This window comes from Burkholderia latens (assembly GCF_902499045.1).
In the GTDB taxonomy this organism is placed as follows: Bacteria; Pseudomonadota; Gammaproteobacteria; order Burkholderiales; family Burkholderiaceae; genus Burkholderia; species Burkholderia latens.
In genome coordinates this window covers 1-56,211 of the sequence record NZ_CABVPL010000015.1, presented here as the reverse complement: position 1 = coordinate 56,211, position 56,211 = coordinate 1, and the positions used below count along the sequence as shown (strand labels likewise).

54 protein-coding genes, 1 tRNA gene and 2 pseudogenes (1 of these 57 only partly in view) are annotated in these 56,211 nt (G+C 67.4%); 28 read left to right on the top strand and 29 right to left on the bottom strand.

The annotated features are described in order from the left end of the window. Both BSE24067_RS13255 and BSE24067_RS13250 read right to left on the bottom strand, forming a co-directional pair. Nucleotides 1-421, bottom strand: partial view of a 2-dehydropantoate 2-reductase gene (locus tag BSE24067_RS13255; protein WP_151064386.1) — the beginning only. 578 nt of this gene lie to the left of the window's left edge; the window shows 421 of its 999 coding nt (coding positions 1-421); it begins with the start codon at nucleotides 419-421; its stop codon lies off the left edge, out of view. Between the two features lie 133 nt (nucleotides 422-554). Then, nucleotides 555-1,688 (bottom strand): helix-turn-helix transcriptional regulator, encoded by a 1,134-nt coding sequence (locus BSE24067_RS13250; RefSeq protein WP_151064385.1) that lies wholly within the window; start codon nucleotides 1,686-1,688, stop codon nucleotides 555-557. Nucleotides 1,689-1,990: 302 nt separating this feature from the next. Between BSE24067_RS13250 and BSE24067_RS13245 the strand changes: the two genes are divergently transcribed. From BSE24067_RS13245 to BSE24067_RS13225, 5 genes are all read left to right on the top strand, one after another. Next, nucleotides 1,991-3,037, top strand: coding sequence for a porin (locus BSE24067_RS13245; RefSeq protein WP_151064384.1), 1,047 nt, complete (start codon nucleotides 1,991-1,993; stop codon nucleotides 3,035-3,037). Nucleotides 3,038-3,059: 22 nt separating this feature from the next. Continuing rightward, on the top strand, nucleotides 3,060-4,277 hold the full coding sequence (locus tag BSE24067_RS13240) for an MFS transporter (protein ID WP_151064383.1): 1,218 nt from the start codon (nucleotides 3,060-3,062) through the stop codon (nucleotides 4,275-4,277). A 15-nt stretch (nucleotides 4,278-4,292) separates the two neighbouring features. Further along, complete coding sequence (locus BSE24067_RS13235) at nucleotides 4,293-5,402, top strand: class II histone deacetylase (protein WP_151064382.1); 1,110 nt, start codon at nucleotides 4,293-4,295, stop codon at nucleotides 5,400-5,402. 127 nt (nucleotides 5,403-5,529) lie between these two features. Then, nucleotides 5,530-5,760, top strand: coding sequence for a hypothetical protein (locus BSE24067_RS13230; RefSeq protein ID WP_151064381.1), 231 nt, complete (start codon nucleotides 5,530-5,532; stop codon nucleotides 5,758-5,760). A gap of 87 nt (nucleotides 5,761-5,847) precedes the next feature. Continuing rightward, nucleotides 5,848-6,570, top strand: coding sequence for an immunity 52 family protein (locus tag BSE24067_RS13225; protein WP_151064380.1), 723 nt, complete (start codon nucleotides 5,848-5,850; stop codon nucleotides 6,568-6,570). Nucleotides 6,571-6,606: 36 nt separating this feature from the next. On the opposite strand, the pseudogene BSE24067_RS32505 reads toward BSE24067_RS13225, so the two are convergent. Beyond that, nucleotides 6,607-6,911 (bottom strand): annotated as a pseudogene (locus BSE24067_RS32505) (DNA adenine methylase); the annotation flags it as partial. Nucleotides 6,912-7,235: 324 nt separating this feature from the next. After that, a tRNA-Leu gene (locus BSE24067_RS13215) sits at nucleotides 7,236-7,322 on the bottom strand. A gap of 235 nt (nucleotides 7,323-7,557) precedes the next feature. Here BSE24067_RS13215 and hpnD point away from each other — a divergent pair. Further along, nucleotides 7,558-8,391, top strand: coding sequence for a presqualene diphosphate synthase HpnD (hpnD, locus tag BSE24067_RS13210; protein WP_151064379.1), 834 nt, complete (start codon nucleotides 7,558-7,560; stop codon nucleotides 8,389-8,391). A gap of 30 nt (nucleotides 8,392-8,421) precedes the next feature. Here hpnD and BSE24067_RS13205 read toward each other — a convergent pair whose 3' ends face one another. The 3 genes from BSE24067_RS13205 to BSE24067_RS13195 form a co-directional block, all read right to left on the bottom strand. Beyond that, the gene (locus BSE24067_RS13205) at nucleotides 8,422-9,630 is read right to left on the bottom strand and encodes a DUF1501 domain-containing protein (protein WP_151064378.1); all 1,209 of its coding nucleotides are present in this window, start codon (nucleotides 9,628-9,630) and stop codon (nucleotides 8,422-8,424) included. 71 nt (nucleotides 9,631-9,701) lie between these two features. Then, on the bottom strand, nucleotides 9,702-11,213 hold the full coding sequence (locus BSE24067_RS13200; RefSeq protein WP_151064377.1) for a DUF1800 domain-containing protein: 1,512 nt from the start codon (nucleotides 11,211-11,213) through the stop codon (nucleotides 9,702-9,704). A 120-nt stretch (nucleotides 11,214-11,333) separates the two neighbouring features. Next, the gene (locus BSE24067_RS13195) at nucleotides 11,334-11,612 is read right to left on the bottom strand and encodes a hypothetical protein (RefSeq protein ID WP_151064376.1); all 279 of its coding nucleotides are present in this window, start codon (nucleotides 11,610-11,612) and stop codon (nucleotides 11,334-11,336) included. A gap of 258 nt (nucleotides 11,613-11,870) precedes the next feature. Here BSE24067_RS13195 and ompR point away from each other — a divergent pair, with 258 nt between their 5' ends. The 4 genes from ompR to BSE24067_RS13175 all read left to right on the top strand — a co-directional run bounded on the left by ompR (nucleotide 11,871) and on the right by BSE24067_RS13175 (nucleotide 15,348). Next, nucleotides 11,871-12,605, top strand: a complete 735-nt coding sequence (gene ompR / locus BSE24067_RS13190) for an osmolarity response regulator transcription factor OmpR (protein ID WP_004192636.1) — start codon at nucleotides 11,871-11,873, stop codon at nucleotides 12,603-12,605. 40 nt (nucleotides 12,606-12,645) lie between these two features. Then, nucleotides 12,646-14,007: an ATP-binding protein gene (locus BSE24067_RS13185; protein WP_151064374.1), complete on the top strand. Its 1,362-nt coding sequence runs from the start codon at nucleotides 12,646-12,648 to the stop codon at nucleotides 14,005-14,007. Between the two features lie 188 nt (nucleotides 14,008-14,195). Beyond that, on the top strand, nucleotides 14,196-14,744 hold the full coding sequence (locus BSE24067_RS13180) for a peroxiredoxin (RefSeq protein WP_151064373.1): 549 nt from the start codon (nucleotides 14,196-14,198) through the stop codon (nucleotides 14,742-14,744). Between the two features lie 76 nt (nucleotides 14,745-14,820). Continuing rightward, nucleotides 14,821-15,348, top strand: coding sequence for a carboxymuconolactone decarboxylase family protein (locus BSE24067_RS13175; protein WP_151064372.1), 528 nt, complete (start codon nucleotides 14,821-14,823; stop codon nucleotides 15,346-15,348). Nucleotides 15,349-15,482: 134 nt separating this feature from the next. Here BSE24067_RS13175 and ispF read toward each other — a convergent pair whose 3' ends face one another. Then, nucleotides 15,483-15,968 carry a 2-C-methyl-D-erythritol 2,4-cyclodiphosphate synthase gene (ispF, locus tag BSE24067_RS13170; RefSeq protein ID WP_151064371.1) on the bottom strand — a complete coding sequence of 162 codons (486 nt, stop codon included), beginning with the start codon at nucleotides 15,966-15,968 and terminating at the stop codon, nucleotides 15,483-15,485. Nucleotides 15,969-15,996: 28 nt separating this feature from the next. Then, a complete protein-coding gene (ispD, locus tag BSE24067_RS13165; protein WP_151064370.1) occupies nucleotides 15,997-16,707 on the bottom strand; it encodes a 2-C-methyl-D-erythritol 4-phosphate cytidylyltransferase in 711 nt (236 codons plus the stop codon). A gap of 19 nt (nucleotides 16,708-16,726) precedes the next feature. On the opposite strand from ispD, the gene mfd reads away from it, so the two are divergent. The 4 genes from mfd (at nucleotide 16,727) to BSE24067_RS13145 (ending at nucleotide 23,287) form a co-directional block, all read left to right on the top strand. Continuing rightward, nucleotides 16,727-20,284: a transcription-repair coupling factor gene (gene mfd / locus BSE24067_RS13160; protein WP_151064369.1), complete on the top strand. Its 3,558-nt coding sequence runs from the start codon at nucleotides 16,727-16,729 to the stop codon at nucleotides 20,282-20,284. 96 nt (nucleotides 20,285-20,380) lie between these two features. Then, the gene (gene argE, locus BSE24067_RS13155) at nucleotides 20,381-21,601 is read left to right on the top strand and encodes an acetylornithine deacetylase (RefSeq protein ID WP_151064368.1); all 1,221 of its coding nucleotides are present in this window, start codon (nucleotides 20,381-20,383) and stop codon (nucleotides 21,599-21,601) included. 60 nt (nucleotides 21,602-21,661) lie between these two features. Then, nucleotides 21,662-22,681, top strand: a complete 1,020-nt coding sequence (locus tag BSE24067_RS13150) for a pyridoxal-phosphate dependent enzyme (protein ID WP_151064367.1) — start codon at nucleotides 21,662-21,664, stop codon at nucleotides 22,679-22,681. A 177-nt stretch (nucleotides 22,682-22,858) separates the two neighbouring features. Next, nucleotides 22,859-23,287, top strand: coding sequence for a DUF3574 domain-containing protein (locus BSE24067_RS13145; protein ID WP_244130518.1), 429 nt, complete (start codon nucleotides 22,859-22,861; stop codon nucleotides 23,285-23,287). A gap of 105 nt (nucleotides 23,288-23,392) precedes the next feature. Here the strand turns inward: BSE24067_RS13145 and BSE24067_RS13140 are convergent, their stop codons facing one another. After that, a complete protein-coding gene (locus BSE24067_RS13140; protein ID WP_151064365.1) occupies nucleotides 23,393-25,912 on the bottom strand; it encodes a penicillin-binding protein 1A in 2,520 nt (839 codons plus the stop codon). Between the two features lie 437 nt (nucleotides 25,913-26,349). Here BSE24067_RS13140 and BSE24067_RS13135 point away from each other — a divergent pair, with 437 nt between their 5' ends. The 4 genes from BSE24067_RS13135 (at nucleotide 26,350) to BSE24067_RS13120 (ending at nucleotide 29,770) form a co-directional block, all read left to right on the top strand. After that, entirely contained in the window at nucleotides 26,350-27,030 is a 681-nt protein-coding gene (locus BSE24067_RS13135; protein ID WP_151064364.1) for a PspA/IM30 family protein, read from the top strand. 78 nt (nucleotides 27,031-27,108) lie between these two features. Further along, a complete protein-coding gene (locus tag BSE24067_RS13130; protein WP_151064363.1) occupies nucleotides 27,109-28,293 on the top strand; it encodes a tetratricopeptide repeat protein in 1,185 nt (394 codons plus the stop codon). A 249-nt stretch (nucleotides 28,294-28,542) separates the two neighbouring features. Beyond that, entirely contained in the window at nucleotides 28,543-28,974 is a 432-nt protein-coding gene (gene mscL / locus BSE24067_RS13125) for a large conductance mechanosensitive channel protein MscL (RefSeq protein WP_151064362.1), read from the top strand. 349 nt (nucleotides 28,975-29,323) lie between these two features. Then, nucleotides 29,324-29,770, top strand: coding sequence for a hypothetical protein (locus BSE24067_RS13120; RefSeq protein ID WP_027784713.1), 447 nt, complete (start codon nucleotides 29,324-29,326; stop codon nucleotides 29,768-29,770). Between the two features lie 43 nt (nucleotides 29,771-29,813). Here BSE24067_RS13120 and BSE24067_RS13115 read toward each other — a convergent pair whose 3' ends face one another. Beyond that, entirely contained in the window at nucleotides 29,814-30,731 is a 918-nt protein-coding gene (locus tag BSE24067_RS13115; protein WP_151064361.1) for an NAD(P)-dependent oxidoreductase, read from the bottom strand. 145 nt (nucleotides 30,732-30,876) lie between these two features. On the opposite strand from BSE24067_RS13115, the gene BSE24067_RS13110 reads away from it, so the two are divergent. Further along, nucleotides 30,877-31,086, top strand: a complete 210-nt coding sequence (locus BSE24067_RS13110) for a dodecin (RefSeq protein ID WP_151064360.1) — start codon at nucleotides 30,877-30,879, stop codon at nucleotides 31,084-31,086. Between the two features lie 223 nt (nucleotides 31,087-31,309). Further along, nucleotides 31,310-32,239: a LysR substrate-binding domain-containing protein gene (locus BSE24067_RS13105; RefSeq protein ID WP_040144447.1), complete on the top strand. Its 930-nt coding sequence runs from the start codon at nucleotides 31,310-31,312 to the stop codon at nucleotides 32,237-32,239. A gap of 161 nt (nucleotides 32,240-32,400) precedes the next feature. Here the strand turns inward: BSE24067_RS13105 and BSE24067_RS13100 are convergent, their stop codons facing one another. Beyond that, complete coding sequence (locus tag BSE24067_RS13100; protein WP_151064359.1) at nucleotides 32,401-33,813, bottom strand: 8-oxoguanine deaminase; 1,413 nt, start codon at nucleotides 33,811-33,813, stop codon at nucleotides 32,401-32,403. Between the two features lie 520 nt (nucleotides 33,814-34,333). Between BSE24067_RS13100 and uraH the strand changes: the two genes are divergently transcribed. Then, nucleotides 34,334-34,687 carry a hydroxyisourate hydrolase gene (gene uraH / locus BSE24067_RS13095; protein WP_151064358.1) on the top strand — a complete coding sequence of 118 codons (354 nt, stop codon included), beginning with the start codon at nucleotides 34,334-34,336 and terminating at the stop codon, nucleotides 34,685-34,687. A 53-nt stretch (nucleotides 34,688-34,740) separates the two neighbouring features. Further along, nucleotides 34,741-35,934: a urate hydroxylase PuuD gene (locus tag BSE24067_RS13090; RefSeq protein WP_151064357.1), complete on the top strand. Its 1,194-nt coding sequence runs from the start codon at nucleotides 34,741-34,743 to the stop codon at nucleotides 35,932-35,934. 151 nt (nucleotides 35,935-36,085) lie between these two features. Here BSE24067_RS13090 and BSE24067_RS13085 read toward each other — a convergent pair. The 12 genes and pseudogenes from BSE24067_RS13085 to BSE24067_RS13030 all read right to left on the bottom strand — a co-directional run. Beyond that, nucleotides 36,086-36,244 (bottom strand): annotated as a pseudogene (locus tag BSE24067_RS13085) (ACT domain-containing protein); the annotation flags it as partial. A gap of 345 nt (nucleotides 36,245-36,589) precedes the next feature. Further along, the gene (locus tag BSE24067_RS13080; RefSeq protein WP_151064355.1) at nucleotides 36,590-37,102 is read right to left on the bottom strand and encodes an ureidoglycolate lyase; all 513 of its coding nucleotides are present in this window, start codon (nucleotides 37,100-37,102) and stop codon (nucleotides 36,590-36,592) included. After that, nucleotides 37,099-38,112: an allantoicase gene (gene alc / locus BSE24067_RS13075; RefSeq protein WP_151064354.1), complete on the bottom strand. Its 1,014-nt coding sequence runs from the start codon at nucleotides 38,110-38,112 to the stop codon at nucleotides 37,099-37,101. The genes BSE24067_RS13080 and alc overlap by 4 nt, the downstream gene beginning before the upstream one ends. Before the next feature lie 61 nt (nucleotides 38,113-38,173). Further along, nucleotides 38,174-38,695, bottom strand: coding sequence for a 2-oxo-4-hydroxy-4-carboxy-5-ureidoimidazoline decarboxylase (uraD, locus tag BSE24067_RS13070; RefSeq protein ID WP_151064353.1), 522 nt, complete (start codon nucleotides 38,693-38,695; stop codon nucleotides 38,174-38,176). Beyond that, nucleotides 38,692-39,645: an allantoinase PuuE gene (puuE, locus tag BSE24067_RS13065; protein ID WP_151064352.1), complete on the bottom strand. Its 954-nt coding sequence runs from the start codon at nucleotides 39,643-39,645 to the stop codon at nucleotides 38,692-38,694. Before puuE ends, uraD begins: the two co-directional genes overlap by 4 nt. A gap of 149 nt (nucleotides 39,646-39,794) precedes the next feature. Beyond that, on the bottom strand, nucleotides 39,795-40,631 hold the full coding sequence (locus tag BSE24067_RS13060) for an aspartate/glutamate racemase family protein (RefSeq protein WP_151064351.1): 837 nt from the start codon (nucleotides 40,629-40,631) through the stop codon (nucleotides 39,795-39,797). Between the two features lie 10 nt (nucleotides 40,632-40,641). Further along, nucleotides 40,642-42,126 carry an NCS1 family nucleobase:cation symporter-1 gene (locus tag BSE24067_RS13055; protein ID WP_151064350.1) on the bottom strand — a complete coding sequence of 495 codons (1,485 nt, stop codon included), beginning with the start codon at nucleotides 42,124-42,126 and terminating at the stop codon, nucleotides 40,642-40,644. 149 nt (nucleotides 42,127-42,275) lie between these two features. Continuing rightward, nucleotides 42,276-42,980 carry a GntR family transcriptional regulator gene (locus BSE24067_RS13050; protein WP_151064349.1) on the bottom strand — a complete coding sequence of 235 codons (705 nt, stop codon included), beginning with the start codon at nucleotides 42,978-42,980 and terminating at the stop codon, nucleotides 42,276-42,278. Nucleotides 42,981-43,293: 313 nt separating this feature from the next. Continuing rightward, entirely contained in the window at nucleotides 43,294-44,232 is a 939-nt protein-coding gene (ldcA, locus tag BSE24067_RS13045; RefSeq protein ID WP_151064348.1) for a muramoyltetrapeptide carboxypeptidase, read from the bottom strand. A gap of 109 nt (nucleotides 44,233-44,341) precedes the next feature. Beyond that, entirely contained in the window at nucleotides 44,342-44,929 is a 588-nt protein-coding gene (gene tadA / locus BSE24067_RS13040; RefSeq protein ID WP_151064347.1) for a tRNA adenosine(34) deaminase TadA, read from the bottom strand. Continuing rightward, nucleotides 44,926-45,327: a DnaJ family domain-containing protein gene (locus tag BSE24067_RS13035; protein WP_044843744.1), complete on the bottom strand. Its 402-nt coding sequence runs from the start codon at nucleotides 45,325-45,327 to the stop codon at nucleotides 44,926-44,928. The genes tadA and BSE24067_RS13035 overlap by 4 nt, the downstream gene beginning before the upstream one ends. Nucleotides 45,328-45,599: 272 nt before the next feature. Then, complete coding sequence (locus tag BSE24067_RS13030) at nucleotides 45,600-46,817, bottom strand: MFS transporter (protein ID WP_151064346.1); 1,218 nt, start codon at nucleotides 46,815-46,817, stop codon at nucleotides 45,600-45,602. Nucleotides 46,818-47,111: 294 nt separating this feature from the next. Here BSE24067_RS13030 and BSE24067_RS13025 point away from each other — a divergent pair, with 294 nt between their 5' ends. The 5 genes from BSE24067_RS13025 to BSE24067_RS13005 are packed head-to-tail and all read left to right on the top strand — an operon-like array spanning nucleotide 47,112 to nucleotide 51,252. Next, nucleotides 47,112-47,882, top strand: a complete 771-nt coding sequence (locus tag BSE24067_RS13025) for a GntR family transcriptional regulator (RefSeq protein ID WP_151064345.1) — start codon at nucleotides 47,112-47,114, stop codon at nucleotides 47,880-47,882. After that, nucleotides 47,879-49,618, top strand: a complete 1,740-nt coding sequence (locus BSE24067_RS13020; RefSeq protein WP_151064344.1) for a fumarate reductase/succinate dehydrogenase flavoprotein subunit — start codon at nucleotides 47,879-47,881, stop codon at nucleotides 49,616-49,618. Before BSE24067_RS13025 ends, BSE24067_RS13020 begins: the two co-directional genes overlap by 4 nt. 17 nt (nucleotides 49,619-49,635) lie before the next feature. Continuing rightward, complete coding sequence (locus BSE24067_RS13015; RefSeq protein ID WP_151064343.1) at nucleotides 49,636-49,881, top strand: 4Fe-4S dicluster domain-containing protein; 246 nt, start codon at nucleotides 49,636-49,638, stop codon at nucleotides 49,879-49,881. A 37-nt stretch (nucleotides 49,882-49,918) separates the two neighbouring features. Further along, the gene (locus tag BSE24067_RS13010; protein WP_151064342.1) at nucleotides 49,919-50,914 is read left to right on the top strand and encodes a HEAT repeat domain-containing protein; all 996 of its coding nucleotides are present in this window, start codon (nucleotides 49,919-49,921) and stop codon (nucleotides 50,912-50,914) included. After that, a complete protein-coding gene (locus tag BSE24067_RS13005) occupies nucleotides 50,911-51,252 on the top strand; it encodes a gamma-butyrobetaine hydroxylase-like domain-containing protein (RefSeq protein ID WP_151064341.1) in 342 nt (113 codons plus the stop codon). Before BSE24067_RS13010 ends, BSE24067_RS13005 begins: the two co-directional genes overlap by 4 nt. 120 nt (nucleotides 51,253-51,372) lie before the next feature. On the opposite strand, the gene BSE24067_RS13000 is transcribed toward BSE24067_RS13005, so the two are convergent. Beyond that, entirely contained in the window at nucleotides 51,373-51,909 is a 537-nt protein-coding gene (locus BSE24067_RS13000) for a 2'-5' RNA ligase family protein (RefSeq protein ID WP_151064395.1), read from the bottom strand. Here BSE24067_RS13000 and BSE24067_RS12995 point away from each other — a divergent pair. Then, on the top strand, nucleotides 51,856-52,023 hold the full coding sequence (locus BSE24067_RS12995; protein ID WP_170297452.1) for a hypothetical protein: 168 nt from the start codon (nucleotides 51,856-51,858) through the stop codon (nucleotides 52,021-52,023). The genes BSE24067_RS13000 and BSE24067_RS12995 overlap by 54 nt on opposite strands. A 111-nt stretch (nucleotides 52,024-52,134) precedes the next feature. Here the strand turns inward: BSE24067_RS12995 and guaA are convergent, their stop codons facing one another. The 4 genes from guaA to BSE24067_RS12975 form a co-directional block, all read right to left on the bottom strand. Beyond that, complete coding sequence (guaA, locus tag BSE24067_RS12990) at nucleotides 52,135-53,754, bottom strand: glutamine-hydrolyzing GMP synthase (protein ID WP_151064340.1); 1,620 nt, start codon at nucleotides 53,752-53,754, stop codon at nucleotides 52,135-52,137. A 106-nt stretch (nucleotides 53,755-53,860) separates the two neighbouring features. Then, nucleotides 53,861-54,466, bottom strand: a complete 606-nt coding sequence (locus tag BSE24067_RS12985) for a hypothetical protein (protein WP_174904776.1) — start codon at nucleotides 54,464-54,466, stop codon at nucleotides 53,861-53,863. A 6-nt stretch (nucleotides 54,467-54,472) separates the two neighbouring features. After that, nucleotides 54,473-55,933: an IMP dehydrogenase gene (guaB, locus tag BSE24067_RS12980; protein ID WP_034207642.1), complete on the bottom strand. Its 1,461-nt coding sequence runs from the start codon at nucleotides 55,931-55,933 to the stop codon at nucleotides 54,473-54,475. Nucleotides 55,934-55,984: 51 nt separating this feature from the next. Then, nucleotides 55,985-56,211: hypothetical protein (locus tag BSE24067_RS12975; protein WP_217460367.1), on the bottom strand; the 227-nt coding region annotated here is incomplete at its 5' end.

Here is a 56,211-nt window from a genome sequence, read left to right as displayed (position 1 = left end):
CCGACACCGCGCCGCCCGGGTCGACCGCATCCAGCGGCAGGCCGTCGACCGGGCCCGCAAGCCCGTGCGTGAACCACCACGGCAGCCCGTTCATCGCGGCGACGATCACCGTATCGGGGCCGACCAGCGGCGCGATGCGTGCGGCCAGCGCCGGCAGCGCCTGCGCTTTCAGCGCGATCACCACGTAGTCCTGCACGCCGAGCGTGGCCGCGTCATCGCTCGCGCGCACCGCAACCGACGACACCGTGCCCGCCTCGTCGATCACACGCACGCCGTGCGCGCTCAGCGCATCGAGCGTCGCGCCGCGCGCGTACGCGCTCACGGTCATGCCCGCCCGCGACAGCGCGGCCGCGAGCAATCCGCCGATCGCGCCGACACCGACCACCGCCGCACGCACCGACCCTGAATTCGTGTCGTTCATGATGGAAATCCGTCTATCGGGAGCCGACGAGCATAACGCTCAATGGTTGCGGATACAACTATTTTGCCAGGTGCGGACAGTGTATCTCCGACGTGCAATTGCCGCATATCCGTCGCGTGTCCCCACGAGCGATTCAGCGCGCCGCGCCGCCGGCCTCCGCCGGCTCGTCGCCCGTCGCGCTCAGCACGCCGGCAATCTGGCTCTTGTCGTGCATGCCGAGCTTGCGATACGCGCACCGCAGATAGTGACGCACGGTCGTCGGCGAGATCGCCATTTGCTGCGCGACCTCCTTGTGCGAACGCCCGGCGCCGTAATGGCGGATCGCCGCGAGTTCGCGCGGGCTCAGCCGGTCGAGCAGCGAGCGCGGTCGCGCCTCCAGTTGGAACAACCCGGCAACGGGCACGCACTGGATGCGCAACGCATCGCCGACGAACGGCTGCCCCGACTGGCGGCGCACGTGCGCGACCAGCGGCTCCGGAACGCGTGGGCCCGTCCATGCGGGCCATTCGGTGCGCAGCACGTCGTCGAAGCCATGATCGGCGTGATGCAGCACGCCGAAGTTGTCGCAGAGCGCGCGCGCCGCCGGCGCCACCGCGTCGCCGCGCTCGCGCGTGAGCTGGGCCGCGCGATTGATCGTCAGCGCGGCCGCCAGATGCGGAATCACTTCTTCGAATAGGCTCGCGTCGCCGTCGCTGAATGGGCGATTCAGGCCCTGACGGTAGATCGACATGAACGTCGTCAGCCCGAAGCGGCGATCGAGCGTACACACGCACATCAGCTGCGCGAGCCCGTATTTCACGCACCAGTCGCGAAACCGCGCGTCGACGCCCGGCTCGACGACCGACAACCGCACCGCGCGCCCCTGTGCGCCGAGCAGCGTGCGATGCGCGAGCGGATCGCAGTCGCGCACGCGCTTCCAGTCGCTGAAGAACGCATGCGGCAGGCGGTACAGGAAACTGTTGTGCATTACCGGGCCGGTCGGCACGTGCGTCGCGACGCCGGTCCATGCGGCGTCGAACGGGATCAGCGCTTGCAGCAGCGCGAAAAAGCGGCATTCGAATTCGCCGATGCCCGACTGCGCGGCGACCGCATACAGATCGAGCAGCATCAGGCCGAGTTCGCGCCGCGTTGCGTCACCGCGCGTCACACCGTCGAAATCGGCGCGGCGCGGCGGCAGCGGCGGCCACGCGGATTCGTCGAGCACGATCGCGGCAGGCACGTCGCGCAGCGCGTCGAGATCCTGCCCGATATCCGTCGTGATCCTCACCTTCCGCTCCCCTGGCCGAACGGGCCGCCGATGCGCGCAACGCAGACCGGCCGATTATAGCGACCGGCATTTTTGGCGGGCGCCGCCGCCGGAACCCGTTGCAGCCCCATCCATTTGTACGGTGCGCGGCACGTTGCTGCCGCGCAGCAACCCGCACGGCGGCCCGACGGCGCGCCCGCGCGGTGCTCCGCGGGTTTTCCATACCGTTCATCTGCACGACTGTTCGCCGGTTTTCCCGCTGCGGACACTGCGTCGCGACGACACACGACACAAACGATGCAGCCCGGCATGGAGAACCTCACGTGACGACACCCCGCTTCATCCGCACAGCGAGCGCCGCCGTGGCGCTCGCCGCGTGCAGCGGCGCCGCCCCCGCGCAGTCGGCGCTCACGCTGTACGGCGCGCTCGACGCCGGCGTGCAATACCTGACGCATGCCGACGGACGGCACGCGGCCGTGCAATTGCAGAACTACGGCATCCTGCCGTCGCAGATCGGGCTGAAAGGCCGCGAGGATCTCGGCGGCGGCTGGCGCGCGCTGTTCAAGCTCGAACAGGGGCTCAACGTGAACGACGGCACCGCGACCGCGCCCGGCTATGCGTTCTTTCGCGGCGCGTACGTGGGTATCGCCGGCCCGGCCGGCACCGTCACGCTCGGCCGGCAGTTCAGCGTGCTGTTCGACAAGACGTTGTTCTACGACCCGTTGTGGTACGCGTCGTACAGCGGCCAGGGTGTGATCGTGCCGATGACCGCGAATTTCATCGACCACTCGATCAAGTACCAGTCGCCGACGTTCGCCGGTTTCGACGTCGAAGCGCTCGCGGCCAGCGCCGGCATCGCGGGCAATTCGCGCGCCGGGCGCGTGCTCGAACTCGGCGGCCAGTACACGAGCAACGGCTTGTCGGTCAGCGCGGTGCTGCATCAGGCGCACGGCGACGCGTCGGCCGACGTCGACGCGTCCGCGCGCCGCCGCGAACTCGGCACGCTCGCCGCGCGCTATGCGTTCGCGGTGCTGCCGCTCACCGTCTACGCCGGCGTCGAACGCGTGAGCGGCGACCTCGACGCGGCGCGCACGATCGTCTGGGGCGGCGCGCGTTATCTGACGCCGGGCGGCATCGGGTTGAACGCGGGCGTCTACCACACCGAATCGCATACGCCGGCGATCGGCCACCCGACGCTGTTCGTCGCAAGCACCACCTTCGCGCTGTCGAAACGCACCGTCGCGTACGTGAACCTCGGTTATGCGCGCAACAGCGGCCAGAGCTCGCAGACCGTCTACGAATACGACCCGACACCGCTCGCCGGCGCATCGCAGTTCGGCGCGATGGTCGGCATGTATCACCTGTTCTGATTCCGTCCAGCGAGATCCCGCCATGAAAACCGCTTGCTCCGATACCGCGCTGCCGGCCGACGGCCCCGCGCCGACTTTCGCGCGCTCGACGCTCGTCGCGCTCGTCGTGTTCGCGGCCATCGCGCCGCTGCTGCTGCTCGTCGCGCCAGCCGTCGCCGGTCAGCTTGCCGCGCAGATGGGACTGTCCGCGTCGCAGATCGGCACGTATTTCTTCGTCGAACTCGGCGCGTTCAGCCTCGCGACCGTGCCGTCGTACCTGTGGCTCGGCCGCATCGACGCACGCCGCGTCGCCGCCTGCGCGATTGCGCTGTTCGGCGCCGGCAATCTGTTGACCGCGTTATGGATGCCCGGCTTCATCGCGCTGCTCGCGCTGCGTGCCGTCACCGCGCTCGGCGGCGGCTCGCTGATGGTGCTGTGCATGACGAGCGCCGCCACCAGCGAGAACAGCGACCGCGTGTACGGGCTGTGGGTCGTCGGCCAGCTGATCGCCGGTGCGATCGGCCTGTTCGTGCTGCCGCACGTGTTCGCCGCGTTCGGTCTACGGGCGCTGTACGTCGCGCTGGCCGTGCTCGCGCTGCTCGCGGCGCCGCTGTCACGCGGCTTTCCGGCCACGCTCGGGCGGCGCAGCGCATCGGCAAGGAGCGTGCGTGACGCCGCGACGGAGACGTCGCGGCCGTTCGTCGCGCTGGCGATCGGCGCGGTGCTGACGTTCTATCTCGCGATCGGCAGCGTGTGGACGTTCGCGAGCCGCGCGGCCGCGGAGGCCGGACTCGGACCGCAGTCGACCGGCAACGTGCTCGCGATCGCGAGCGTGATCGGAATAGCCGGCGCGGCGCTCGCGTCGTGCGCGGGCGGCCGCGTCGCGCGGCGCACGATGCTCGCCGCCGGTTACGCACTGCTCGCGGCATCGCTCGTCGCGCTCGCCGCGCAGCCGCGTGCGAGCGGCTACGGCGCCGCGATCTTCGCGTTCAAGTTCGCGTGGACGTTCGTGTTGCCGTTCATTCTCGCGACCGTCGCGCAGATCGATGCGTCCGGGCGCCTCGTCGCGACGCTGAACTTCGTGATCGGCGCCGCTCTCGCGGCCGGCCCGCTGCTCGCCGGGCTGCTGCTCGATGCCGGCGGCACGATGCACGCGCTGTTCGTAGCGGCAACCGCGGTGGCGCTCGCGTCGTACGCGGCGCTGCGCGCGATCGATCGCCGCGCACGCGCTTCGCTGCACGCCATTTCTTCCCAACCGTGACAGGCCGACCTATCCATGAATCGCACTGCCTTCTTCACCGACGAACGCACCTTCTGGCACACCGGCGGCACGCATGCGCTGTTCTTCCCGGTCGGCGGCTGGGTCCAGCCGCCATCGAGCGCCGGCTACGCGGAGTCGCCCGACTCGAAGCGCCGCTTCCTGTCGCTCGTGCAGGCGTCGGGCCTTGCCGCGCAGCTCGACATGCGCGGCGCCGAGCCGGCCGCGACCGCCGATTTGCTGCGCATTCATCCTGCCAGCTATCTCGACGCGTTCCGCGCGCTCAGCGACGCGCATGGCGGCGACCTCGGCGATCTCGCGCCGTTCGGCAAGGGCAGTTACGAGATCGCGGCGCTGTCCGCGGGCCTCGCGCTCGCGGCGATCGACACGGTCGTCGCCGAGCAGGCGACCAACGCGTTCTCGCTGTCGCGCCCGCCCGGCCATCACTGCCTGCGCGACCGGCCGATGGGCTTCTGCCTGCTCGCGAACATCCCGATCGCGATCGAGGCCGCGCGCGCGAAGCACGGCATCGGCCGCGTCGCGGTGATCGACTGGGACGTGCATCACGGCAACGGCACGCAGTCGATCTATTACGACGACCCGGACACGCTGACGATCTCGCTGCATCAGGATCGCTGCTTTCCGCCCAGCTACAGCGGCGGCGGCGATCGCGGCGAAGGCGCGGGGCTCGGCGCAAACCTGAACGTGCCGTTGCTCGCCGGCAGCGGCGACGACGCGTATCGCTACGCGTTCGAGCGGATCGTGCTGCCGGCGCTGGAACGGTTCCGGCCGGAGCTGATCGTCGTCGCGAGCGGGCTCGATGCGAGCGCCGTCGATCCGCTCGCGCGCATGCTGCTGCACACCGACAGCTACCGATTCATGACGCGCGCAGTGAAGGAAGCGGCGCAGCGCCATTGCGGCGGGCGGCTCGTGATCGTGCATGAAGGCGGCTATTCGGAGGCGTACGTGCCGTTCTGCGGGCTCGCGATCGTCGAGGAACTGGCCGGCCTGCGCACCGAGGTCGCCGATCCGATGCTCGACCTGGCGATCGCGCAGCAGCCGGGCGCGCGATTCGTCGCGTTCCAGCGAGAACTGCTCGACGAACTGGCCGCGTCGTTCGGGTTGTAACGGGGTAACGGGGTAACGGGCGGGAACGGACGTGACGGGGCCGGCCCGCGCGGGCCCTTGCGCGATCCGCGCGGATGGGGTTTCCTGTGCCTTTACCCCTGTTCCGGCACGAGGCCGCACTCTTCCGATGAAATCGTCCCCGCGCGACCACGACGACAACACCAAAACGCGCCGCCAGCCGTCGAAGCTGGCGCTGAACATCGCCGCCGTGACGGTCGGGCTCATCACGTTCGCGATCGGTGCGGCGTGGGTGATCTATAGCTGGATCGTCGATCGCGAAGCGCAGTATTTCGCGATTCCGCTCGTGTTCTCGGTGCCGGTGATCGTGGCCGTCGCGATCCGCAGCTTCTGGGAATAGACGCACCGGGCACAACGAAGCGCCGCAAAAATGGCCCCGCTACTCGCTCGCGTAGGCGCTTTGTCTGTCTACCAGCCCTGATCGATTATGGAAATCAACGCAATGTTTCGCGACGCTTCGATGGCGTCCAACGACTACTCCGAAATGCTTTCCCGACAGTCGCAACTCGTCACAGCACTGGCTGCAAAAGACGATGTAATGGCGCATGTCAATTGGCGCCTGACGGGCGACTCTCTCGAGGAAGCGACCCTATACCCTGCGTTTGATGAAGCTGGCGGACCGTCTACTCCAGCGCTCGCCGTTCTTAACGAGCGCAGCGGCCAGAAGAAGCGCAAGGTCTCTCACGCCGCGATATGGAACGCCGAGGCTGGCGCGGATGACGGAGCAGCCATTTCCTGTTTCGTCTCGGATGCGAAGATACTCCCCGATCGCGTCTCCCTCGATATCGACTCGCCGCACTGCTGCGCTTCTTTCAACGACATGGCCGACATCGTCCGTGCCGTTGTCGACGCATTTCACCCGCTTGTCGTTGAAGTTTCGCCCAAAGGCTACTTTGAGAAACAGGTCTTCGAGGACAAGCCCGGCGTCGGTTGGATGGTGTATCTGCCCCGCGCGATCTCTCAACAGGAAGTGCCCGAAGCTCGCGCGCTCATCCCGGTGTCCGCTGATGGAAAGCAAACCGGCACGATCATCGTCAGTATTACGGACGCACCGTTCTCGCTCGACAATCGCGAGCACGTCGAAGCAGCGAATAGAATCGAGATCCGTCTCGTGGATCAAGACCTGCTGCCGCAATACGCGGATATCTGACCAAGCTGGCGCGGTCCACCGCGCCAGCGAGAACCGCTAGAACAGCCCAACCGGCTGCGCTGCGTCGTCCCAGGTATAGATGATCAATTCGTTGCGTTGGACGCCGCGACGCCGCCAACCGTGTACTGAATTGGCACGGTCTCGATATGGAATCCATCGAACACTCGCCGGATGTCGGGATGATCGTTCAGGCTTACGATCGCTCGCCCCTTCAGTGTTCGCAGACGCTGTGCCATCTTCTCGTACTCACCGAACGGGAATGCCACGCCGTACCCCTCGGTCTCATAGTACGGAGGATCGAGGTAGAAGAGCGTATGCGGTCGATCGTATCGATCGATACATGTATGGGTCTTACCGCCCTGCCCGGTCGCGATCGACCGCAATTCCGTTTCGCGCTTGAGCGCCCATGCCTGCGCTTCGGCCTTCGTGTCTCAAACCGCCGAATCGCGCACGCCCTTAACGTAGACTTCGGCTCGCCCACCGCCACTGGCCATCTTTCGGAAGGATGCCATGCGTAACCCCTTGCGTAATTTCTGCGTAGTGGGGCGTAGTTTAGCGTGTTTCCGTGTGGTATTTCACCGGGGATGGGCCGCACCCAAAGTCCACGTAAGTCATTGAAAACACGTAACTTGGGCGGCGGTTTGGCGTCGTGCGCAGATGCTCGATGGTGCGTGAGGCCGGACTCGAACCGGCACACCCTTGCGGGCGTCAGGACCTAAACCTGGTGCGTCTACCAATTTCGCCACTCACGCGCATTTCCGTCACCTGACCGCGCGGCACGCAACATGCGTTCTCCGCGCTCCCGCGGCGCCATGCCGATACGAAAACCGGCACGCCGGATCAGGCGAGCGCGAGATTCTACCCGATCTCCGCCGCATTGTCTCGCCCCGCCGGCACGCGCGAAAGCGCGGTGCTAGAATGCCGCGCTCGACATGCCGGCCATGCGCCGGCGCGCGTTCCCCGAACCCCACCGCGACGACCTCACCCGTGAACTTCGACGACTACTGCCAGCAAAAGGCCGCTCCCGCAGGCTCCAGCGTCTACTACGCGCTGCGTCAGGCGCCGCTTGCCGCCGAGCCGCGCCTGACGGCGCTGTTCGCGCTGCGCCGCGAACTCGAGGAAACCGTCAAGGAAACCAGCGATCCGACGGTCGGACACACGAAGCTCGCGTGGTGGCACAAGGAACTCGCGGCGCTTGCCGCCGGCGAACCGTCGCACCCCGTCACGAAGGCGCTCGCGCAACACCATCCGGCGATCGCGGCCGAGACCGACGCGCTGCGCACGCTCGTCAACGGTTACGGAATGGACCTCGAACAGGCGCGCTATCTGGATTTCGCGAACCTGCAGCGCTACATCGCGCAAGTCGGCGGCACGTTCGCGTCGCTGGTCGCACGCGCAAGCGCCGCGCATCCGGCCGACCCGCAACCGTGGGCGGCGGACGCAGGACGCGCCCTGATGCTCGCGCAGTTCGTGCAAGAACTCGGCAACGATGCGCGCCACGGCCGCATCTATCTGCCGATCGACGAACTGCAGCGCTACAACGTGACCGCGGCCGACCTGCTGAACCGCCGCTACAGCCCCGCGTTCACCGAACTGATGCAATTTCAGACTGCGCGTGCCCGCGAAGCGCTCGCGACCGCCGACGCGGCGATCCCTGCACCGGAACGCCGCGTGCAGCGCACGCTGCGCGCGCAGATCGCACTGGCCGGCGCGCTGCTCGACGAGATCGAGCGCGACGGCTATCAGGTGCTGCACCAGCGCATCGCGCTGACGCCGATTCGCAAGCTGTGGATCGCGTGGCGCGCCGCGCGCCGCCGCTGACCGACAACACGGAGCGACGCACGCCGCCCGTCACGCCCTGAGCAGCGGCAGCGTGTCGAAGCGCTGCTGCAGCACGCGCGTCGCATCGAGCCCCCACCACGGCCCGAGCACGGTCGCATAGAGCTGCCGAAATTCGACCGCGACCGGCAGGTTGCCGTTGCCATCGAGACGCCCGAGCGCAGGCGGCGCGCCGTACAGCCCGCCCGCCACGCGGCCGCCCATCACGAAATGCGCGGCAGCCGTGCCGTGGTCGGTGCCGTTGCTCTGGTTCTCGCGCACGCGCCGCCCGAATTCCGAATACGTGATCGCGAGCGTCCGGTTCCAGCGCCCGAGTTCGATCAGCGCGCCGCGCATCGCGCTCATCCCTTCCGCGAACTGCTTGAGCAGCGCGGCGTGCTGTCCCGGCTGATTCTGGTGCGTGTCGAACCCGTTGAGGGTGAGCCGCAGCACCGCGACGCCATCGTGCGAAGCGCCCGGCCCCGACGCTTCGCAGGCCGCCAGCACCTGCATCGCGGTCTTCACCGACGTACCGAACGGACCGGCCGGAAACGCCGTCCTGAACTCGCGCATTCCGCCGCGCGGGCGCAACCGGTCGGCCGCCTTCACGATGTCGTTCTCGACGTCGATGATGTGCGCGAGCGCCGGATTCTGCTCGCGCAGCGACGACGGTTCGGCCAGCCGCGCCGCACGGATGAACTGCGCGGGATTGACGAGCGCGATCGCGCGCGCGCCGTTCGCGAGCGGCCCCATCTCGGCGCTGCCGAGCACGACGCCGTCGGCGGCAAAGCCGGGCGGCACCGGCGCCTGTGCGAACGTGCGCGTGAGCCAGCCTTCGTGCAGGTACTGGTCCGAGCGCGATGCGGTATCCCAGATCTCGATCGAGCGGAAATGCGACAGGTTCGGCTGCGGATAGCCGACACCCTGCACGATCGCGACCTGCCCGTCGCGCCACAGCGGCATCAGCGGCGCGAGCGACGGGTGCAGCCCCGTCTGCGCATCGAGCTGCAGCACCTGGTCGCGCTTCACGCCGATGCTGCGCCGGGCCTCGTAGTAGCGAGGATCCGCATACGGCACGACCGTATTGAGGCCGTCGTTGCCGCCCTTCAGCTCGACGAGGATCAGCACGTTCGCGTAGCCGGCCGCGGCCGTTGCAGCCGCCGCGTGCGCGGGCGGCTGCCACAACGACACGCCGGCCGCGGCGGCGGCGCCCGTCAGCGTCAGAAAATCACGTCGGTTCATCGCGCATCCTTCGGCTCGCCGTGCGGCAGCGTCGGCGCTGCAAGCGACGGTCGATCGTCGTTTCAGTCATTTCATTTCAGTTGATAGGCCGGATCCATCAGCAGCGCCTCGAGATACGCGCTTGCGGTCGAATCCGTATCGATCGCCGCCACCGGCGACACGGGCAGCACCGCGTGCTGCAGCTGAAGCTCGGTCGACAGCCCGGCAATCGCCTGCGGCCGCGCGCGATACTGCGCGAGCCAGCGTTCGAGGTCGAACCGCAAGCCGCCGCGTGCGGGCCTCGCCGGCGCACCGCGCATGACGCCGACGGGAGCGATGTCCGCAACCGGCATCGGCAGCGGACGGGCACCCGCGTTGGGCGCATTGGGCGCGATCGCATGCGCGGGCGTCCGCATGCCGGCCGTCTCGGTCGCGCGGAACACCTGCTCGACGAACTGCTTGCGCGCGAGCAGCGTGGTGCTGTTGATCCACATCGCGCCGCCCGGCCAGCCCTTCACGTTCGGCGGATAGAACAGGTTCTGGCCGAGCGTGCGCACGGTGTTCGCGAGCATCTGCGGATCGCCGTACGCGACGTCGAGGAGACGCACCGATCCGACGACGAATTCCACCGGCGACTTCACGAGCACGCCGCGATTGCGCTGATCCCAGAACGCGTCGGTCGACCACAGCGCGGCGAGTGCTGCGCGAATATCGTAGCCGCTCGCGCGAAACCGTTCGGCCACGCCGTCGAGCGCGTCGGCATCCGGCGTATCGGACACGAACTCGCGCCACAGCTTGCCCGCTATGAAGCGCGCGGTGCCGGGCTGCTTCAACAGGATGTCGAGAAATCCGTCGCCGTCGAACGCGCCGGTCTCGCCGAGGATGGTCTTGTCGCCCGCATCGTGCCATTCGGGCCGCACGACGAACCGGAGCGTATCGGGATCGACGGTCCAGCCGGTCATCGCGCGCGCGGCTTCGGTCACGTCGCGCTGCGTGTAATGCCCTTCGCCGAGCGTGAACAGCTCCATCACTTCGCGCGCGAAATTCTCGTTCGGCCGCCCCTTGCGATTGCTCGCGCCGTCGAGATACTGAAGCATCGCCGGATCCTTCGCGACTGCATGCAGCAGCGTGCCGAAGTTGCCGAGCGCCTCGCGGCGAAACAGCGCATGCTGCGCGGCCATCGTCTGCGGATACGGAACCTTGTCCTGGCCGGACGTGAAGTGCCCATGCCAGAACAGCGTCATGCGCTCGGTGAGCGGCGACGGCGTGGCGACCATCTCGCTGACCCAGGCGGCACGCAACGCATCGTAGCGGCGATTGCGCTCGCGCTGCTCGTCGCGCCGCATGTCCAGCGTCAGCGCCTGGCGCTGCGCGCGCGTCGGCGGCAGTTCGGCGATCCAGTCGGGCCACGTCGTCACGGGTTCGCGGCGCACGTTGCCGAGCGTGTCGGCCACGACCTCCGCGCGCGTCATGCCGACGACGCGCGCGACATCGGCAGGCGCGGGAGAGAAACCGGTGCGGGTGAGGAAAAACAGTGCGTCGTCGGCATCGAGCGGCGACTGCATGGCAGGCGACGGCACCGGCACGGCGGCGTTCGCTTTCATCGTCGTGAACTCCCGGAACGCACCGGCGGTGCGGATGCCGGTTCAACGGCAGCACGCCTGCGCAAGTTGACCGGAAAATTGCTACGGAATCTTTCCGCGGCCGCGGAACGCGCATGTGGGTCAGCGCTTGTACAGCTCGCGAACGGCGTCCTCGATGTGCTGGCGCAGCAGGTGGCGCTCCTCGGGCGTCATGTGCCCGTCGCGGCGGCGCTGTTCGAGATCGGGGGGCACGGCGGAGCGGACCGCCATGTCGGCAGCGCGGTCGGACTGCGGCGCCTTGCCGCGCTGCAGCTTGCGCGACGAGGCGCCCGGCTCCGGGCGCTGCGCATACGCGAAGTTCGACGCATATGGACCGGCAAGTGCGATCGTCAGCATCAGTGCAATCCGGGCAGATCGCATGACCGTCCTCGCTTCTCTGGTCGATTTGTTCCCTTCGTCACGCGGCAACCGGTTACCTCTGGTACTTGAAAAACCCTGCGGAATTCGGGTGTACAAAGATGAAAGATGGAGTGCAGGGGAGTATCTACCGAATTTCGGCTTCGAGTAAAGGAATCTCTATAGCGTGCCTTTACTCCACGCGACACTACGGGTAAATTTTGTAACGGACTGTAACGCGCGAAAATACGCGACCGTGCGTGATTTCCCATTCGCGATAAGATGCCGCTCATGGAAACGAAAAACCCCTCCAAGATTCTCGTCGTCGACGACGACCCGCGCCTGCGCGACCTGCTGCGCCGTTATCTCGGCGAGCAGGGCTTCAACGTATACGTCGCGGAGAACGCGACGGCGATGAACAAGCTCTGGGTGCGCGAGCGCTTCGACCTGCTCGTGCTCGACCTGATGCTGCCCGGCGAGGACGGCCTGTCGATCTGCCGCCGGCTGCGCGGCAGCAACGATCGCACGCCGATCATCATGCTCACCGCGAAGGGCGAGGACGTCGATCGCATCGTCGGTCTCGAAATGGGCGCCGACGACTATCTGCCGAAGCCGTTCAACCCGCGCGAACTGGTCGCGCGCATTCACGCGGTGCTGCGCCGTCAGGCGCCGGCCGAGCTGCCTGGCGCGCCGTCGGAAACCACCGAGGTGTTCGAGTTCGGCGAGTTCTCGCTGAACCTCGCGACGCGCACGCTGACGAAGTCCGGCCAGGAAATTCCGCTCACCACGGGCGAATTCTCGGTGCTGAAGGTGTTCGCGCGCCATCCGCGCCAGCCGCTGTCGCGCGAAAAGCTGATGGAGCTCGCGCGCGGCCGTGAATACGAAGTGTTCGACCGCAGCCTCGACGTGCAGATCTCGCGCCTGCGCAAGCTGATCGAACCGGATCCGGGCAGCCCGCGTTTCATCCAGACCGTCTGGGGCCTCGGCTACGTGTTCATCCCGGACGGCGCTGCCTGACCTTCTTTCTTTCCGGTTTCGCCCGTCCACGGCCCGTCCCATGCGTATCGACCGGCGCCTCCTTCAGCTCGCGTTCGGCGGGCTGTTCTGGCGCACCTTCCTGCTGATCGCGCTGCTGATCTCGGTCAGTCTCGCCGCGTGGTTCCAAAGCTTTCGCGTGATCGAGCGCGAGCCGCGCGCGCAGCGCGTCGCGCTCCAGCTAGTCGCGGTCGTGAAGCTCACGCGCACCGCCCTGCTCTATTCCGATCCCGACTTGCGGCGCGCGCTGCTGCAGGATCTGGAGAGCAACGAGGGCGTGCGCGTCTACCCGCGCGAAAAAACCGACAAGTTCAAGCTGCAGCCCGACGAATCGCTGAACCGCCTGATCGAGCACGACATCCGCAGCCGGCTCGGCGACGATACCGTGATCGCGCAGTCGGTCAACGACATCCCGGGCGTGTGGATCAGCTTCAAGATCGACGACGACGATTACTGGGTCGCGCTCGATCGCGACCAGCTCGACAACGTCACGGGCCTGCAGTGGGCCGGCTGGGGCCTGTTCGCGCTCGCGCTGTCGCTGTTCGGCTCCGCGTTCATCACGAGCCTCGTGAACCGGCCGTTCTCGCGGCTCGCGCTCGCCGCGCGCCAAGTCGGTTCGGGACAGGCGCCCGAGCCGCTGCCCGAGCGCGGAATGGGCGTCGCGGCCGAGACCAACCGCAGCTTCAACCAGATGGTGCGCGACCTCGAGCAGCTCGAGGCGGACCGCGCGCTGATGCTCGCCGGCATCTCGCACGACCTGCGCACGCCGCTCGCGCGGCTGCGGCTCGAGACCGAGATGAGCCCGTCCGACCAGGCGACCAAGGACGCAATGGTCGACGACATCGAGCAGATGGACCGCATCATCGCGGCCTTCATCGACTACGCGCGGCCGAGCCAGCGCAAGCCGGAGCCGGTCGACCTGTCGTCGATCGCGCATGAAGTCGCCGCGCGCGTATCGAGCGAGGATGGCGTCCAGATCCGCACGCGGCTCGCGCCGAGTGCCGTGATCGAGGCCGACGAAACCGACATGCGCCGCGTGATCGGCAACCTCGTCGAGAACGCGCGCAAATACGGCCAGAGCCGCGACGACGGCATCTCCCGCATCACGCTGGAGACACGCGTGACGCACGCGCGCGTCGAGCTGTCGGTGAGCGACGAGGGCCCCGGCATTCCCGAGGATCAGCTGCCGCTCGTGATGCGGCCGTTCTACCGCGTCGACACGGCGCGCACCAAGGCGGACGGCACGGGGCTCGGCATGGCGATCGTCCTGCGTCTCGTGGGCCGCTATCGCGGCGCGCTGCGCCTGCGTAACCGCAGCCCGGAAGCGGGCCTCGAAGTCACGCTCGAATTCCCCGGCGCCGGCAAGGCGCGTGCGACCGCGTGACGCGTCCGCGCATGTTTCTTGCGCGTCACACTATCGGAGCGGTTGAAAAAACTATGAGAATCCTTAGTCAAAATCTATTGAAGTGATTTGTTAATAGTGTTATAGTTTGGGTCATGCTGTCACATCAACGTTGCAGCACCGAGGTAGCTTGACTCAGTCTTCTTCCCAACTCACACAGGAGTATCCGCATGAAAACCGTGGGCGATAAACTCGAAGCATTCACCGTCGTAGCCGCGAAGCCGGGCTTCAACAATCACGAGGAAAACGGCCAGTCGGCGTTCGAGACCATCACCGAAGCGTCGTTCCCGGGCAAGTGGAAGATCATCTACTTCTATCCGAAGGATTTCACGTTCGTGTGCCCGACGGAAATCGTCGAATTCGCGAAGCTCGCGAAGCAGTTCGAAGAGCGCGACACCGTCCTGCTCGGCGGCAGCTCGGACAACGAGTTCGTGAAGCTCGCATGGCGCCGTGAGCACAAGGACCTCGACAAGCTGAACCACTACTCGTTCGGCGACGTCAAGGGCGAGCTGATCGACCAGCTCGGCGTGCGCGACAAGGAAGCCGGCGTGGCGCTGCGCGCGACGTTCATCGTCGATCCGGACAACACGATCCAGCACGTTTCGGTGAACAACCTGAACGTCGGCCGCAGCCCGGAAGAAGTCCTGCGTATTCTGGACGGCCTGCAAACGGACGAACTGTGCCCGTGCAACCGCGCAGTCGGCGGCGCAACGCTGTAAGCGTATCGATGCACGAAGCCCGCGGCGCGCGTTCTGCCTGCGGGCTTTTTTAACGGCCAAATCATAGGAGATATCAATGGAATTCATCGATTCGATTAAGGCACGTATTCCCGACTACGCGAAGGACATTCGCCTGAACCTCGACGGCACGATCTCGCGCTCGTCGCTCGAAGGTAACGACGCGGTCGGCGTCGCGCTGGCGGCGGCTGTCGCGGCAAAGAGCACGGTGCTCGTGAAGGCGATCCGCGAAGCCGGCGTGCTGTCGCCCGAAGAAACGAACGGCGCGCTGACGGCGGCCGCGCTGATGGGGATGAACAACACCTGGTATCCGTATGTCGAGATGGCCGACGACGCCGACCTGAAGACGCAGCGCGCGGAACTGCGCATGGGCGCGTATGCGTCGCACGGCGGCGTCGACAAGCGCCGGTTCGAGATGTACGCGCTCGCCGCGTCGATCGTCGGCAAGTGCCACTTCTGCGTGAAGTCGCACTACGCGCTGCTGAAGAACGAGCAAGGGATGACGACGACGCAGCTGCGCGACGTCGGCCGCATCGCGTCGGTGATCAACGCCGCCGCGCAGGTGATCGCCGCCGAAGGCGAGTAAGCGGCAACGCCGGGCCGCACCGGCCCGGCCAACGAAAATGCCACGCAAGCGCGTGGCATTTTTTCATTCCGGCGGCGCCACGACGGCGCACGTCGGGCACCGCAGGCGGCCGGCGTCGAGCCGGCCTCGGGCGCTCACGCGCCCTGCTTCACCAGCAGCGCGGCGGCCTGCGCCTCGATGCCCTCGCCGCGGCCGAGGTAGCCGAGCTTTTCGTTGGTCTTCGCCTTCACGTTCACGCGCTCGAGCGGCAGCCCGAGATCGGCCGCGATGTTCGCGCGCATCCCGTCGATATGCGGCGCGAGCTTCGGCGCCTGCGCGATCACGGTGCTGTCGATGTTCTGGATCGCGAAGCCGGCCGCCTTCACGCGCGCCACGCATTCGCGCAGCAGCACGCGGCTGTCCGCGCCCTTGAACGCCGCGTCGGTGTCGGAGAAATGACGGCCGATGTCGCCGAGCGCCGCCGCGCCGAACAGCGCGTCGGTGATCGCGTGCAGCAGCACGTCCGCGTCCGAGTGGCCGAGCAGGCCCCGCTCGTACGGAATCGTCACGCCGCCGATGATGAGGGGGCGCCCTTCGACGAGCTGGTGCACGTCGTAGCCTTGTCCGATTCTGAAATCCATGCGTAGTCCGGTTGAGATGAAGTGAAAGTCAGGAAGCGTGCGTGGCGCGCGCGAGAATCGCTTCCGCGAGTGCGAAATCTTCCGGGTACGTGACCTTGAAGTTGCGCAGGCTGCCCTGCACGACGCGCGGCGTATGGCCCGCCCATTCGATCGCGCTGGCTTCGTCGGTCAGGTCGTGCCCTTCCCGTTGCGCGCTCAGGATCGCGTCGCGCAGCATGCCGATGCGGAACATCTGCGGCGTCTGCGCCTGCCACAGCGCGTCGCGCGGCTCGGTGCGCGCGATCGCGTCGCCGCCGGCCGGCACGCGCTTGAGCGTATCGGCGACCGGCAACGCGACGATGCCGCCGACCGGATCGTCCTTCAGCGTCGCGACCAGCGTGCGGATCAGCTCGGGCGTGATGCCCGGGCGTGCGGCGTCGTGCACGAGCACCCAGTCGCGGTCGGTCGCGCCGAATTCCCCGAGTTCGAGCAGCCCGTTGAGCACCGACGCCTGCCGCGAGCCGCCGCCGCAACGGCGCACCGCGAAGCGCAGGCCCGCGAAGCGGCGCGCATCGAAATGCGTGTCGTCGGGCGCGAGGACTACGAGCGTCTGCGCGAATTCGCTGCACGCATCGAACGCGGCGAGCGTGTAATGCAGGAGCGCGCGGCCGGCGAGCGTGCGATATTGCTTCGGCACGGCCGAACCGGAGCGGCTGCCCGTGCCGGCGCAGGGAATCAGGGCGAAAAGTCGGGGAGTCACGAAAGAAAACGCCGGAAAGGTGAAATCGAGAAGCGGATTTTATAATAGGTCTTTCGTCTCGACCGGCGCGCCGTGCCGCGCCCGTGCCCGCCACCCTGCCGTCCCTATGCCAGACAACGCTTCCACACCGTTCGCCTCGCCCGTCGCCCGCGTCAAACCGGGCCAGCGGTTCGCCTTCGACGGCGCACACGGCTCCGCCGACGCACTCGCCATCGCCCGCTATCTCGCCGACAACCGCGACGCGGTCCCGCTCCTCGCGGTGATCTGTGCGAACGCGGTCGACGCGCAGCGGCTGTCTCAGGAAATCCGCTACTTCTCGCCCGATGCGCGCGTGCGCCTGCTGCCGGACTGGGAAACGCTGCCTTACGACACGTTCTCGCCGCACCAGGATCTCGTGTCCGAGCGCCTCGCGACGCTGCACGACCTCGGCGAGGGCCGTTGCGACATCCTGCTCGTGCCCGCGACGACCGCGCTGTACCGGATGCCGCCCGCGTCGTTCATGGCCGCGTACACGTTCGCGTTCGCGCAGGGCGAACGGCTCGACGAGGCGAAGCTGAAGGCGCAGCTCACGCTGGCCGGCTACGAGCACGTGAGCCAGGTCGTGCGGCCCGGCGAATACTGCGTGCGCGGCTCGCTGATCGATCTGTATCCGATGGGCTCGCCGCTGCCGTACCGGATCGACCTGTTCGACGACCAGGTCGACTCGATCCGCGCGTTCGATCCCGATACGCAGCGCAGCCTGTACCCGGTGCGCGACGTGCGCCTGTTGCCCGGCCGCGAATTTCCGTTCGACGAAGCCGCGCGCACGGCGTTTCGCAGCCGCTGGCGCGAGACCTTCGAAGGCGATCCGAGCCGCGCGCCGATCTACAAGGACATCGGCAACGGCGTGCCGTCGGCCGGCATCGAGTATTACCTGCCGCTGTTCTTCGACGAAACGGCCACGCTGTTCCATTACCTGCCGCATGACGCGCACCTCGTGTTCGCCGGCGATCTCGACGCATCGATCCGCCGCTTCACCGCCGACACGAAGCAGCGCTACGCGTTTCTCGCGCACGACCGCGAGCGGCCGATCCTCGAGCCGCAGCGCCTGTTCCTGTCCGACGAGGATTTCTTCGCGTTCGCGAAGCCGTTCGCGCGCGTCGTGCTGCCCGCGCAGCCGGCCGGCGGCTGGGCGACGGCCCTGCCCGAGCTGACCGTCGATCGCCATGCGGACGACCCGCTCGCCGCGCTGCGCACGTTCGTCGAATCGTCGGGCAAGCGCGTGCTGCTGACGGTCGAGTCGACCGGCCGCCGCGAAACGATCCTGCAACTGCTCGCCGAGCATCACCTGCGCCCCGCGTCGAACGACCACTTCGCGGGCTGGCTCGAAAGCGACGCCCCGTTCGCGCTCGGCGTCGCGCCGCTTGCGAACGGCTTCGCGGTCCCGGGCGAAGGCTACGCGATCGTCACCGAAACCGAGCTTTACGGCGCGCTCGGCCGCCGCGCCGGGCGCCGCCGCCAGGAACAGGCGAGCAACGTCGACGCGATGGTGCGCGACCTGTCGGAACTGAAGGTCGGCGATCCGGTGGTGCATGCGCAGCACGGGATCGGCCGCTACATGGGCCTCGTGTCGATGGATCTCGGCGAAGGCGAGACGGAGTTCCTGCACCTCGAATACGCGGGCGACAGCAAGCTGTACGTGCCGGTCGCGCAGCTGCACGTGATTTCGCGCTACAGCGGCGCCGACCCCGACAGCGCGCCGCTGCACGCGCTGGGCTCCGGCCAGTGGGAGCGCGCGAAGCGCAAGGCCGCGCAGCAGATCCGCGACACGGCCGCCGAGTTGCTGAACCTGTACGCGCGCCGCGCGGCACGCGAAGGCCATGCGTTCGCACTCGACCCGCGCGACTACGTGAAGTTCGCGGAGAGCTTCGGCTTCGAGGAAACGCCCGACCAGGCCGCGGCGATCGCGGCCGTGATCGGCGACATGACGAGCGGCAAGCCGATGGACCGCCTCGTGTGCGGCGACGTCGGCTTCGGCAAGACCGAGGTCGCGCTGCGCGCGGCATTCATCGCCGTGATGGGCGGCAAGCAGGTCGCGCTGCTGTCGCCGACCACGCTGCTCGCCGAGCAGCACACGCAGACCTTCGCCGACCGCTTCGCTGACTGGCCGGTGCGCATCGTCGAGCTGTCGCGCTTCAAGACGACGAAGGAAGTGAACGCGGCGATCGCGCAGATCAACGAAGGCAGCGTCGACATCGTGATCGGCACGCACAAGCTGCTGTCGTCCGACGTGCAGTTCAAGCGGCTCGGCCTCGTGATCATCGACGAGGAACACCGCTTCGGCGTGCGCCAGAAGGAAGCGCTGAAGGCGCTGCGCGCGGAAGTCGACGTGCTGACGCTCACGGCCACGCCGATCCCGCGCACGCTCGGGATGGCGCTCGAAGGGCTGCGCGACTTCTCGGTGATCGCGACCGCGCCGCAGAAGCGGCTTGCGATCAAGACTTTCGTGCGCCGCGAGGAAGAAAGCGTGATCCGCGAGGCGATGCTGCGCGAACTGAAGCGCGGCGGCCAGGTGTACTTCCTGCACAACGAGGTCGAGACGATCGAGAACCGCAAGGCGATGCTCGAGGAACTGGTGCCCGAAGCGCGCATCGTGATCGCGCACGGCCAGATGCACGAGCGCGAACTCGAACGCGTGATGCGCGATTTCGTCGCGCAGCGCGCGAACGTGCTGCTGTGCACGACGATCATCGAAACCGGCATCGACGTGCCGAGCGCGAACACGATCATCATGCACCGCGCGGACAAGTTCGGCCTCGCGCAGCTCCACCAGCTGCGCGGTCGCGTCGGCCGTTCGCACCACCAGGCGTATGCGTACCTGCTCGTCCACGATCCGCAGTCGCTGACCAAGCAGGCGCAGCGCCGGCTGGAAGCGATCCAGCAGATGGAGGAACTCGGTTCGGGCTTCTACCTCGCGATGCACGACCTCGAGATCCGCGGCACCGGCGAAGTGCTCGGCGACAAGCAGTCGGGCGAAATCCACGAGATCGGCTTCCAGCTCTACACCGACATGCTGAACGACGCGGTGAAGGCGCTGAAGAACGGCAAGGAGCCCGACCTCACCGCGCCGCTCGCCGCGACGACCGAAATCAACCTGCACGCGCCCGCGATCCTGCCGGCCGACTACTGCGCGGACGTGCAGGAACGGCTGTCGCTGTACAAGCGGCTCGCGAACTGCGAGCACGGCGACGCGATCGACGGGATCCAGGAAGAGCTGATCGACCGCTTCGGCAAGCTGCCGCCGCAGGCGCACGCGCTCGTCGAGACGCACCGGTTGCGGATCGCCGCGAAACCTCTCGGCATCGTGAAGATCGACGCGAGCGAGGCCGCGATCGGGCTGCAGTTCGAGCCCAATCCGCCGATCGATCCGATGCGCATCATCGAGATGGTGCAGAAGCACCGGCACATCAAGCTCGCGGGGCAGGACAAGCTGCGCATCGAGACGCGCTCGCCCGATCTCGCGATCCGCGTGTCGACGATCAAGGAAACGCTGCGCGCGCTCGCACCGCGCGCGGACGTGGCGAGCGCCGCGCGCTGACCGCGCGGCCGCGATGCTGCACCGCATCGCGGCCGGCGAAGGCGTGCGGGCGCGTTTTTGAGTATGATTTTCCCATTCATCCGACGGAGTTTTGCCATGCCCCCTCTCGACGCGCCGGCGCCGTCCGCCGCCGACCAAGGCGACGCCTCGCTCGTCAGCCTGCACTGGATCAAGCAGCTGGTGTCGATGGACACGACGAGCCGCGTGCCGAACCTCGGCCTGATCGAAACGGTGCGCGACGCGCTCGCGGCGAAAGGCATCGCGTCGACGCTCACGCACGATTCGCGCGAAGGCTGGGCGAACCTGCTCGCGACGGTGCCCGCGCACGACGGCTCGACCGACGGCGGCATCGTGCTGTCGGGCCACACCGACGTCGTGCCGGTCGACGGCCAGCAGTGGGACAGCGACCCGTTCGCGCCGGAACAGCGCGACGGCCGCCTGTACGGCCGCGGCACCTGCGACATGAAGGGCTTCATCGGCGCGGCGCTCGCGCTGCTGCCCGACATGCAGGCGACGAAGCTCGCGAAGCCGATCCATTTCGCGCTGTCCTACGACGAGGAGATCGGCTGCGCGGGCGCGCCGCTGCTGATCGCCGATCTCGTCAAGCGCGGCGTGAAGCCGTCCGGCTGCATCGTCGGCGAGCCGACCAGCATGCGGCCGATCATCGCGCACAAGGGCATCAACGCGTACCGCTGCTGCGTGCGCGGCCACGCGGCGCATTCATCGCTGACGCCGAAGGGGTTGAACGCGATCGAATACGCGGCGCGCCTCATCTGCCACATCCGCGACATCGCCGAGCGCTTTCGCGCCGAAGGCCCGTTCGACGAGCTGTACGACGTGCCGTTCACGACCGCGCAGACGAGCACGATCCAGGGCGGCAACGCGATCAACACGGTGCCGGCCGAATGCCGGTTCGACTTCGAGTTCCGCAACCTGCCGACGCTCGATCCCGAACAGATCTTCGCGCGCATCGAAGCGTATGCGCACGAAACGCTGCTGCCGCAGATGCGACGCGAGCATCCGAATGCGGCAATCGAGTTCTCGAAGATCGCCGCGGCGCCGGGGCTCGACGCGACCGAGCAGGCCGCGATCACGCAGCTCGTGCGCGCGCTGACGGCCGACCAGGACAAGCGCAAGGTCGCGTACGGCACCGAAGCCGGGCTGTTCGAGCGCGCGGGGATCCCGAGCATCGTCTGCGGGCCCGGCAACATCGAGCAGGCGCACAAGCCGAACGAGTACGTCGAGCTCGCGCAGCTCGCCGCATGCGAACAGTTCCTGCGCAAATTCATCCGCAGCATGTCGGTCGACGCGCACTGACTGCCCGCGCCGGCCCGCGTGTGCGGGCCGGCTCCCTCTCGCCACCCCACCCGCCACGTCATGTCGAACGAACAACAGGGCACTGCCCATACGACGATCGACGGCGAGCCGATTCCGACGCTCGACGAAATCGCCGCGCAGCACTTCGCGTTGTCGCCGTGGGTCGCACGCACGCCGGTGTTCGAACGCGCCGACCTGCCGTCCCTCGAAGGCACGCACGTCAACTTCAAGTTCGAGCTGCTGCAGGCGAGCGGCAGCTTCAAGGCGCGCGGCGCGTTCACGCACCTGCTCGCGCTCGACGCGGCGCGCAAGAACGCCGGCGTCACGTGCGTGTCGGCCGGCAATCATGCAGCGGCCGTCGCGTATGCGGCGATGCGGCTCGGCAGCAGCGCGAAGGTCGTGATGTTCCACACCGCGAGTCCGACGCGCATCGCGCAGTGCAAGCAGTACCGCGCGGAAGTCGTGCTCGCCGGCAGCGCATCGCAGGCGTTCGACCTCGTGCGGCGCATCGAGGCCGAGGAAGGCCGCTTCTTCATTCATCCGTTCAACGGCTATCACACGATTCTCGGCACCGCGACGCTCGGCTACGAATGGGCGACGCAGACACCCGATCTCGACGCGGTGATCGCGCCGATCGGCGGCGGCGGCCTCGCGGCCGGCATGGCGACCGCGCTGCGGCTCGCGAATCCGCGTGTGCACGTGTACGGCGTCGAACCGGAGGGCGCCGACGCGATGAGCCGCAGCTTCGCGGCGAATCACACGATCAAGATGAGCGCGATGCAGACGATCGCCGATTCGCTGATGGCGCCGCACACCGAGGAATACAGCTACCAGCTGTGCCGGCGCCACGTCGACCGCATCGTCACGGTATCCGACGACGCGCTGCGCGCGGCGATGCTGTTCCTGTTCTCGCACCTGAAGCTGTCGGTCGAGCCGGCGTGCGCGGCGCCGCTCGCCGCGCTGCTCGGGCCGCTGCGCGAAACCCTGCAGGGCAAGCGGGTCGGCGTGCTGCTGTCGGGCACGAACACCGATCCCGCGACGCTCGGCATGCATCTCGCGCACGCGACGCGGCAGCGCTGAACCCGCGCGCGCGCTGCCGAGGGTTATCCCCAGTTTATGTTGACAGCCCTGTTGATAACCCGCCGGACAAGCGCGCAAGTGGTTGAGCGCGCAGCGTTTTGCGCGCGCGAAGCGTGCCGGACGCGAAATAGGCAGATCCCGCCGCCGAACGTACGTATCGCGGCGTGGCAGCGCGGCTTGCGGCACGCGTTCGGCGCGGCCGCGATCGCGCTGCTCGCCGGTTGTGCGGCCCCGCCGTCGCCTGTCATCGGCGATGCCGCGGCGTGCGCGCAGCCGCACGCGCGCCGGATGCTGCAGGCCGATCTGCTGTTCGGTCGTGATATCGCGGGACGCGGCCCCGTCACCGATGCCGAACGCGCGGCCTTCCTCGCCGACGTCGTCACGCGTCGTTTTCCGGACGGCTTCACGTATTGGGACACTCATGGCCAATGGCGTGATCGCGCCACCGGCCGGATCGTCCACGAAGCGAGCTTCGTGATCCGTATCGTCGCCGACGATACCGCGGACACGCACGCGCGGCTCGACGCGATCCGGCAAGCGTACCGCGAGCGGTTCCGGCAGGACTCGGTCGGCATCACGCTCGTGCCGGCCTGCGCGTCATTCTGATTCGGCTTCCGCGGCTTTGGCGGCCTGCACGGCGCGCGCCGCGACACGCGAAAAAAACGGGCGCCCGCAGGCGCCCGTCGCACGTGTGAAGAACACGGTACCGCTTTACTTGCTCTCGAACATGTCCATGATCTGCTGCTTCTCCTGCTGCGTGACCGGCGGCGGTGCGAGGCCCGCGGCGCCGGCCGAGCCGAGCGCATCGTTCGCGCTGATCGCGTTCTCGGCCGGATTGATGTCCACGCTGCCGACGAAGCCGTTGCCCGGCGTGCGGTCGGTGTAGTACAGCTCGCCGTCGATCGTCGTCAGGCCGTCCGGCATCGGCATCTGCTGCTCGGGCACGCCGTTCAGCGCGGTGCGCATGTAATTGACCCAGATCGGCAGCGCGAGCTGTGCGCCGAATTCGCGGCTGCCCAACGTCTTCGGCTGGTCGAAACCCATCCATGCGACCGCAACGAGCGACTGCTGATAACCGGCGAACCAGCCGTCCTTCGCGTCGTTCGTCGTACCGGTCTTGCCTTGCAGGTCGCCGCGGCCGAGCGCATTGGTGCCCGCACCGGTGCCGGCCGTCGCGACCGTGTGCAGCAGGCTGTTCATCACGTACGCGTTGCGGCCTTCGATCGTGCGCGGCGCGGTGCCGCCGGCGACCACCGGCTGCGCCTTCTGCAGCGGCTGGCCGCGCGCGTCGTCGACTTCGGCGATCAGATACGGATCGACCTTGTAGCCGCCGTTCGCGAACACCGCGTAGCCGGTCGCGAGCTGCAGCGGCGTCACGAGCCCGGCGCCCAGCGCCATCGGCAAATACGGCGGCGTCTTCGCCGGATCGAAGCCGAAGCGCTGCGTCACGTACTGCTGCGCGTACTGCGTGCCGATCGACGCGAGGATCCGGATCGACACGAGGTTCTTCGAACGCTGCAGCGCGGTGCGCATCGACATCGGGCCGTCCGGCTGATCGTCGTCCTTCGGCTCCCACGCGGTGCCGCCCGGCACGCTCGGCGGGAAGTACAGCGGCGCGTCGTTGATGATCGTCGCCGGCCCCATCCCCTTGTCGAGCGACGCCGAATAGATGAACGGCTTGAACGACGAACCCGGCTGACGCCACGCCTGCGTCACGTGGTTGAACTTGCTCTTGTTGAAATCGAAGCCGCCGACGAGCGAGCGGATCGCGCCGTCCTGCGGCGCGATCGCGACGAGCGCACCTTCGACCTGCGGCAGCTGCACGACCTGCCAGCCGGTCTTGCCGTCCTTCATCACGCGCACGATCGAGCCCGGCTTGATGCGCAGCGTCGCGTTCGCGCGCGGGCTCAGCGCGCCCGCCACGAAGCGCAGCCCGGCCGGGCCGATCGTCGTCGTCGCGCCGCCGACGAACTGCACGTCGACCGCGTTCGGCGACGCCGACAACACCACCGCCGACTGCAGGTCGCCATTGTCCGGGTGATCGGCGAGCGCGTCGTCGATCGCCTCGTCGCGCTCGTCGCCGGCCGCCGGCAGGTTGATCGAGCCTTCCGGCCCGCGATAGCCATGCCGGCGCTCGTAATCGAGAATGCCGCGGCGCACGGCCTGGTACGCCGCTTCCTGGTCGGCCGAGTTGATCGTCGTCGTGACGGTCAGCCCGCGCGTATAGGTTTCGTCCTTGTACTGCTGGTACAGCATCTGCCGCACCATCTCGGCGACATATTCGCCGTGCACCGCGTACTGATTGCCCGGCGTGCGCACGTGGATTTCTTCCTTCACCGCCTGCTCGTACTGCGGCTGCGTGATATAGCCGATCTCCAGCATGCGCTTCAGGATGTACTCCTGACGCACCTTCGCGCGCTTCGGATTGACGACCGGGTTATAAGCGGACGGAGCCTTCGGCAGCCCCGCGAGCATCGCCGCTTCGGCGAGCGTGATGTCCTTCAGGTCCTTGCCGAAATACACGCGCGCGGCGGCAGCGAAGCCGTACGAGCGCTGGCCCAGATAGATCTGGTTCATGTACAGCTCGAGAATCTGGTCCTTCGTCAGCGCCTTTTCGATCTTGTACGCGAGCAGCATCTCGTAGATCTTGCGCGTGTACGTCTTCTCGCTCGACAGGAAGAAGTTGCGCGCGACCTGCATCGTGATCGTGCTCGCGCCCTGGCGCGCGCCGCCGTGCATCAGGTCGGCCACGCCCGCGCGCAGGATGCCGAGGAAGTCGACGCCGCCATGCTCGTAGAAGCGGTAGTCCTCGATCGCGAGCACCGCTTTCTTCATCACGTCGGGGATCTCCTGGAAGCGCACGAGGCTGCGGCGCTCCTCGCCGAACTCGCCGATCAGCACGTGGTCGGCGGAGAACACGCGCAGCGGCACCTTCGGCTGGTAGTTGGTCAGCGCATCGAGCGACGGCAGTTGCGGCGCCATCACGACGAGCGCGTAGCCGACGATCAGCGCGCCGACGATCGCGAGCGTGGCGAACAGGCCGACGAACCACAGCGCGATGCGCGAACCGAACGAGCGGCGGCCGCCGCCCCCGCCTCCGCTGCGCTGCTGCGCGCGGCGATCGTCGCCGTGGTCGTCATCGGGGTAATAGGCGCCCGACGGCGAACGGCGCAACGTGTAGTGAGGTTCGTTCCGGTCGGAAGGAGAAGACGGTCGTTTGATAATTGGCATGTCGGAATGGCGGGCAGACGTGGTGCCCTCGGACGCATGCGGAAATGCAAGCGGATGAATCAGAGTGGGTGCATCTGGCAACTGTCACGTCGACAGACCGCGCCGCGCGGCGATCCGTTCCCGCGACGTGACAGCGCATTTTAATGAAATCGACCGGGCGGCTTCGCGATTTTTTGTAAAAATTCCCGCGCGAGCGTGAATGGCGAAACGTATTGGCCGCATGCTCGGCCTATGATGGACACGCAGCCGTACGCATGCGGCGGCATTCCTTTCAGGCGCGAAAGGTTTGCCTGGGCGACGCGCGTACCGCTTGAACTCCGGCGCTTAAGCCGTATTTAAGGGGCCGGCGGTGTAATATCCGCCAGCTCACGCGGGTCGGATCCGATTCGCTGCGGGCACTGCCGCTGACGCGGCGCCTTTCAACCACGGAGGATTTCATGTCGCTTTTCGACTCTATTTCGCGCACGATCAAAGGCCTGCTGAACGACGCGGCCGACTCGGTACAGGATCCGTCGCGCGACGCACGGCAGATCGTGCGGGAGCTCGACGACAGCATCGGCCGCGCCGAGAATTCGCTGATCGAGATCGAAGCACAGGTCGCGACCCAGCGCAGCAAGCGCGATGCAGCCGACGACAAGGTGAAGAAGTACGAGGACGGCGCGAAGCGCGCGCTGCAGGCGGGCGACGAAGCGCTCGCGCGCGAGGCGCTCGCCGCGCAGGCGAACGCGGAAGCCGAACGCGACGCGCTCGCGGCCGAGCTCGCCACGCTCGAGCCGTCGGTCGACAAACTGAAGGGGCAGATCGCCGACATGCGCCAGCGCCGCAATGATCTGAACGCACGCTCGAACATCCTGCAGGCGAAGCAGGAAATCGCGCAGGCGAAGGACGTCGCGGCAAGCGCATTGGGCGGCATCGGCGGCAAGAACCTGTCCGAAGATTTCCAGAAGCTCGAGGGCAAGGTCGCGCTGCAGAACGCGCGCTCGGACGCGCGCCTGAATTCGGCCGACACGTCGAGCGGCAAGGCGCTCGACGACAAGCTCGCCGCGCTGAACAAGGGCCCGTCGGTCGAGGATCGCCTCGCCGCGCTGAAGAAGCAGCTCGACACGCCCGCGCAGTAACGGCCACCGCGCCGCGGCCCGCCGGGCGCGCGGCGCGCACCGATCGTCAGGAGACGGGCGCTCGCGCCCGGTTCGACCATGAAGAAATCTCTCGCCGCACTCGGCTTCTCGCTGATGCTGCTGTCGTCCGCCGCATTTGCGGTCCCGTCGCTGCAGCAAGTCGAGCAGTCGATTGCACAACGCGACTGGCAGCGCGCCGACACGCAACTGTCACAAGTCATCGACGCCCATCCGAACAACGCGCATGCGCGCTACCTGTACGCACAGGTGCTGGACCGCGAAGGCCGCGCGTCCGACGCGCTCGCGCAACTGCAGAAAGCGAAGTCGCTCGATCCGCAATTGCGCTTCACCGACGCGGCGCGCTTCGCACAGACCGAATCGCGCATTCGCGCCGATGCCGCGCGCGTCGCCGGCAACGCGCCGGCCGCGACACAGAGCGGTTCATTGCAGTCGTCGCTCGCGCCGGCGGTGCCGCCCGCGAAACACGGCCCGTCGACCGGCATGTGGATCGGCCTCGGGCTCATCGTCGCGATCGTCGCACTGGTGCTGCGCTGGACGCTGCGGCGTGCGCGCAAGGCCGACGACGGCCGCGCCGACGACGAGCGCCGCACGCAGTTGAAGCGCGCGACGGACGTGCTCAACGACATCCGCCCGCTGAAACTCGACGCGAAGCTGTCGACGGCGCCCGGCGCCGCTGCGCTTACCAGCGAGCTCGAAGGGATCGAGAACGACGCGCGCACGCTCGTCGAGATGCTGTCCAATGGCAAGAATCCGGTGCCGCCCTATCGCGTCGACGAACTCGAACAGCGTCATGCGAGCGTGAAGGCACGCATCGAGGGCCGCCCCGATCCGGCCGCGCAACCGGCGGCGCCGGCAAGCGGCAGCGGTTCCGTGTACGCACAGGAAGCCGATCGCGTGACCGGCGCGCAAGGCCAGCCGTATCAGCAGCAACCGTACCCGCCGCAGCCGTATCCGCCGCAGTATCCGCAACAGCAGCCGCCGGTCGTGATCCAGCAAGGCGGCGGGTTCGGCGGCGGCATGGGCGGGCTGCTGACCGGCGTGCTGCTCGGCGAAGCGATGTCCGGCGGGCGCGAGCGCGTGGTCGAGCGCGACGTGATCGTCGACGACCAGCGCCGGCACCAGGAGAACAGCGATCCGGGCTTCGACCTCGGCCGCGGCGACGATTCGAACTGGAGCGACGGCAACGGCGGCGGCGTCGATCTCGGCAGCAACGACGACGGCTGGACCGACGACAACACCTGAGCGTCATGCATGCGGGTGCCGGCCTGTCGCGCGGCGCCCGCTCTTCTTCTCGCCGCGCTTCCTTTCAGTTCCCCTCGCGCCGGCCCCCGATTTGTCAATCATTTCAAAGTGGGCTACCGGCAATGGGGCACGTTCGCTATCATGCGGCACATCGGCGTGCCTCCGATCTCATCAGACCCATCAGACGCTCTTGCAGTCGTGTGCGTCGCGGCACGCCTTCCCGTCGCCTCAACCAGGAGAAAGCCGCTCATGAGCATAATCAAGGAATTCAAGGAGTTCGCCGTCAAGGGCAACGTGATGGATCTCGCCGTCGGCGTGATCATCGGCGGCGCATTCTCGAAGATCGTCGACTCGGTCGTGAAAGACCTGATCATGCCGGTGATCGGCGTGCTGACCGGCGGTCTGGACTTCTCGAACAAGTTCGTTCTGCTCGGCACCATCCCCCCGTCGTTCAAGGGTAATCCCGATTCGTTCAAGGATCTGCAGGCTGCGGGCGTCGCCGTGTTCGGCTATGGGTCGTTCATCACCGTGGCGATCAATTTCGTGATCCTCGCGTTCATCATTTTCCTGATGGTGAAATTCATCAACAAGCTGCGCAAGCCGGAAGAAGCGGCACCGGCCGCGACGCCGGAAGACGTGCTGCTGCTGCGCGAGATCCGCGATTCGCTCAAGCAACGCTGAGCATCGCGCCACGCCGAAGCTGCCGGGCCCGCCATGTGCGGGCCTTTTTCATTTTTCGCGGGCACGCGTCGTGCGCCGTCGCGAACGGGCCTGTCTCACTTTTTTGTGACGCGCGAATGCACGCGCGGGAAAAGCAGGTCTATGATGGAGACTAAACGACAGTACGGGCGCCAAGACGCTGGTTGTGTCGATCATCGTGGCATGCGGGTCGACGGGAGACATTGATCGTCGTACCGCACGAGTGCAGCATTTTCGTGTGCTATAAAGGATCGACATGCGGCGTGCATAGCCGGGAGTGGGTCGCATGAAAGTGCCGCATTTCTTGCAATTGTTTTTGAGGCGAGTGTTTATGTCCTTCCCGAAAAAACGTCGACGTGCGCAACAGGATGGCCAGGAGTCCTTCCTCGCGGTATTGCGTCACTCGAAACCGTTCGCACAGCTCGACACCAAGATTGCCCGCGCCCGCGCGCAGGACGAACCCGTCCTCTATGCGCATGTGCTGCCCGGCCTCGACGTGCTCCTGTGCAGCGTGCGCGGCGCACAACCGCCCTATCCGGCCATCGCCGAATTGCGCAAACGCTGCATCGAATCGATCGCCAACGCACTCGAGCAGCCGCTCGACGGCCTCGAGAACGGCGGATACTGGTACGAAGCGAACGGCTTCGGCTTCCTCGTGTTCGCGAGCCGCGCCCGCGCGCGCATCCTGCCCGAATTTGGTGCAGGCACGAAGGCGAGCCTGCGCGGCGGGCTCGGGCGCCAGAACGCCGGCGATACGACGCCGCGCTCCCTCGGCTGACGATACCGCACGATGGGCCGCCTCCGGGCGGCCCATCGGCCATTCAGGCTTTTCGTTTCGCCGTTGCCGCGATCATGGCGCCGCGCCCGTTGCCGGGCCGCACGATGTCGATGAACGCGGCGAAGTCGGCGCCGGCCAGTCCTTGCGCGGCCCCCAACCGCAATACCTGCTGCACCGTCGCCGATACGGGCATCACCGCGCCCGTGTCGCGCGCCGCATCGGCGATTGCATCGACATCCTTCTGGAACGTCGCGAGCGCGCCGATCGGCGGATGGCCGCCTGACGTCATGCGCGGCACGAAGGTCTGCAGCAGCACCGAGTCGGCCCAGCCACCCGCGAGCGCGTCGGCCAGACGCGCGGCATCGATGCCGCTCGCCTGCGCGAGGCCGACCGCTTCGGCAATCGCAGTCACCGTCGCCGTGACGATCGCCTGGTTGCACAGCTTCGCGGTCTGGCCCGCGCCCGCGTCGCCCATGTGCGTGATACGCGACGCGTACGTGTCGATCAGCGGCCGTACCGCGTCGAGGTCGGCCACCGCGCCGCCCGCCATCACCGCGAGCGTGCCGGCCTGCGCACCGGGCACACCGCCCGACACCGGCGCATCGATCCAGCCCACCTCAAGCGCAGCCGCGCGTGCCGCGTAGGCGCGCGTCGCCGCAGGCGCAATGCTCGAGTGATCGACGATGCGCTTCAGCCGGCGGATATTCGCAGCGCCGGCCAGGAGACCGTGTTCGCCGAACACGACCTCGCCGACCGCACGGCCGTCGAGCACGCACACGAATACCGTATCGACGCGCTCGGCCAGTTCGCGCGGCGTGTCGACCACCTGCGCGCCGTCGTGTTCCAGCGCCTCGGCCTTGGTGCGCGTCCGGTTCCAGACGCTGACCCGATGGCCGGCCGCCAGCAAATGCCGAATCATCGGCGCGCCCATCAATCCCGGTCCGCAAAATCCGACTTCCACGATGTTCCTCGTCTCCAATTGGGGTTGCACTTGCCGCCCATCATACCTATCACTCAAGAAGCCGGGCATGCGCGGCGCGGCTGCGAGCCCGCGCCTTGCACCGGCCGTACACACCGACACACGTCGACATCCCAGGGAGCGCATCATGAGCGACCACGTCTACAAGCTGATCGAACTGACCGGCTCGTCGCGGCAATCGTGCGACGACGCCATCCGCAACGCGATCTCGAAAGCAGGCAAGACGCTGCACAACCTGCACTGGTTCCAGGTGACCGAAACGCGCGGCCACATCGAAGGCGATCAGGTGATCCACTGGCAAGTGACGCTGAAAGTCGGCCTGCGCATCGACGACTGACGCGCCGCACATCACGCGCAGCGCCCCGACCTGCCGGATGCGTGCAACGCGCATCCGCGCAGCGCCGCGCACGCCTGCATTCCGCCCCGTTCGGCCCTGTTGGCGAGGCCCGGCCGGCGGGCGCCTGCGGGTATCCATCTCTTGACGCTGGTTTTCGTTCATATTAAAAACCATATACCCACCTCCCTCCTCGATCAGCCCAGACATATAAACCGGAGAAATCATGAGTCAGCAACGCGAGGCGATCGACACGTACCTCTTGCGCGTCTTGCACACCTTGTTGATGGAGCGCAGCGTCACGCGCGCGGCCGTCAAACTGAACCAGTCGCAACCGGCGATCAGCGCCGCGCTGCGGCGCCTGCGCGACATCACCGGCGACCCGCTGCTCGTGCGCGGCAAGTCCGGCATGGTCCCGACCGAATATGGGCTGCGCCTGCTCGAGCCGGTGCAGAACGCGCTGCGCGAAATCGAGCGCATCAAGTTCCAGCAGCACAATTTCGATCCGGCGACGTCGATCCGCTGCTACCGGATCGGCTGCCCGGACTATCTGAACGTACTGTTCGTGCCGACGGTCGTCGAACGCTTCCGCCAGGCCGCGCCGAATGCGACGCTCGAATTCCACTCGCTCGGCCCCGCGTTCGACTACGAGCTCGCGCTGGAAGACGGCAAGCTCGACATCGTCGTCGGCAACTGGCCCGAGCCGCCCGAGCAGCTGCACCTGTCGAACCTGTTCGTCGACGAAATCGTCTGCCTGATGAGCAACACGCACCCGTTCGCGAAGCGCGGCGGGCTCACGCTCGACCAGTACCTGAACGCGCCGCATCTCGCGCCGACGCCGTACTCGGTCGGCCAGCGCGGCGCGATCGACGTGCACCTCGCGCGCGAGCGGCTCAAGCGCCACGTCGTCGTCACGCTGCCGTACTTCAACCTCGCACCGTACGTGCTGGTGAAGTCCGACCTGATCTTCACGACGACACGCCTGTTCGCCGATCATTACGCGAAGTTCCTGCCGCTTTCGGTCGTGCCGGCGCCGCTCGACTTCCCGCCGATGCAGTACTACCAGCTGTGGCACGAACGCTGCCATTACTCCGACGAAGTGCGCTGGCTGCGCGGCCTCGTCGCGGAAGCGACCCGCACGCTGATCGAAGCGTAATCGCAGTCGGCGCGCACCATGCGCGCATCACGCGCGCCGGTCGTGCCGATCGCGTCATTGTGCGATGACCTGCCGCATCACGCAGCGGGTGACGGCCGCGACCCGCGCGCGCGATGCGCATCTGCCGCCACGGCGTGCGGCGCGAGCGCCGCGCCGACGCGTCAGCGCGACGCTTCCGCCAGCGCCCGCGCGAGCGCGTTGTGGCGCTCGATGACCGGCGGCAGATCGAGCGTCGCGAGCCGCCCTTCCCGTACCACCACCTTCCCGTTCACCACCGTGTACGCCGTCTGCGACGGCGCGCAGAACACGAGCGCCGCCACCGGATCGTGCAGCGCGCCCGCGAACAGCGGCTGGCGCAGGTCGAACGCGGCGAAGTCCGCGGCCATGCCGGGCTTCAGCGCGCCGATGTCGTCGCGGTTCAACACCTTCGCGCCGCCGAGCGTCGCGATCTCGAGCGCCTCGCGCGCGGTCATCGCATCGGGCCCGAAGCCGACCCGCTGCAGCAGCAGCGCCTGCCGCACTTCCGCGACCATCTGCGCGCCGTCGTTCGACGCCGAACCGTCGACGCCGAGGCCGACCGGCACGCCGGCCAGCCGCATCTTCTTCACCGGTGCGATGCCGGACGCGAGCCGCATGTTCGAGCACGGACAGTGCGCGACGCCGGTGCCGGTGCGCGCGAACAGGCCAATGCCCGCATCGTCGAGCTGCACGCAGTGCGCGTGCCACACGTCGTGGCCGACCCAGCCGAGATCCTCCGCGTATTCGGCGGGCGTCATCCCGAACTTCTCGCGGCTGTACGCGATGTCGTTGACGTTCTCGGCAAGGTGCGTGTGCAGCGACACGCCGTAGTCGCGCGCCAGCACGGCCGCGTCGCGCATCAGCCCGCGGCTCACCGAGAACGGCGAGCACGGCGCGACCACCACGCGCAGCATCGCGTAGCGGCCTTCGTCGTGATAGGTCTCGATCAGGCGCTGCGCGTCGCGCAGGATGTCGGGCTCGCGCTCGACGACGGAATCGGGCGGCAGCCCGCCGTCGCGCTGGCCGACGCTCATCGCGCCGCGGCTCGCGTGAAAGCGCATGCCGATCCGCTGCGCGGCGCCGATGCTGTCGTCGAGCCGGCTGCCGTTCGGATAGATGTACAGATGGTCGCTCGACGTCGTGCAGCCCGACTGCAACAGCTCGGCCATCGCGGTCAGCGTCGACACCTCGATCATCTCCGGCGTCAGGTGCGCCCAGATCCGATACAGGTTCGTGAGCCAGCCGAACAGCTCGGCGTTCTGCGCGGCCGGCACCGCGCGCGTAAGGCTCTGGTACATGTGGTGGTGCGTGTTCACGAGGCCCGGGATCACGAGGTGCCCGCGCAGGTCGAGCACTTCGTCCGCCGTCTCGGGCAGCTCGGCGCTCGGGCCGACCGCGACGACCCGGTTGCCTTCGATGTAGAGCCCGGCGTCGCGCAGCTCGCGGCGCGTGTCGTCCATGGTCACGAGCACGTCGGCGTGCTTGACCAGCAGAGTTTTCGGGCGGGATGAGGATGGGTGCGGCGCGCGTGCGCCGGCGTGCTGCTCGAGGTTCATGCGTTCTCCGCGTCGTTCTGCCGCCGGGAGCCGCTCCCGGAGGCCGTCACAAAGCCGTTCGAACGCTGATTCGCGGCACGCCCCGGTGCCTGCGTCCGTTCGAACGCGCTGGCCCGGTTACCCGGCGTGAATGCCGTCTTCGGGGTACGCGCGGGCTCCAGCCCGGCGCGCACGGCCGCAGCATCGCCCAAGCGCGCGCCGCGCACAATGCGCAATCCGGAATACCGTACTTCACGGATTCGACATGTTGCGCCGCACGGGGGCCGCGGGCCGCGGCCATTCGAGGCGATCCGGCGCGGCAAGCGGAAGCCGGCCGGCCGTCGACAGCCGCTCATGCGCGGCGCATTATCTTCGATATCGCGCCCGTATTTGCACGGGGAACCTTTTTACAATGCCTGCACGGCGCTCGCTTCAATCTCGCCGACGGGTATGTAGCCACGTGACGTGGAGCCTCGATCCGCCGCACAGTCAATGGATCGAGCTGCCGCCGAACCTCGCATTCACACAAGGACAACTGCGAATGGGAAAGCTCACTACCCACGTACTCGACACGGCACACGGTCGCCCCGGCGCTGCCATCAAAGTGGACCTCTACGCGCTCGACGGCGAATCGCGCCGCGCGATCAAGACCGTGCTGACCAATAGCGACGGCCGCTGCGACGAACCGCTGCTCGAAGGCGCGGCACTCGCCGCCGGCGAATACGAACTCGTGTTCCATGCCGGCGACTACTTCGCGTCGCTCGGCGTGAAGGTGCCGGAACCGCGCTTCGTCGACCGCGTCGTGCTGCGCTTCGGCATCGCCGACCCTGCATCGCACTACCACGTGCCGCTGCTCGTGTCGCCGTGGTCGTACAGCACCTATCGCGGCAGCTGACACACGCATCGGCAAACGCATCAAAGACAACGAATCGAGTCTGGAGGAGTTTCATGGAAGGCTTCATCACCGACTGGCTGAACCTCGCGCTGCGATGGCTGCACGTCATCGTCGCCATTGCGTGGATCGGCGAGTCCTTCTATTTCGTCGCACTGGACAACAGCCTGAAGCCGCCGGCCGACGCGAACCAGCGCAAGCGCGGCGTGTTCGGCGAACTGTGGCACGTCCACGGCGGCGGGTTCTACAACATGCAGAAGTACACGGTCGCCCCGCCGGAAATGCCTGACGACCTGCACTGGTCGAAGTGGCCGTCGTACACGACGTGGCTGTCAGGCTTCTCGCTGTTCTTCGTGCTGTACCTGCTCGCGCCGAACACGTATCTGATCGACAAGAGCGTGCTCGACATGGGTCCGGTCGTCGCGGTCGCGTCCGCACTCGGCTTCCTCGCAGCGGGCTGGATCGTCTACGACTCGCTGTGCCGCATCCTCGGCACCAACGATCGCGTGCTGGGCATCTGCGTCGGCGTCTACGTCGTGATCGCCGCGTACCTCGCGTGCCACATCTTCGCGGGGCGTGCGGCGTACCTGATCGTCGGCGCGATGCTCGCGACGATCATGTCGGCGAACGTGTTCTTCGTGATCATCCCCGGCCAGCGCAAGATGGTCGACAAGATGCTCAAGGGCGAAGAGCCGAACCCGATCTACGGCAAGCGCGGCAAGCAACGTTCGGTGCACAACACGTATTTCACGCTGCCGGTGGTGTTCGCGATGCTGTCGAACCACTATGCGATGACGTACACGAACAAGTTCAACTGGGTCGTGCTCGTGCTGATCATGCTGGCCGGCGCGCTGATCCGCCAGTTCTTCGTGATGCGTCACCGCGGCAAGCAGCTGTGGTACCTGCCGATCGGCGGCGTCGCGTTGTTGTCGGGCGCGCTCGTGTGGACGATGCCCAAGCCGGTCGCACCGGAAGCGCAGGCCGCGAACGCCCCGAAGATCGCGATCCGCGACATCATGCCGATCCTGCAGCAGCGTTGCGTCGAGTGCCATTCGGCGAAGCCGACGCTGATGGGCAGCGCGCCCGCGGGCGTGATGTTCGACACGCCGGACGAAGTGTCGAAGAACGCGCAGCGGATCTACGAACAGGCCGTGCGCCTGAAGGCGATGCCGATCGGCAACGTCACGCACATGACCGACGACGAGCGCGTGAAGCTCGCCGCATGGTTCGAGGGTGGCGCGGCAAAGTAAGCCATCGTGCGCCGGCCGTCAGGTATCGGCTGCCGGCGCAATACGCTCCGTTCACGGGCCCGGGTCAAACCGGGCCCGTTTTTCTTTGCATGCGCGCGGCGATTGCGGATCGCCTTCCTGAGGTGGTCGTGATACGCGGCGGCCATCACGCCACGACCGTCATGCCCTCCGCTTCACGAAACGTCGCGATCGTTTCGGATACGGATATATCTGCATCGTCCGCCAGCGCGACGAACGCGAAGACGCCACGATGCAGTTCGGGCCGCATCGTGCGCAGCAGCGCCGTGACGTCGCTCTCAGGTTGGCTCATCGGGAAGCACGCGTCCGGGACCGGACGTCGAGCGGTGGCGAGGCGGGCACGATGGCACGCGGCCGGCGCCACGGTTCGCCCACGGAACTGGGCGCGCGCCGGCGCAACGGGCGGGCGCGCGATAGCCGCCCTGCTCGCTGGCGTGACGACGTGACAGCGCATCGCGCACCGACTCGGCCCGGCGCTGCTGCCCGATGCGCCGCCGTTCGTTCCCGGCTGCTTCGCCGGCTTCGCGCGGATGAACGGGAACCGCTCGCCGCGCCGTGATCCGCAAGCGGCAAACACAAAAAAGCCCGCGCAAATCGCGCGGGCTTCTTCGACGTAGCGGAACGACTGAAATCCGGCTCAAGCCGTCACTGCATCGAGCGCGTCCTCGGTGAGCCACAGCGATTCCGGCAGATCCTGCTCGTTCAGGTTCAGGCCATCACCGCCGCGATCGACGACGATGAAGTCGCTGACGCCGCCCAGCGCGATCAGCGGGTGATGCCACACGCCTTTCGCGTAGTTGACGCCTTGCCACCCGCTCGTCACGAACGCGCGGATCTTCGACGGATCGAGATCGCCGGCCGGCGCGACAACGACGAGATACGGCTGCTCGTTCAGCGGCACGAACGCCTGGCTGCCGAGCGGATGGCGCTCGAGCATCTTCACCTCGAACGGCAGCGTGCGCGGCTGGCCGCGGAACAGGTTGATCAGCGCGCGGCCGTTTTCATCCGTCACGTCGACCTTCGCGAGATCGTGAAAGCGGATCGTCGTGCCGAGATTGATCGGAATCTGCTTCGCGCCTTCGGTCTCGATCACGTCGCCGAACGGTGCGAACGCTGCCTTCGTCAGCGGTTCGATTGCAAGCGTCTTCATTTGTCGAGCGTCCCCCACAGACGCAAGCGCGACACGCCGCCGTCCGGAAGGATGTTCAGACGCACGTGCGTCACCGGGCCCAGCGATGCGATGTCCTGTTCGAAGACATGCTGCTTGTCCATCTGCAGCTTCTGTTCGCCGAGCAGCACCGGCCAGAACATCGATTGCGTGATCAGCGAGCTGTCGGTGCCGCCGGACACGTACGCGGCCTGGATCGAGCAGCGGTCCGGATAGTTGCCCTTGAAGAACGCGGTGTCGACTTCGATCTTGCGGATCACGCCCGGTTGCGCGAGCGCGATGATCGCCCAGTCGTTGCCCGGTTCGCGGCGGCGGCGCGTTTCCCAGCCGTCGCCCATGTTCACGCCGCGGCCCGGCAGCAGCAGGTTCGACGCGACGCCGAAGTGCTGATTGTTCGCGGCAACCACGTAGCCGCCGTTTTCCATCGCCGCAAGGTCGAACAGTTCGGTCGCGCTCGCGCCGGCCCAGTCGAGCTGCGGCTGGCCGTACACGCGCAGGCGCGCGATGCCGCCGTCCGGGTAGATGTTCACGCGCAGATGCGTGAACGCACGCGCGTCGCTCGCTGCGACGTAGTGATGGCTGTTGCCCTGCAGCGTCGTCGACGGCACGATCTCGACCCATTCGGTCGCATGCGTCGGCGCGCCGTCGGCCACGAACGCGGCCTCGATCGACGCGGCCGGCGGGAAATTGCCGGTGAAGTGGCTCGTGTCGATGTCGAAGCCCTTGATCACCCCCGGCCGCCCGAGCTTGACGATGCACCAGTCGTAGCCGGTCGTGCGCTTGCGGCGCGTCTCCCAGCCGTCCATCCACTTGCCGTGGTCGTCGTACTTGCCGGGGATGAACACCGCCGGCTCCGGGTTCAGCATCCGTTCCTTCGGCGCGAAGAAGTCGTCGCTGGCCTCGAGCGCCTGCGCGCCGAGACGCGGGTCGGCAAGGTTCACGTAGCGCCGCGTGAAATCGGGCGCGTCGGGATCGAGAAGCGGAACAGCCATGATGTTTCCTTGTTTCAGTGAGGCAATCGGGCCGCCGCGACGCAGCAGGCCAGTCGCGGTGTCACGCGTCGATCAGGTCGTCGAGGCGAAAGCGTGCGATCCGGTAGATCTGGTCGAGGCTCGCGCGCAGTTCCTCGTCGCGCGAATGATTCACGCGCGACTCGAAGTTCGCGATGATGCCGTGCCGGTCGTAGCCGCGCACCGCGAGAATGAACGGGAAGCCGAACTTCTCGCGATACGTGCGGTTCAGCGTCAGCAGCTTGTCGAACTCTTCCTGCGTGCACTGGTCGAGGCCCGCACCGCTCTGCTCGCGCGTCGACTCGGCCGTCAGCTCGCCGCGCACCGCGGCCTTGCCGGCCAGTTCCGGGTGAGCGTTGATCAGCGCGAGCTGGCGCGCGTCGCCGGCCGTTTCCACTGCAGCCGACATCGTCTCGTGCAGCGCGTCGATGCTCGCGAACGGCCGCTTGCCCGCGGCGGCCTCAGCCACCCACGGCGAATGTTCGAAGATTCCCGACAGCGCCGCGACGAATGCGCTCGGCGCCATCGTGTTCAGTTGCTCCAACGTGTAACGCATCGCCTTCATGCTTTCCCTTCGTTTCGATGATTGGGCTGATACGGATGATGTTCGCGCCAGTGGCGCGCGATATCGACACGGCGCGTCACCCAAACGCGATCGTGCTGCTCGATGTGATCGAGGAACCGCTGCAGCCCGCGGAACCGCCCCGGCCGCCCCAGCAACCGGCAGTGCATGCCGATCGACAGCATCTTCGGTGCTTCGTCGCCTTCCGCGTACAGCACGTCGAACGCATCGCGCAGGTACTGGAAGAAGTGATCGCCGGTGTTGAAGCCCTGCGGCGTCGCGAAGCGCATGTCGTTCGTATCGAGCGTGTACGGCACGATCAGCTGCGGCGTCGTGCCGCCGCCCGACACCTGCACGTCCATCCAGAACGGCAGGTCGTCGCCGTAGTTGTCGGAGTCGTACAGGAACCCGCCGTATTCGGCGACGAGGCGATGCGTGTTCGGGCTGTCGCGGCCGGTGTACCAGCCGAGCGGACGCTCGCCCGTCACGCGCTCGATCGCTTCCATCCCCAGGCGCATGTGTTCGGCTTCGAGCTCGGGCGTCATGCTCTGGTAGTGAATCCAGCGCCAGCCGTGGCACGCGATCTCGTGGCCGAGTTCGACGAACGCACGCGCGAGCTCCGGGTGACGCTCGATCGCCATGCCGACGCCGAACACCGTCAGCGGCAGCCCGCGCTTCTCGAATTCACGCAGGATGCGCCACACGCCGGCACGCGACCCGTATTCGTAGATCGATTCCATGCTCATGTGGCGGTCCGGATACGATGCCGCGCCGACGATTTCGGACAGGAACTGCTCGGAACCGGGATCGCCGTGCAGCACGCAGTTCTCGCCGCCCTCCTCGTAATTCAGCACGAATTGCACGGCGACGCGGGCACGCCCGGGCCAGTTCGCCTGCACGGGATGGCGGCCGTAGCCGATCAGGTCGCGAGGATAGTTCGGATCGAGTGACATGGGTTCGAAGTACGCGGAAGCTCGCTGAAATAATGGGTTCGCATCGACCCGCGCAGGCGCCGGAGGCCGGCCGCACGGGCCGATGCGATGACGGCCCAGTGTAGCGAAAAGGTTCATACGCGCCCATACAGCGGCGCAGATAGTGCGTGTCAGACGGAGTGTATGTGCGGTTGCGGCAAAGTCGGGGCCGGTTCCGGTGCGGGGTTCCCGTCGCGCGCGGCGTCGCCGGCCGGCGCGGTTGCCGGCGCGTCGCCCGGCGGGCTGAAGCGCGCGAATTCGCCGTCATAGCGCTTCGGCAGCGGCCGCGCATAATCGCCGCGCTTGGCGGTCGCGAGGCGCAGCGACACGAGCGCCTCGGCCCACTTCACGGCAGCCGTGACGCCCTCGACCACCGGCGCGCCGATCTGCTGCTCGATCTCGTGCGCGAATTCGGCCATCCCCGCGCAGCCGAGCACGATCGCGTCGGCGCCGTCCTCGTCCAGCGCACGCCGGCATTCGTCGACGATGATCCGCCGCGCGGCCGAACCGGGCCGGTCGAGCTCGAGCACCGCGACGTCGGTCGCGCGCACGTTGCGGCAGAACCGCTTCATCCCGTAGCGCTCGGCGAGATGCCACGCCATCCCGCACGTGCGCGCGAGCGTCGTGACGACCGAGAAGCCCGGCGCGAGCACGCTCGCCGCGTGCATCGCCGCTTCGGCGATCCCGATCACCGGCCCGCGCGCGACCTCGCGCGCCGCGTACAGGCCCGGATCGCCGAAGCATGCGATCACGTACGCGTCGAAACCGTCGCGCTCGCCCTGCGCGACCTCGGCGAGCAGGCCGGGCGTCGCGAGCGCCTCGTCGTAATAGCCCTCGATCGACGGCGGCCCCATCGGCGGGCTCACCGCGACGATCGCGGTGCCCGCGGCCGCGACTTCACGCGCGCAGCGGCCCATCGCGTCGGTCATCCGCTGCGTCGTATTCGGATTGATCAGCTTGATCTTCATCGCCCACTCCTCACGCGTTCGCGCTCGCAAGCAGCCGGTAAAACACGAAACCGAGCCCTGCGCCGATGAACCACGAGAAATTCGCGGCGGCCTGCCAGCCCGGCACCATCACGCAGAGCACGGCGATCACCGCGGCCGGCAGCAGCGCGGCGAGCGCGCGGCGGTTCACGCCGCCCGTGTACCAGTAGCTGCCGCGCTCCGACATCGTGTACAGGTCGTCGCGCACGAGCCGGCCGCGCTTCACGAGATAGAAATCGGCGATCAGCACGCCGTACAGCGGACCGATGAACGCGCCGAGCACGTCGAGCGTGTAGTGGATCACGGCCGGATTGTTGAACAGGTTCCACGGCGTGATGAAGATCGATGCGACGGCCGCGAGCATCCCGCCCGCGCGCCAGCTGATCAGCCGCGGCGCGACGTTCGAGAAATCGAACGCGGGCGACACGAAGTTCGCGACGATGTTGATGCCGATCGTCGCGATCGTGAAGGTCAGCGCGCCGAGGATCACCGCGGTCGGATGGTCGATGCGCCCGACCGTCTCGACCGGATCGGTGATCAGTTCGCCGAACACCGGCAGCGTCGCGGCGGTGGTGATCACCGTGACGAGCGAGAACGCGAGGAAGTTGACCGGCAGCCCCCAGAAATTGCCGCGCTTCACGTCGCCGAACGAACGGCAGTAGCGCGAGAAGTCGCCGAAATTCAGCATCGGCCCGGAGAAGTACGATACGACGAGCGACACGGCCGTGATCATCACCGGAAGCACTTCCGCGCCGTGATACTTGACGCCGCCGAGGTTGAGGCCGATGTTGCGCCAGCCCGCGCGCCACACCATGTAGCCGGCCAGGATGAACATCACGACGTAGACGGCCGGACCCGCGAAGTCGATGAACTTCTTGATCGTCTCCATCCCGTTCCAGAACACGAACGCCTGCAGCACCCACAGCAGCATGAAGCCGGCCCAGCCGACCGCCGACAGCCCGAGGAAACCGTAGCGATGGACGTCCGCATACGGCATCCACTGCGGAAAGAACTTCAGCACGACGATCACGAGCGCGCTGGATGCGAGATAGGTCTGGATGCCGTACCACGCGATCGCGATCAGCCCGCGAATCACGGCTGGCACGTTCGCGCCGAGCACGCCGAACGTCGCGCGGCACGCGACCGGATAGGGCACGCCGATCTGCTGACTGGGCCGCGCGATCAGGTTGCACAGCCGGTTCACGATCGTGATGCCGACGATCAGCGCGATCAGCACCTGCCAACTCGTCAGCCCGAGCGCGAACAGGCTGCCGGCGAACACGTAGCCGCCGACGCTGTGCACGTCCGACATCCAGAACGCGAAGATGTTGTACGAGCCCCACGTCTGATTCTTGAGGGGTGCCAAATCTTCGTTGTACAGACGTTGGCTGTAACCGTCCGGCATCGGGGATCCGCCGCCCTCGCCGCCTTCTTCCGCCGGGTACGCGCTGTCGTGCGCCACACTGAACTGAGCCATGACTTCTCCTTGATGCGGCCAGGCGGCCGCTCCACCGTCATCGATATCGCTCCGGATCGTCGTCCGGAGTCGGACTGGCGGCCGGCGGCGCAAACCGCCGGCCTGCATTGCTCTCGTCGTGTGGCGCGCGGCCGGGTTCGCGTCGCCGCTCAGGCGCCGCCGAACACTTCGCGCAAATCGACCTGCCCTTGCGCGGGCCGGTCCAGCATCTTCAGTTCGACATGCTGCAGGTGATGCGCCATCAGCGCCGCCGCCCGCTTTGCGTCGCCCGCTTCCAGCGCGGCCAGGATCTCGCCGTGATCGTCGAACGAGCACGGGCTGCGGCCGTGCGATTCGTACAGCGCCGACATCAGCGTCGAGCGTGCGACGAGCCCGTCGAGGCACTCGCAGAGCGTCGCATTGCCCACCAGCGCGGCGAGCGCCGTATGGAACTCGCCCGACAGGCGGATCCACGCCGCGAAGTCGTGCCGCTCGAACGCGCGGCGTTCCTTGTCGATCAGTGCGGCGACGCCCTTCAGCCGCTTCGCGCCCGGCCCGGTCGCGAGCCGCTCGACGACGGCCAACTCGATGATCCGGCGCATCTCGAACACCTCGTGCACGTCCTGCAGCGTCGGGCTCGCGACGAACGCGCCGCGGTTCGGCTCGAGATCGACCAGCTTGTCGGTCGCGAGCTGCGCGAGCGCCTGCCGGATCGTCCCGCGCTTCACGCCGAATACGTCGCAGAGCTGCGCCTCCGTCAGCTTCGCGCCGGGCGCGAGCCGATGCTCGAGGATCGCGGTACGGATCCGCTCCGCGATCGCTTCGGGGCCGGCCGCGCCGGACGGACTGGAATCGGGCTCGTTCATGTTGCGCATCGTGTAATGGTCCTCATCCTAGGACGGACATAAAGATTGTCAACAATTCTTTTCGCGATGCGCGCACAATCGCCGTGCATCGTGTCGTGCCAGATCGGTGCGCGATGCGCGAAATCCAGGCACGGCGGGCATCCCGAGCTTGTCCGCAGCGGCTCGCGGTGTATACCCGACCCGTCATTTTGTTGACAAAAATGGTGCACGCCGTGCGTTCGGTCCGGTCTGCAGCGACGAAAATTTCCGACCGTTAGTTGCGCACATAGTTAAAGAAAAAGGCGGAAAACCTCCGCCTTTCGATGGTATCCGCCCGCCTGGCTCAACCGAGATGCGGATAATCCGACAGCGTGAGCCGGAAACCGTGCGCGTTCGCGACGAGTTGCGCGTGCGCGCCGAACGGCAGGGTCAGCAGATCGGGCACGTGACCGAACTGCAGCCCCGTGATGACCGGGATCCCGACCACCGAGCGCACGTGGTCGATCATCGCCTGCATGTCGTAGCCGTTGTCGTATTCGAACGGCCGCGCGCCCGTGAACTGACCGAGCACGAGCGCCTGCTGGCGCGCGAGCAGCCCGGACAGATGCAGCTGATAAATCATCCGTTCGATCCGGAACGGCTGCTCGTTCACGTCCTCGATGAACAGGATGCCGCCGTCGATGTCCGGCATGTACGGCGTACCGACGAGCGACGTGAGGATCGCGAGATTGCCGCCCCACAGCGTGCCCGTCACGTTCGCGCTCTGCACCTGCGGCGCTTCGGCAACGATCGTCGTGGTCGGCTGCGTCAGCGTCTGCCAGAAATGCTGCATCGTGAAGTCGCTCGGCGTTTCCGCGCCGAAGTCGGCCGACAGCATCGGCCCGCCGAACGTCTTGATCCGTGCCTTCGCGTACAGCGCGAGCTGGATCGCGGTGAAGTCGCTGTGCCCGACCAGCGCGATCGGCTGGTCGCGCAGCCGGCGCTCGAGCCCACGATAGTCGAGGCCGTGCAGGATGCGCGCGGCGCCGTAGCCGCCGCGCACCGCGAGCGCGATGTCCGGCAGCCGGCGCTCCGGGTCTGCCAGACGGTTCAGGTCGCCGGCGCGTTCACCGTCGGTGCCGCCGAAACGCTGAAAGCGCCGCTGCGTCGCCTCGAGGTTCTCGACGCGATGCTGCGCGCCGCTCAGGCGCTCGAGCGCGCGATTGATCGCATCGGGATCGTGCGGATAACCGGACGGCGCGAGCAGGCGGATGGTGTAGGACGCTGCGGGCTGGAAGGACATGGCGAAAGGTATCGGGTTCGTCAAACCTGCTTAGAGGGCCTGAACCGTGTCGGGTTCATCGAAGCGCACGGCCCCGCCGCGCTCGGGGCAACGGCCGCGGCCGAGACGATTATGCCGGGCCGGATTCTGCGTCGCGGGCGAGCCGTGCTTCCCGCAGCGCGCGGCGGCGCTCCGCGAAGAACGACTTCAGCGCTGCGCCGCATTCGTCGGCGAGCACGCCGCCGGCCACTTCGGTATGGTGATTGAGCTGCGGATTCGCGAACGCGTCGATCACGCTGCCGCATGCGCCGGTCTTCGGATCGGCGGCGCCGTAGACGACGCGCGCGATCCGTGCGTGCATGATCGCGCCCGCGCACATCAGGCAAGGCTCGAGCGTCACGTACAGCTCGCACCCGGGCATCCGGTAGTTCTGCAGATGCTGCGCGGCCATCCGGAGCGCGGCCATCTCCGCGTGCGCCGACGGATCGTGGCCGCCGATCGGATGGTTGAAGCCGCGCGCGATCACTTCGTCGCCGCGCACGAGCACCGCGCCGACCGGCACTTCGCCGGCCGCCCGCGCCTCTTCCGCGGCCGCCTGCGCGAGCCGCATGAAATGCACGTCGCGCGCCGACACCGGCGCGGCTTCGCGAACGGGAGAATCGGAAGGGACTGCGCAGGCAGATGCAGCGGCCGCGTCGTGCTGCGCGTCGGCGCTCACATCGGCCCCGCTTCGGCGGGTGCGTCGTCGAGCCCGCGCTCGCACAGACGTTCCGCGATGCGCCGGCAATAGTCGCGCGGCATCACCATCGGGCCGCCGCGCAGCGATTCGAGCGCCATGTCGAGCGCGAGGATCTTCGCCTGCAGCCGACAGCGCGCGGCGCGGTCGCTGACTGCCTGCAATTCATCCTGCAGGTTGCGCAGCGCGCGCAGTTGTTCGACGGCCGGCGGCACGAATCCCGCATTTTTCAGGATACGGTTGGCCACGCGTACCTCCTCGGGTACGAGCAGGTCGTCATCCAGCGCCTGCGGCGCGCCGGTACCCGGCAAATCGTCGAACTCGCCCCGCGCGGCGGCGGCGGCGATACGTTGTTCGACCAGTGCGTCAAGCAATCTCATCAGTCAATCGGAACAAATGCGGCAGGCGAATTCTAGCAGGGTGACGTGCGTATGACAGGCCCTTCGAACGGATGCTCGACATTGCGCTTTTAGGGCACGAATCGCCGCGCATGCGCGCCGATCGCCGCGACTTGCCGCTGTGCTGCGCCGCAGCAGGCTCCGCGCGGATTCGGCGCCGTTCGGGCGCGCGATATCCGGCGCCGTTCTTTATTTTCGCCGGGACGAACCGGTGCTCGCCACCCCGCCGAAAGCGCCGTTTCGCGACTGGCCGGTCATGCGGCGACCGGTTCCGAGCGCTCGCGCGGGAACGGCCTGAACATCATCGCGACGACGAACGCGCCGATGCCGATCGCGAACGATCCGACGTACAGCCAGCCGTAGCTGCCGAGCGCATCGACGATCAAGCCGCCCGCAACCGGCCCTGCCGCCATCCCGAGGCTGCCGGCCATCGCGCAACCGCCGATCACGGTGCCCATCATCCGCAGCGGGAAATTTTCGCGTGCGAGCACCGCGTAGAGCGGCATCACGCCCGCATAGATGAAGCCGAACAGCACCGCGACCGCATAGAAGCCGTCGAGCGTTCGCACGAAGTAGTACCCGAGCGCGCCGAGCGCCTGCGCGAGCAGCCCGGCGACCAGCATGCGCTTCGCGCCGAGACGGTCGCCCAGCAGCCCGAACGCGACTCGCCCGCCCATGCCGGCGAGCCCCTCGACGCTGTAGATCGACACCGCAGCGATCAACGGAATCCCGCAAGTCACCGCGTAGCTGACCGTATGAAAAATCGGGCCGGAGTGCGTCGCGCAGCAGAAGAAGTTGGTGAGCAGCAGCACGACGAACTGCGGCGAGCGCAGCGCGGCGCGGACCGACAGCGGCGCAACGTGCGGCCCGCCTGCATTCGCTGGTTCGGTGCGCGCGCTGTCCAGCGCAGGCGCGCGCCGCACGAGCAGCGATGCCGGGATCATCACGGCGGCGGCCAACATGGCGATCAGCAGCATCGACGTGCGCCAGCCGTAGGCCGACACGAGCCACGCGGCGAGCGGCGACATCGTCATCGGCGCCATTCCCATGCCGGCCGACACCAGCGACACCGCGAGGCTGCGATGCGTGTCGAACCAGCCGGTCACGCACGCCATCATCGGCGCGAATATCGCGGCCGTCGCGCCGCCGACGGCCAGCCCGAACATCAGCTGGAACGCGAGCAGCGACGGTGCGCGGCTCGCGGCCGCGACGCTCGCCGACAGCAGCACGGCACCGGTCACGACCACCGCGCGCGTGCCGATCCGGTCCGACAGGCTGCCCCAGCCGATGCTCGCGAACGCCATCGCGATGAAGCCGAGCGTCATCGCGGCGGAGATGCCGGTCATCGACCACCCGGTGTCGTGAGCGATGGCCCGCAGGAACACGGGCAGCGAAAACATCGCGCCGATCGCGACACAGCCCATCACGCCGCCCGCGGCGACGATCACCCAGCGGTAGCGGGAATTACGCATCTGGCATCTCCTTTCTGTTGGTCGGACACGGATCGATCACGCAATAACGAACAGCGCTACGTTCGCACACCGCCATCGATACCGATACGACGCCCGACACGCCGGAAAATCGACACGCTCGCGTGCACCAGCGCAAAAAAATCCGCGTGTGCGCCAATCCGGGCGGCGGACGACCGGCCAATCGGCGCCCGCCCCGCCTTTCCCGGAATCGGAAAGTCGAAAGCAGAAATAGTTGGTTCGGGTGCACGAACAGGCTCACTACACTCGGGTCATCTTGTCATAACAAGTCGACCGATGACCCCATCCAACGTCGTGCCGCTGTCGGCGGCACCGCTCTACGTGCAGATCAAGGACACGCTGCGCGCGCGCATTCTCGACGGCACCTATGCGCCGCACAGCCGAATGCCGTCCGAGCACGCGCTCTGCGCAATGTTCGACGTGAGCCGCATCACGGTGCGCCAGGCGCTCGGCGACCTGCAGAAGGAAGGCCTGCTGTTCAAGCTGCACGGCAAGGGCACGTTCGTATCGAAGCCGAAGGCGTTCCAGAACGTGACGTCGCTGCAAGGCTTCGCCGAGGCGATGTCGTCGATGGGTTACGAAATCGTGAACCAGCTGCGCACGTTCCGGACCGTGAAGGCCGACCGCCATCTCGCGACGAAGCTGCACGTGCCGGAAGGCGCGCCGCTCGTCGAGATCCATCGCGTGCGGCTGCTGAACCGCGAGCCCGTGTCGCTCGAACAGACGTGGGTGCCCGAAGCGCTCGGCAAGCGGCTCGCGGGCGCCGACCTCGCGACCCGCGACATCTTCCTGATCCTCGAGAACGACTGCGGCGTGCCGCTCGGCCACGCCGACGTGTCGATCGACGCGATCCTCGCCGACGATGAAATCGTCGATGCGCTGCGTGTCGAGGAAAGCAGCCCCGTGCTGCGGATCGAGCGGCTCACCCACGACGCATCGGGTGCGCCGATCGACTACGAACACCTGTACTTTCGCGGCGACGCCTTCCAGTACCGGCTGCGCATCGATCGGCAGAAGGCGCCCCAACCTGCAAGGAACCCGCAATGAATACCCACGTACTCGAATACGACATCGTCGTGGTCGGCGGCGGCACGGCCGGCCCGATGGCGGCGATCAAGGCAAAGGAGCGCGACCCGTCGCTGCGCGTGCTGCTGCTCGAGAAGGCGCACGTGAAGCGCAGCGGCGCGATCTCGATGGGGATGGACGGCCTGAACAACGCGGTGATCCCCGGCCATGCGACGCCCGAGCAGTACACGCGCGAGATCACGATCGCGAACGACGGGATCGTCGATCAGGAAGCCGTGTACGCGTACGCGACGCACAGCTTCGCGACGATCGAGCAGCTCGACCGCTGGGGCGTGAAGTTCGAGAAGGACGGCACTGGCGACTACGCGGTGAAGAAGGTCCACCACATGGGCTCGTACGTGCTGCCGATGCCGGAAGGCCACGACATCAAGAAGGTGCTGTACCGCCAGCTGAAGCGCGCGCGCATCGCGATCACGAACCGGATCGTCGCGACGCGCGTGCTGACCGATACGCACGGCCGCGCGAGCGGCGTGCTCGGTTTCGACTGCCGCACGGCCGACTTTCACGTGATCCGCGCGAAGGCCGTGATCCTGTGCTGCGGCGCGGCCGGCCGCCTCGGGCTGCCGGCGTCCGGCTACCTGATGGGCACGTACGAAAACCCGACGAATGCCGGCGACGGCTACGCGATGGCGTATCACGCGGGCGCCGCGCTCGCGAACCTCGAGTGCTTCCAGATCAATCCGCTGATCAAGGACTACAACGGTCCGGCGTGCGCGTACGTGACCGGGCCGCTCGGCGGTTTCACCGCGAACGGCAAGGGCGAGCGCTTCATCGAGTGCGATTACTGGAGCGGCCAGATGATGTGGGAGTTCTACCAGGAACTGCAAAGCGGCAACGGCCCGGTGTTCCTGAAGCTCGATCATCTCGCGGAAGAAACGATCCAGACCATCGAGCAGATCCTGCACACGAACGAGCGGCCGAGCCGCGGCCGCTTCCACGCAGGCCGCGGCACCGACTACCGGCGCCAGATGGTCGAGATGCACATCTCCGAGATCGGCTTGTGCAGCGGCCACAGTGCGTCGGGCGTGTACGTGAACGCGCGTGCGGAGACGACCGTGCCCGGACTCTATGCGGCCGGCGACATGGCGGCCGTCCCGCACAACTACATGCTCGGCGCGTTCACGTACGGCTGGTTCGCCGGGCAGAACGCGGCCGACTACGTGGCCGGCCGCGAGCACGCGCCGGTGGACGACGAGCAGGTCGCGGCCGAACGCGCGCGCGTGCTCGCGCCGCTCGCGCGCGAGCACGGCCTCGCGCCTGCGCAGGTCGAATACAAGCTGCGGCGCATGGTGAACGACTATCTGCAACCGCCGAAGGTGACGCGCAAGATGGAAATCGGTCTGCAACGCTTTGACGCCATCAATGAGGATATCGAAGAGATCAAGGCCAGCCACCCACATGAGCTGATGCGTGCGGCCGAGGTGCGTGCGATCCGGGACTGCGCCGAAATGGCCGCGCGCGCGTCGCTGTTCCGCACCGAGAGCCGCTGGGGGTTGTATCACCACCGCGTCGACTATCCGCAGCGCAACGACGCCGACTGGTTCTGCCACACCTGGCTGCGCAAGGGCGCCGACGGCGCGATGCGCAGCGAGAAGCGGCCGGTCGAACCGTACGTCGTGCCGCTCGCCGACGATGAACGCAGCGCGTACGCGCATTTGCGTATCCGCGAACCGGCCGCACTCGCGGCTGCACTCTGACTTCAAGGAGCCCTACCGTGCCCCATACCCCGCACGACATCTTCCTGCGCAGCAGCGCGCCCGTGACGATCGACGAATCGCTGTGCATCGCCGACAAGGGCTGCACCGTCTGTGTCGACGTGTGCCCGCTCGATCTGCTCGCGATCGACGTGACCAAGGGCAAGGCGTACATGCAGTTCGACGAATGCTGGTACTGCATGCCGTGCGAACGCGATTGCCCGACCGGCGCGGTCAAGGTCGACATCCCGTACCTGCTGCGCTGACCGGGTGAGCCCCCTTTACTGCCCCGACTTTTCGCCCATGACCACCTCTTCCCCCGTCTTTCCGCTGCCCGGCGCGCACGATCCCGGCCTCGCCGCGCTCGTCGCGCGCGTTGCCGCGCCCGACGCGTCCGTGCGGCGTATCGCGCTGCTGGAACTCGCCGATCTCGAGGATCCCGACCTCGTGCCGATTTTCGTAGCCGCACTGCGCGACGATGCGTGCGCCGACGTGCGCGGCGAAGCCGCGCGTGTGCTGGCTGCGTGGGAACAGCCCGACGTCGTCGACGCGCTGTGCTGCGCACTGCTCGATTCCGACGATGACGTGCGCGCGGCCGCCGCGCAAAGCCTGTCCGAACTGAAGGATGTCGCGTCCGGCGAGGTGCTGTGCCGCTGGGCCGAGCGCGCCGAGCCGTTCGTGCTCGGCGCCGTGCTGCGCGGCTTGCGCGAACTGCGCGACCCGAACGCGTTCGAACCGGCGCTGCGCGCGCTCGATGCGCCGTCGCCCGCCGTGCGCGCCGAGGCCGTCGCCGTCCTCGGCTGGCTCAAGGACGATCGCGCGCTGGCGCCGCTCGCTCGCGCCGCCACGGCCGATGCGCATGCGGACGTGCGGCGCATCGCGGTCGGTGCAGTCGGGTTTGCAACACCGAGCGAGCCGGCCGTCGTGACCGCTTTGCTTGCGGCGCTGCGCGACACCGAATGGCAAGTCCGCGAAGAAGCGGCCGCGACGCTCGGCAAGCTGCGCGTCGCGATCGCGCGCGAGCCGCTCGTCGCCGCGCTCGGCGACGACTACTGGCAGGTGCGCTTGCGCGCGGTGCGCGCACTCGGCCAGCTGCGCGATGCCGCAGCGGCACCGGTGATCGTCCCGCTGCTCGCGCATACGATCAGCAATCTGCGCAAGGAGGCCGCGCTTTCGCTCGGCGAACTGCGCGATCCTGCGACGCTCGCCGCGCTGCATGACGCGCTGGACGATCGCGATCCCGAGGTGCGCAAGGCCGTGCGGATCGCGATCGCGCAGATCGAGGGCGACGCGCGATGATCGCGCCGACCGAGATCCTGCTCGATCATGCGGCGCGTGCGTTGACGCTGCGCTGGCCGGACGGCGGCATGCAACGCATCGGCTATGCGCGATTGCGCAGCGATTGCCCGTGCGCGGCGTGCCGGAAAATCCGGCTCGACGGCGGGCGGGTCGATGCGCAGGCGGACTTGATGCTGGACGGCGTCGAAGCCGCCGGGTACGGCATCCGTTTGCTGTTCGGCGATGGGCATGCGCGCGGGATTTATCCGTGGGCGTATCTGGCGAGACTCGGCGAGCGCGACACGCATGCGGGCGTCAGCCAGCGCGATCCGCTTGCCTCGTTCCATTGCGCGAGCTGAAGCTGACCGCCGGCAATTCGATCCAGATGGCGCGCCCCCTTTCGGCGTGGCGCCGAGCAGCGACGCGCACCACACCGCCCGCGTCGCAGCGATCTCCGCAACGGGGACGGAAGCGAGATATCAGCCCGAGGATCGGCGCGAGAAATCCGCAATCGGCAGCGGCCAGCGTCCGATGATGTCGTAGTGTGTCCTGCCGAGCCAGCTGTGGATCAGCCGGAATTCGGACACGGTCCAGGAAATCGGCTCGATCCGGTACTGACCGAGCCGTCGTTCGCCGTACAGCAACGTCACATGGGGCGTGAAACGCGCGGCCGACACGCGCAGCCCCGCTTCGCCGAGCGCACCGCGAAGCCGTTGCCGAAACGCCATCAACGCTTCGAGCCCCGCGCCGCCCGTCAGCACCAGCGGGCAATGGCCGGGCCGTCCGTTGAAACTGACGATCTGGTCGAAGGTGACGCGAAACGATCGCACGTCGATGCGGCGCGCCGCGGCGCACGCGCGAGCGAGCGTGGCGCCCGGCACGCAAGCAAAATCGCCGAGCGGATACAGCGTCACGTGCAGCCGATCGGCGTGCAGCGGCCTGCTCATACACGGATTCCCGCCGTGCAGCCGCCGCGCGATGCCGGCAAGGTGCGCGGCCGTGTCCGCGTCCGGCATCACCGCGAAGAAAAAGCGATGCTCGGCCACCGGGGGACGCACATCGAATCCGGGAAGAGTCAGCTGGATCACGGCAGCATGGTCGATACGCCGATGAACGAGCGTCCATTATGATTAATCCGACGAATCCGCGCACGGCGCAAAAAAACGCCCGGCAGGTTTCCCTGCCGGGCGTTTCATCGTTCGATGCCGAGGCCGGCTACCGGCCCGCGGCTCGGTGACGGATCACTCCCACTCGATCGTCGCCGGCGGCTTGCCCGAGATGTCGTACACGACCCGGTTGATCCCGCGCACTTCGTTGATGATCCGGTTCGACGCGCGGCCGAGCAGCGCGTACGGCAGGTGCGCCCAGTGCGCGGTCATGAAGTCGGTCGTCTGCACCGCGCGCAGCGACGTCACGTAGTCGTACGTACGGCCATCGCCCATCACGCCGACCGACTTCACCGGCAGGAACACCGCGAACGCCTGGCTCGTCAGGTCGTACCACGTCTTGCCGACGTCGGCCTCGCCGCACAGGCCCGCAGCCGCATCCTGCGCGGTCGCGACCGTACCGCGCAGTTCCTCGATGAAGATCGCGTCCGCGCGACGCAGCAGGTCCGCGTATTCGCGCTTCACTTCGCCGAGGATCCGCACGCCGAGGCCCGGGCCCGGGAACGGGTGGCGGTACACCATCTCCGGCGGCAGGCCGAGCGCGACGCCGAGTTCGCGCACTTCGTCCTTGAACAGGTCGCGCAGCGGCTCGAGCAGCTTCAGGCCGAGCGTTTCCGGCAGGCCGCCGACGTTGTGATGGCTCTTGATCGTCGTCGCCTTCTTCGTCTTCGTGCCGCCCGACTCGACCACGTCCGGATAGATCGTGCCCTGCGCGAGCCACTTCGCCTTCGACAGCTTCTTCGCCTCGGCCTGGAACACCTCGACGAACTCGCGGCCGATGATCTTGCGCTTCTGCTCCGGATCGGTCACGCCGGCCAGGTGGCCGAGGAACTGGTCGGACGCATCGACGTGCACGACCTTCGCATGCAGACGGCCCTCGAACATGTCGAGCACCATCTTGCCTTCGTTCAGGCGCAGCAGGCCATGGTCGACGAACACGCAGGTCAGCTGGTCGCCGATCGCGCGATGGATCAGCGCGGCCGCGACGCTCGAATCGACGCCGCCCGACAGGCCGAGAATCACTTCCTCGTCACCGACCTGCTCGCGGATCTTCGCGACGGCTTCCTCGATGTGGTTCTTCATGATCCAGTCGGGCTTCGCGCCGGCGATCTGCAGCACGAAGCGCTCGATGATCTGACGGCCCTTCACCGTGTGCGTGACTTCCGGGTGGAACTGCACCGCGTAGTAGCCGCGCGCTTCGTCGGCCATGCCGGCGATCGGGCAGCTCGGCGTCGACGCCATCAGCGCGAAGCCCGGCGGCAGCTCGGCAACCTTGTCGCCGTGGCTCATCCACACCTTCAGCATTCCGTGGCCTTCGGCGGTCTTGAAATCCTCGATGCCGTCCAGCAGGCGCGTATGGCCGTGCGCACGCATTTCCGCGTAGCCGAATTCGCGATGATCGCTCCACTCGACCTTGCCGCCGAGTTGCACGGCCATCGTCTGCATGCCGTAGCAGATACCGAGCACCGGCACGCCGAGTTCCCACACGGCCTGCGGCGCGCGCAGCTGGTGGTCTTCGTACGTGCTCGCGTGGCTGCCCGACAGGATCACCGCCTTCGGCGCGAACTCGCGGACGAAGTCGTCGGACACGTCGTTCGGGTGGATTTCGCAGTAGACGTGCGCTTCGCGCACGCGGCGCGCGATCAGTTGGGTGACTTGCGAACCGAAGTCGAGAATCAGGATTTTGTCGTGCATGGCTGCGGACGGGATGAAGATGATAAGAAAAGCAGCGCACGAGGCGCTGCGTCAAAAGCATGGGCGGCGACGTCGGGCGGCAGGCAGCTCGCGCGACGCACGCCGGTCAATCCTGCGACGGCGGGCGCGCGTCGAACGCGACGCTGCCTGACGCGCGATCGGATGCGGCCGACGGAGCTGCCGCCGCCGGCGCCGCCGGCACCGGACGGCTCACCACCGGCTCGACCCGCTGCGGCTGCGCAGCGGCCGGCGCCGGCTCGGCCGGACGCTTCGCGTCCCGGACCTCGAGCGCCTGCGTGCGTTCCGCCCGTTCGCGCCGCCGCACGGCCGATGCGAGCCGCACGCCGCCGAGACCGAGCACGATCAGCACGATGCCGGCCATCGCCGACAGCACGCGGCCGGCGGCCGCGAGCGCGGGCCCGTTGCCGGTGCCGAGCGACCATACGACCGTCAGCACGCCGATCAGCCAGTTCACGTGGCCGACCGCACGCGCGACGGGCGCCGTGAGGTCGCCGTTGACCGCCGCATGGAACGCGAGCCATGCGAGCCCGAGCAGCGCGATGCCGAACGCCTGGCCGAGCATCGCCGGCTGGACGTTCGCGAGCCGCAGCGCGTCGAACAGCGCCTGCCAGGGCGTCAGCACGAACAGCACGCCGAACGCCAGCAGCAGCACGGCATCGACGATCAGCACGGCGCGCAGCAGCGGTTTCATCGGCGATCAGTCCACGTGGTAGTTCGGCGCTTCCTTCGTGATCTGCACGTCGTGCACGTGCGACTCGCGCATGCCCGCTGCGGTGATCTGGACGAATTCGGCCTTCTCGTGCAGCTCGTCGATCGTGCGGCAGCCGCAGTAGCCCATGCTCGCGCGCACGCCGCCGACCAGCTGGAACAGGATCGCGTTGACCGAGCCCTTGTACGCGACGCGGCCTTCGATGCCTTCCGGCACGAGCTTGTCGATGTTCGCCGAGTTGTCCTGGAAGTAGCGGTCCGCCGCGCCGTCCTTCATCGCGCCGACCGAGCCCATGCCGCGATACGACTTGTACTGGCGGCCCTGGTACAGGAACACGTCGCCCGGCGCCTCTTCGGTGCCCGCGAACATGCTGCCCATCATCACGGCGTTCGCGCCGGCCGCGAGGGCCTTCGACACGTCGCCCGAGAAGCGCACGCCGCCGTCGGCGATGCACGGCACGCCGGTGCCCTTCAGCGCTTCCGCGACGTTCGCGATCGCGCTGATCTGCGGCACGCCGACGCCCGCGACGATTCGCGTCGTGCAGATCGAGCCCGGGCCGATGCCGACCTTGACCGCGTCCGCGCCGTATTCGACGAGCGCCTTCGCGGCGGCAGCCGTCGCGATGTTGCCGCCGATCACCTCGACGTGCGGGAAATTCTGCTTGACCCAGCGCACGCGCTCGAGCACGCCCTTGCTGTGGCCGTGCGCGGTATCGACGACGATCACGTCGACGCCGGCCTGCACCAGCAGCTCGACGCGCTCTTCGTTGTCCGGACCGACGCCGACCGCCGCGCCTGCGCGCAGCTTGCCGTGTTCGTCCTTGCACGCATCCGGGTGTTCGGTCTGCTTCGTGATGTCCTTGACGGTCATCAGCCCGCGCAGTTCGAACGCGTCGTTGACGACCAGCACGCGCTCGAGGCGGTGGCTGTGCATCAGCGCCTTCGCTTCGGCGAGCGGCGTGCCTTCCTTGACCGTGACGAGACGCTCGCGCGGCGTCATGATCGACTTGACCGGTTCATCGAGGCGCGTTTCGAAGCGCAGGTCGCGGTTCGTGACGATGCCGACGAGCTGCGGGCCTTCGACGACCGGGAAACCCGAGATGCCATGCTGACGCGACAGCGCGATCACGTCGCGCACCTTCATCTGCGGCGGGACGGTGATCGGGTCGCGAACGACACCCGATTCGAAACGCTTGACCTTCGCGACCTCGCGGGCCTGCTCGGCCGGCGTGAGGTTCTTGTGGACGATGCCCACACCACCCTGCTGCGCCATCGCGATCGCGAGGCGACCTTCGGTGACCGTGTCCATCGCGGCGGACACGAGCGGCATGTTCAGGGAGATGTTGCGGGTCAGCTTGGTTTTCAGGCTGGTGTCGCGCGGGAGAACGTCGGAGAAGGCGGGAACGAGGAGCACGTCATCGAAAGTGAGTGCTTTTTGGATCAGACGCATGGCAAATCCTATGGGCGCAAAAGCGAATTATACGCGAAGCGCTGCGAATTTTCACAACACGAACAACGGGTTAGCCGTTTCCACGCGTCGAGGGGCCGAATCGTTCGGATCGCCGTTCGGTTCGTTTTCGATCGTTTTTCGTTTCACCCCGCGATCGGCCCATTCGCGCAACCGGGCGGAATCGGCCGGGATCGCGGCCCGCGCACGTCGCCGCAGGGGACAACGCCGCACCGGGCCGCCCCCCGGCGCCGACGCGGCTCCGCACGCGCCGGTGGCCC

Coding starts and splice junctions, on each gene's coding strand:
- BSE24067_RS13150 (WP_151064367.1), top strand. CDS start 21,662: ATGTCGAACGAACAACAGGGCACTGCCCATACGACGATCGACGGCGAG.
- uraH (WP_151064358.1), top strand. CDS start 34,334: ATGGGAAAGCTCACTACCCACGTACTCGACACGGCACACGGTCGCCCC.
- BSE24067_RS13080 (WP_151064355.1), bottom strand. CDS start 37,102: ATGAAGACGCTTGCAATCGAACCGCTGACGAAGGCAGCGTTCGCACCG.
- ispF (WP_151064371.1), bottom strand. CDS start 15,968: ATGGATTTCAGAATCGGACAAGGCTACGACGTGCACCAGCTCGTCGAA.
- BSE24067_RS13000 (WP_151064395.1), bottom strand. CDS start 51,909: ATGCCGGACGCGGACACGGCCGCGCACCTTGCCGGCATCGCGCGGCGG.
- BSE24067_RS13100 (WP_151064359.1), bottom strand. CDS start 33,813: ATGAACCTCGAGCAGCACGCCGGCGCACGCGCGCCGCACCCATCCTCA.
- BSE24067_RS12985 (WP_174904776.1), bottom strand. CDS start 54,466: ATGAAACCGCTGCTGCGCGCCGTGCTGATCGTCGATGCCGTGCTGCTG.
- BSE24067_RS13130 (WP_151064363.1), top strand. CDS start 27,109: ATGAAGAAATCTCTCGCCGCACTCGGCTTCTCGCTGATGCTGCTGTCG.
- BSE24067_RS13195 (WP_151064376.1), bottom strand. CDS start 11,612: ATGCGATCTGCCCGGATTGCACTGATGCTGACGATCGCACTTGCCGGT.
- BSE24067_RS13200 (WP_151064377.1), bottom strand. CDS start 11,213: ATGAAAGCGAACGCCGCCGTGCCGGTGCCGTCGCCTGCCATGCAGTCG.
- BSE24067_RS13240 (WP_151064383.1), top strand. CDS start 3,060: ATGAAAACCGCTTGCTCCGATACCGCGCTGCCGGCCGACGGCCCCGCG.
- BSE24067_RS13235 (WP_151064382.1), top strand. CDS start 4,293: ATGAATCGCACTGCCTTCTTCACCGACGAACGCACCTTCTGGCACACC.
- uraD (WP_151064353.1), bottom strand. CDS start 38,695: ATGAAGGCGATGCGTTACACGTTGGAGCAACTGAACACGATGGCGCCG.
- BSE24067_RS13140 (WP_151064365.1), bottom strand. CDS start 25,912: ATGCCAATTATCAAACGACCGTCTTCTCCTTCCGACCGGAACGAACCT.
- BSE24067_RS13005 (WP_151064341.1), top strand. CDS start 50,911: ATGATCGCGCCGACCGAGATCCTGCTCGATCATGCGGCGCGTGCGTTG.
- BSE24067_RS13120 (WP_027784713.1), top strand. CDS start 29,324: ATGTCCTTCCCGAAAAAACGTCGACGTGCGCAACAGGATGGCCAGGAG.
- BSE24067_RS13185 (WP_151064374.1), top strand. CDS start 12,646: ATGCGTATCGACCGGCGCCTCCTTCAGCTCGCGTTCGGCGGGCTGTTC.
- argE (WP_151064368.1), top strand. CDS start 20,381: ATGCCCCCTCTCGACGCGCCGGCGCCGTCCGCCGCCGACCAAGGCGAC.
- BSE24067_RS13035 (WP_044843744.1), bottom strand. CDS start 45,327: ATGAGATTGCTTGACGCACTGGTCGAACAACGTATCGCCGCCGCCGCC.
- ompR (WP_004192636.1), top strand. CDS start 11,871: ATGCCGCTCATGGAAACGAAAAACCCCTCCAAGATTCTCGTCGTCGAC.
- puuE (WP_151064352.1), bottom strand. CDS start 39,645: ATGTCACTCGATCCGAACTATCCTCGCGACCTGATCGGCTACGGCCGC.
- BSE24067_RS13110 (WP_151064360.1), top strand. CDS start 30,877: ATGAGCGACCACGTCTACAAGCTGATCGAACTGACCGGCTCGTCGCGG.
- BSE24067_RS13010 (WP_151064342.1), top strand. CDS start 49,919: ATGACCACCTCTTCCCCCGTCTTTCCGCTGCCCGGCGCGCACGATCCC.
- BSE24067_RS13175 (WP_151064372.1), top strand. CDS start 14,821: ATGGAATTCATCGATTCGATTAAGGCACGTATTCCCGACTACGCGAAG.
- BSE24067_RS13090 (WP_151064357.1), top strand. CDS start 34,741: ATGGAAGGCTTCATCACCGACTGGCTGAACCTCGCGCTGCGATGGCTG.
- alc (WP_151064354.1), bottom strand. CDS start 38,112: ATGGCTGTTCCGCTTCTCGATCCCGACGCGCCCGATTTCACGCGGCGC.
- BSE24067_RS13025 (WP_151064345.1), top strand. CDS start 47,112: ATGACCCCATCCAACGTCGTGCCGCTGTCGGCGGCACCGCTCTACGTG.
- BSE24067_RS13230 (WP_151064381.1), top strand. CDS start 5,530: ATGAAATCGTCCCCGCGCGACCACGACGACAACACCAAAACGCGCCGC.
- BSE24067_RS13105 (WP_040144447.1), top strand. CDS start 31,310: ATGAGTCAGCAACGCGAGGCGATCGACACGTACCTCTTGCGCGTCTTG.
- BSE24067_RS13020 (WP_151064344.1), top strand. CDS start 47,879: ATGAATACCCACGTACTCGAATACGACATCGTCGTGGTCGGCGGCGGC.
- BSE24067_RS13030 (WP_151064346.1), bottom strand. CDS start 46,817: ATGCGTAATTCCCGCTACCGCTGGGTGATCGTCGCCGCGGGCGGCGTG.
- mscL (WP_151064362.1), top strand. CDS start 28,543: ATGAGCATAATCAAGGAATTCAAGGAGTTCGCCGTCAAGGGCAACGTG.
- BSE24067_RS13050 (WP_151064349.1), bottom strand. CDS start 42,980: ATGCGCAACATGAACGAGCCCGATTCCAGTCCGTCCGGCGCGGCCGGC.
- guaB (WP_034207642.1), bottom strand. CDS start 55,933: ATGCGTCTGATCCAAAAAGCACTCACTTTCGATGACGTGCTCCTCGTT.
- BSE24067_RS13180 (WP_151064373.1), top strand. CDS start 14,196: ATGAAAACCGTGGGCGATAAACTCGAAGCATTCACCGTCGTAGCCGCG.
- ldcA (WP_151064348.1), bottom strand. CDS start 44,232: ATGTCCTTCCAGCCCGCAGCGTCCTACACCATCCGCCTGCTCGCGCCG.
- BSE24067_RS13055 (WP_151064350.1), bottom strand. CDS start 42,126: ATGGCTCAGTTCAGTGTGGCGCACGACAGCGCGTACCCGGCGGAAGAA.
- BSE24067_RS13135 (WP_151064364.1), top strand. CDS start 26,350: ATGTCGCTTTTCGACTCTATTTCGCGCACGATCAAAGGCCTGCTGAAC.
- guaA (WP_151064340.1), bottom strand. CDS start 53,754: ATGCACGACAAAATCCTGATTCTCGACTTCGGTTCGCAAGTCACCCAA.
- BSE24067_RS13205 (WP_151064378.1), bottom strand. CDS start 9,630: ATGAACCGACGTGATTTTCTGACGCTGACGGGCGCCGCCGCCGCGGCC.
- BSE24067_RS13225 (WP_151064380.1), top strand. CDS start 5,848: ATGGAAATCAACGCAATGTTTCGCGACGCTTCGATGGCGTCCAACGAC.
- BSE24067_RS13060 (WP_151064351.1), bottom strand. CDS start 40,631: ATGAAGATCAAGCTGATCAATCCGAATACGACGCAGCGGATGACCGAC.